Raw genomic sequence first — 56,554 nt, 5'->3', positions numbered from 1 at the left:
GGGTTGCGGATTAGGGTTAAACTTTGGGATTCTGATTGTTATTGCTATGTATTTATCTGGTATTCTTACAAAGATAAAAGAAAGACGGATGACGAGAAAAAATGCACGAAATATGTAGTGAGTAATCATAAAGTCGTTACTTGAAAGAATGCGAAACTTCCAGTTTATAGGGAAGAAAAAATAAATCATCACAGAGCCGGACGCACAAGACGCAGAGCCGATGAACAAGTACAGTATCATGGGAAAAAAGAAACAATGTAGGGAAAAGCAGTCTGGGCAGTATAAATGGATAAGAAATTCTCGATTGGGAAATTTACATTTTGCTTTCGATGACCAGAATGAAAATCGTTACCGTTGCGCCTGTTTTCACAAGCGTTGCGTGACATAAAAAGAATTCTATTTTAATATCAAAGTATCAAAAACAAAGGAGGTTCTTTTTATGTTGAAGGAATTAAAGAAAAACAAAATGAGTGTTGTTGCAACTGGGATTTTATTTGGTGTTATGGGGGTATTAATTATTCCTATGATAGCGGTAATTGTAAAAATATCGAATGCATTATCCCAAAAACATCCTAGGATATACAAGTATAGTATGATTGCTTTTATCGGTATGCTATTGGCAATTAGCCTATTTTTCGTTGTTATTAAACATCAGATGAGTTTTCTTGTAATAGTTGCTTGTTTAGCAATAACATTATGCGACACTATTAAAAACAGATAATAAATGGAGTACAACTATGGAAATATCAGATTTGATTAAATTAGCCAGAATTGAAAAGGGCTTAACCCAACAACAACTGGCTGATGTTGTCTTTGTTACGCGACAGACAATTTCGAAATGGGAATTGGGAAAAAGTGTTCCTGACCAAGCCTCTCTTATATTGCTATACCAGTATTTGGACATCAAGGATAATGAGAAAAAACAGTTATCAAAGCTTATTTTTAATAAGCAAAATATTATATTAATTTTGATTGCAATCTTATTTTCTCCTATGGTTATTGGAGTACGTTTTATCTGTTGTAAAATTGATAAGATTGAAAATCGCAAAATTAAAGCGGTAATCAAGGTTATTGGCTTTGTTGTATTCTCATCTTATCTAGTATCTTTAAAAGAAAATGTGGCGTATTTGTTAATTGGTATATTTTCTCTGGTGTATTTGTTATATCAATTCTATTTGAGTGGATTGGAAACTAAATGATTTGTGTCAGCAAGTTTAAGGCAAGCGATAATTCATGAAATTCCAGTTTGACAACTTCATATCCATACACACAAAGCAGTTAGTCTTAGGATTGACTGCTTTTTAACAAAAGACACCGCTTAGGTGTTAAGGGTGTCTTTTTAGTGCTATTTTATTGTCATATCAAGGCTCATTCAATCGTGGTAAATTCGTGGTAAATTGAATAATTTTCTATACTTCAAATTGCTTGAAAGTATAGTGTTTATGCGGACAATCGAAAATTATATATAAAATTTAAAATTAAATATTTAAATAAATCAGTTATTTTCCATCACTTAGCCTATAATCAAGTTAATTTTACAAATTAGTTATTATCTAGTAAAATGGTTGGTATTAATATTGTGAGGATTTGAATAGAATGGTTAAAAAAGAACCAAAATATAGAATGATTCAAAAAGAATTACAAGAAGAAATTATTTCAGATAACTATATATGTGGTGATAGATTTTATAGTGAAGCAGAGCTTTGTACTCGTTATCAAGTGAGCTCCATCACCGTTATTAGAGCTCTTAAAGAGCTAGAAAAAGCTGGGTATATTACTAGAAAGCAAGGTGTTGGTACTTTTGTATCCCAACCTCGTAAAGAAAAGATCGTTAAATTTTCAAATATTGAAGATTCCTCAACAAAGCAAGATGTTATAAATGTGCTTTCTATCGAAAAAGGAAACGACCCTTATTATCTTAATAAATTGAATCTCCATAAAAGTGAATATTATTATAAGATTACCCGTATTAAATACAACGACAGCACCCCTTATATATATCATCAAGCCTATATTCCACATGATTATATTTTAGATTCACATGTGCCCTTAGAAAAATTCAATTCTATTTATAGACGCTTCCGACATGATTTCAATATCTATCTATCTGAGGCCTTATTCAGAGAAACTACTGAAGTAATCTTCCCTGCACCAGAAACTATTGCTTCACAGTTAGAATTACCAGATAAAGAACCTGTAATTTACCAATTGAAAACGATGAAACATCCTAAAAATGGCCGTATCTTAGAATACTCTGAAACATACAAGCATTGGCACTTCTTTAAAACTGAAATCACTCATCAAAATTTTTAGATGAACAAAAAATTTTTCCTATCCTGATACCTTATTTTATTCTAAAACCTTAGGATCAATTCCCCTAGTTGTTTAGACATCATATCAACTCTAAATAACGATATAACCTCTTATCATCCTACTAACTTTAAACTGCATGATGCATAAATAGTATAGAAGCGATAATTTTTCACTAATAAGACCGAATACACAAAAATGGGAAATCACTATATTGTAATTTCCCACTTGTATAATATATTTAGTTCATATGCAAGATATCACTAATACTCTAACAAAGTAACTATTATCTTACACTTTCTCAGTCCAAGAGCTAGCTGTTTTGGCAAGGACTTCATTAAGTTCTTCAATGTTTTTACGTCCTTGTGTTCTTAACCAATCACGGGCTGCTGCTTCGCCTTCTTCGATATACACTTGTACAGAGCCAGCCCAAGTAGCACGTCCACAAAGGACACCGTTGAATTTTGCACCTGACTCAGCCGCAAATACCAACGTTTCTTGGAAAAGTTTTGCTGAAACACCCGCGCTAAGATAGATATATGGCAAATGACTTGCTGCTTCTTGATCTTTGAAAGCTTTAGCGGCTTCTTCTTTAGTGTAAACCACTTCACCTTCCGCAAAACCTTCAACATATGTCATGTTGACAGGGACTTCAACCTTGAGCACATCAATACCAAAGCGGGCATCAGAGAAAACTTTCATGGCTTCGTTAACTTTGTGAGGTTTTACTTTGGCAAAGGCTGCGCTTGTATTGTCAGAGATACTTTCATCATAAGTTAAGATTTCAAGGAAGAATGGCACATCTTCAGCTTTACACTCTGCACCAATGCGTTCGATATAAGCTTGTTTTTGAAGATTAACGTATTCGTCACCATCAACGTCATAATAAAGCAAGAATTTCACTGCATCAGCTCCCGCTTCTTTAAGACGTTTAGCTGACCATTCTACCAAACAATCTGGTAAACGACTTGTTGTTGTCGCATCGTAACCTGTTTTTTCATAAGCTAACAAGAGACCTGAATCCGCATCACGAACCTTACTTGCTGGCAAACCATACTCAGGGTCAAGAAGAATAGATGACGCATACGGTGTCAATTCTTCTGAAACCAGGGCTTTCAATTGTTCGATTTGTTCAACACTTGGTTCTTCTGTTTGATAGTTTGCCATCATGCGTTTAAGTGCTCCTCGTTGGTCAAATGCCAAAGCAGAAATCACGCCATCACGACTAAGCTTTTCAAGCAAGTTACGTTTTTCTTGTGTTAATACTACCATATCGCTTCTCCTATTTTTCAAAAGGATGTATTGTAACACCCTTAACTACTCGATTAACTGTTCCAGTAGCTGACGGCGTATCTGGTAAATTTTTTACCTTAACAGATGACAATAAAGCTATTATTTGAGCTACAAAAATCATTGGAAATGCAAGGTAAGCATCTGGCAAAAGCTCTGCTTCTACAAAATCAAATTTATCTCCAGAAAAATTTGATTTTCCTTTTTGAGCAATTGCAAGAGTCTCCACTGCCACTTGATCTGTGTAAACTTCCTCTAAAATATCTAAGTCATACTGACGAACATAAGGATCATTATTAACAAACGTAATAACAATAGTCTGCTCATCAACAAACGATTTTGGACCATGTCTAAATCCCATTGATGAATCATAAAGAGTTGCAATTTGTCCAGCAGTTAACTCTAAAATTTTTAATTGTGCTTCGTGTGTTAACCCTTTTAAACAACCTGAGCCTAAATAAACAATTCTATTAAAATCTTTTGAAACAATATGTTGGAGTTCTTCTTCCCTCGTAATAACGTCGTTGGCAAGTTCTCTTATTACCTTGATATAACGTTCTTTATCAGATAATGATGCTTTTAAATCAAAAACTAACAAAGATGTCAACATCATACAAGAGAAGCTACCTGTCATAGCAAACCCAGCATCATTTGACCGCTCAGGCATTAAGAGTAGAAGGTTATTTTGTTGTTCCTTAGCTCTTTTAGCGAGAGCACCGTCAGCAGCACAAGTTATTGTTAAATGGTAAACATTATTAATTAATTGTTCTGCTAAATTAACAGTTGCCACACTCTCTGGGCTATTTCCACTTCTTGCAAACGATACTAGTAATACTGTATCATTTTCGTAAAAATAATACTCTGGACATGACACAATATCTGTTGTTCCAATACTTAAAAAGTCAAAATGTTCTGTGTCACCGTGTTTTTGAAGATAGGCATAGATAGTTTCTCCGATATACTCTGAAGTCCCTGCTCCCGTAAAAATTACTTTTACTTTTTTTCCACCAGAAGAAACAACTACTTTTTTTAGAAACTCTTCAATTTCTGACTTTTTACTGATGAAATAATCAAATACTTCTTGCCAGAGTTCTGGTTGTTGTTTTATCTCGCGTGTCGTTATCTCGGCACCCATAGTTTTTAGTTCTTCAAAAGATAAATTAAACATTTACTAATCCTCCATGATTAAAATTAGATAGAAGACGGTTTTAATCAATTAGATGGATAATGTATAACTCGGTAGCGAAACTGATCAGCACGCGCAATACTGAAAGTAAATTCAATAATCATATTTTTATCATTGAATGTCTTACGTACCATATGTAAAACAGGATCACCCTTTTTGATTCCTAATAATTTTGCTTCGTAATCAAGGGCTATACTAGCATAGAACTCTTCATCCGCCTGACGTATAATTTGCTTATAATCCTCTGAAAAAATTTCATAAAGTGGCTTATCTTGCAGTCTTTCTTTTTTCAAATCTGAAAATAAGCTAGCAGGTACATAAGTCCTTTCAAACATCATAGGCTTGCCGTCTGCCTTTCGTAGACGCTCAAATTCTAGCATATCTGTTCCCACTTCCAAATTCAAATGCTTTGAAAGATAAGGAGTTACCTGCATCTTTTCAAACGATAATAAATCGGTTTGCGGCTTTTTGCCTAATTCTTTCATATGTTCAGTGAAACTATAGGCAGACGCTAAATCTGTAGTAGGTCCTTTTATTTCAGAAACGTAAGTTCCCTTACCTTGCTTTTTGTAAATCAGTCCTCTACTCTCCAATTCTTTTAAAGCTTGTCTTACTGTAATACGACTAACATCATAAGTCGTACTCAACTCACGTTCAGATAACAACTTATCATTTGGAGACATCGAATTTCTTATTTCCAATTCCAACATATCTACTAATTGTAGATAAAGAGGTTGATTTTTTTTAGTGCGCACGTTCTCCTCCTTTCTGGCTATAACCACTTATAGTTTATTATATTATTTGTTTTTTGTCAACACATTATGTATAGTTAATAATTACAATTTATATTACCAGATCAAAATTCATTCAATTTATAATAAATTTACAGAGACGAGCCCTTTTTCGATCGTTCAAAATACTTTAAAGGACAGTATTTATGTTAATCATATATAAAATTTTTGAGAGAATTTCAAAAAAAATTAATGCGCTGTCATTTCTATGTTATAATATACGAAGATGCTTTGTTACTCGCAGAAGTTTAACATCATTGAACTTATCTAATAACACTATGTTATTGAAGGAATCTTTAAATTTATAAAAAGGAAAAGGAGCTTTCATGAAAAACTCAAGAAGTGAAGTTACTTATCTCATTCTTAGTATTATTTTAATTGCCTTTGGAGCTGGTATCTACCTAATCTTTGGTAACAGCTATGCCAGCAACTCAACTTCACAAGCAACTACTGCTACCTCATCTTCTTCGTCTACTACTAGTGAAGAAGATTTAGAAGCTAAAGCGGCATCCTTACTCGCAGAAGCACAAGCTAATCCGACATCAGAAGCTGTTACTAATGCACAAGCAGCGATTAATAAACTTTCTGATGAAAGTAAAAAAACAGATTTACAATCACAATTGGATGCTGTCTCTGCTGAAGTAACCAATGAAAGCAATGCGGAAACAGCTGTTGCAACGGCAGAATCTGAACAAACAAGCGCAAATGTCACTGCGGCACAAGCAGCAATTGATGTTCTAACAAATGAAACCGTCAAAGACCAACTTCAAGCTCGTTTGGATGCTGTTTCTAACGCTATCGCAGCAGCAACTACACAAAACAATACTACTTCAGGTAATTCAACATACAGCACTTACGGTAATACTTATTCTGATTCGACTATCACTAATAGCGATTCTTACGGATACTAATTATTATGTCAATCGGGCTTATCTTTTCAGCCATTGGCGCAACTTGTTTAGCAATCTCATCTTTTGCCAAAACTAAGAAAAGCATGTTGAGTTGGCAACTATCTGATTATTTCTTTACCATGGTTGCCAATTTTTTGTTGGGTGGCTATACGGGAGCTATTTCTATCAGTGTTTCTATTATTCGAAATACGCTCATGATTAAGAAATGGGATTCAATTTATACAACTGTTCTCCTCGTTATCATTCAAGTAACATTAGGCATGCATGTCAATAATTTAGGATTAATCGGCTGTTTACCTTTGATTTCATCAGTATCTTATACTATCGTTTCTTTTTTGACTGATAAGGTACAATGGCTTCGCTGGGTAACGGTTGAGAATATGCTACTTTGGTCTTTATACGACTTCACCATTAAAGCCTATCCTGCTTTAGTTATGGACGTGGTCATCACAATTACAACACTTATTGCTATTAAAAAATACAGTGGCTTAAATCGTCATACACAAAACCCCCAAGACTGATATTCATCTTGGGGGTTTTAACGTTTATTTTGTTTCGTATCCTAATAAGATACCACCATCTTCACCATAGAAGCTACAAAGTCCTGAAGCTTTGATAAATGTGATATCGGCTTGAGGGTATTTCTCTTTGATTTTATCACTTAGCTGTTGGCAAGCTTTTTCATTGTTGGCGTGAGTAATCATGACTTTACCACCTTGATAACCTTCTTTGAACATTTCATCGATTGTTGCTTGAACAGCTTTTTTCTGACCTCTTGCCTTGTGAAGAAGCTCTAAAGTCCCTTCGTCACTAGCTTTTCCGACCATACGAATGTTAAGAAGTCCGATAACTTTACCAATCAATTTGCTCAAGCGACCATTTTTCACCAAGTTATCCACACGAGCAAGAATAAAGAGTAATTTGGTCTTAGCTTGGTAAGCAGTAATCGCTTCGACCACCTCATCAAAGCTGAGACCTTTAGCAATTAGACGGTTTAACTCTAAAACAATCAAGTCAATTTCACCGCCTGCAGATAGTGAGTCAATCACATGAATATTAACATTTGGGTGTTCTTCAAGAAGCATATTTTTAGCCACTTGAGCGCTGTTTTGACTTCCTGATAAATTTCCTGTAATCGTAATAGCAATGACATTTTCAGCGCCTTGGTAGGCTTGTAAGAAGGCATCTGGGCTTGGGCAACTTGATTTTGATGATGTAGGACTTGCATACACACTTGCCATCATATTATCGACATCTAACCCTTCATCATCCACAAAAATTTCTGAGCCAATCTGTATTGTTAGAGGGACATTTTGAAATTCTGTGTGGTCTGCGATAGCTTCGATATGTTTAATATCACAGCCAGAATCTGTCACAATTTTCCAAGTCAAATCTCTTTTCCTCCATTTCTTTTGATTTTGATATTATTTGACAAACAAAGTATTTTCTCCTAAAATTATATCATTAGAGCCTTTATCTTAGCTATCAAAAACAATCAGACGTCACAAGTGAGAGGATTTTGTCATGACGGAAAAAACAATTTCACAAAAATCCTTGCAAAATTTGCAGGTGTCCAACAAGGAGTCACGAAAATTAACGCGTGAATCACTTGAAACTGCGCTTTTACTTCTTCTTGAAAAGAAACCACTAAATCAAATTACGATTTCTGAACTCGTCGCTAAAGCTGGCGTTTCACGTAATGCTTTCTATCGAAATTACAAATCTAAGGAAGCCATTCTTGAATCTATTTTAACGCAAATTGTTCGCCGTATTTTTCGAGGCATCAAAAATTTCGATTTAAAGACACAGCTCTCCCAAGCGTGGCTTTTCATATTGACGGAGGCGAAAAAGGAAGCCAACGTTTTACGAATGATTTTTGAACAACACCTTGAAAAGCTATTGACAAGTATCGTTTCTAAACGCTTAAAAGCTTATCAACGTTTCAAGAAAAAGCATGATTCTCGCTACACTAATTCTTTCTGGAGTAATGCCATTATCTCAGTACTCTCAAACTGGGTAGCCGACGATATGCGAATTCCTGCCGAAGAAGTAGCCGCTATTGGTTTACCCCTTTTCTTATGAAAAGAACCCCTCTAACCACGATTTGGTTGGAGGGATTTTATTTTGGGTGAATTACCTAATCTTGATTACATTTTTTCTTTGGCAAAAGTAAACATTTGTTCTAAAATCAAATCACAAACTATACATTTGTTGATTTTAAAGGGGTAGATTATGGCAATAGAAGAAAAATTAAATTGTAGAACCTTAAAAACTCGATTAACAATCAGAGAAGCCTTGTTGGCACTATTAAAGCATAAGGAATTAAGAGAGATTACCATAAAAGAATGTCTTGACTCCCTTTACACGATTACGCAAACTCTGGACGGCGTTTACATGGCAGATACAGGTAGCCAATGGAAAAAGAACATTAAATTATTGGTTAAAGATTTGAAAGAAGCCACACCGAGTAGTAAAGAAAGCTGGAAACAGGTAGCCAAAACATTTGGTCAGGCAGGACTTAGCCACCACAGAACCATTTTTATCAAATAAAAACCTGATTGAGTCATATCAATCAGGTTCACTTGTTATTTCAACACATAATCGTAAATGGCTTGGGCTACGCCTGCTTGGTCGTTGGTTGTTGTTTCGTAGCGGCAAAGCGCTTTGACTTCGTCAGTCGCATTTCCCATGGCAACACTGTTATCAGCAAATTCTAGCATTTCAATGTCGTTAGCAGCATCACCGATTGCCATTACTTCTGCTGGAGTAAAGCCAAGTTTTTCTGACAAAGCTTTAAGAGCAGTGGCTTTTGTATAACCTTTCGGCATAATTTCAAAGATGTATTCTTGACTGCGCACCACGCTAAATTCAGGTTCCAAGGCACTTTCTTTAGCTTCTTGGAATAGGTCTAAATAAGGCGCTCTTGCCATATACATGGCTTGGAAGATAATTTCTGAACTAGCTTTCAATTCATCAATGCTAACAGCTTTAGCTGTATCGAAAACAAGCCCTGCATCATATTGAACCAATTCTGGCACTTCGCTTCCAACGGCATAATAATGTTTTTCGCCTGTCAATGTCAAGCAAACCTCTGGATAGCCCTCAACCGCTTGGTCTAGTTTGTCCAATTCGTCATTATTCACTTGGGCATAACTGACAAGCTCCCAATTCTTAGTATTGTAAATACTGCAGCCATTATTCATAATAATATATTCTTCATCAGTCAAGCCAAGTCGTTCAAAATAAGGCAGAATCCCTGATTTTGGTCGTCCTGTACAAAGAACAATTTTCACACCTGCTTTAGCAGCTTTTTGGATAGCTTTGACATTTTCATCAGGAATTTTTTTATCTGAATTGAGTAAAGTTCCGTCTAAATCAATTGCAATTAATTTAATCATTTCTAAGTGACCTTCCGTTTAATTTTTGGCAAATGCCATTGACGCCAGTAACCTATCATACGTAAGATGGTCAGAATCAAAACAAGCAAATAATAACCCGAATCGTTATGGACGATTTTAAAGTAAATCGCTAGCGCTGCTAAAATTGACCAACCTGCATAAACTTCGCTTCGTAACACCCCAGGTTTTCTCCCGGCTAAAACATCACGAACAATACCACCACCTGCACCGGTCAAAACTGCCGCAACAATGACTGCACTCAAGGGTTGATGCAATTTCACCGCATACATAGCCCCTTGCACGCTAAACGCCGCTAACCCGATAGCATCCGTCAATACTTCTGCCTTTCTCCAACCTTTATGAGTAATGATGTTTGGAAATACCATGATAAATAGCATAGCAACCAAGGCAAAATAAAATGCTTGACCTTGCGACCAAAGCGCACTAATGGGTAATCCTATTAAAAGATTACGAATGGCACCACCACCAAAAGCTGTTACAAATCCTAAGATAAATAATCCTAGAATGTCAAAATCTTCTTCCATGGCAACAATAGCTCCTGAAAGTGCAAAAGCAATCGTTCCGATAATACTTAAAATATCCCAAACATCTATTGTCATTTTCGTTCCAAATTCATTTTTTTCTTACTAGACTAGTTTATCATTTTTAACGCAAAAAAAAACAGCACTGAGTCTGTTTTTTTATGATTTTTGAAATTCTTTTAAATTTCTTTTCCAAGGGTGAATTTTGTTCCCTTGAGTGCTCGTTTTAGGGAGAGCTTGAAAGGATTTCCTGTGACGGTTGCTTGTTTTTTATCCAAATCAACAACCACTTTTTCAACGCCACGAACAGCTGACAATTTTTCTGTCACTGTTTTGACACAACCTTGGCATTTCATGCCAGTAACTTCATACGTTTTTTCCATGTGAAACTCCTTTGTTTATCATTAATTCAGTTTAATATATTTTAGGCGAAGGGCATTGAGGACGACTGAAACTGAACTAAATCCCATGGCAAGTCCTGCAATCATTGGATTTAACAGAGGTCCACCAAATAGATATAATACACCCATAGCGACAGGAATCGCTAAGATATTGTAGATAAATGCCCAGAAAAGATTTTCCTTGATAATTTTAATCGTTAAACGACTAATGCTCAAGGCTTTCAGAACATCTGAGATTTCTGGTTTCATGAGAATAATATCTGCTGATTCAATAGCAATGTCTGTCCCAGAACCGACAGCGATACCAATATCTGCTACCGCTAAGGCAGGTGCGTCATTTATCCCATCACCAACCATGGCAACCATTTTTCCTTGACTTTGCAAATCCTGAATGGCTTGCGATTTCTGGTCTGGTAGAACTTCGCTAATAACTTTTTTGATACCAGCTTGTTTGGCAATAGCTTGCGCTGTCTTGCTATTGTCACCTGTCAGCATGACAACATCAATGCCTTTTTCTTGCAATTTAGCGACGGTTTCTTTACTGTCTACTTTTAGCAAATCAGCTACGGTGATAAGTCCTAGTAGTTGTTCATTTGCCGAGATGTAAATCGGTGTTTGTCCTTTTTGAGTCGCAGCCAGCACCGCTTCTTGACTAGCGGTCAAGTCAACCTGATATTTTTCCATTAACTTGCGGTTTCCGACGTAAACTGTTTGTCCGTCAATATCGGCCTGCAAGCCAAATCCTGTTAAGGACTTAAATTGTGTGACCTCTGTCAAAGCTAACTTATCTGCGGATGCTTTTTCCACAATGGCTTGACTAAGAGGGTGTTCTGACAATTTCTCGATTGAGGCAACTTGTGCAAGAAGCTTATCTTTATCGCCTTGGTAAGCAAAAATATCAACAACTTGTGGTTTGCCTTGGGTGATAGTTCCTGTTTTATCAAAGACAATGGTATCGAGGTGGTGAGCATTTTCAAGGGTATCACCGCGTTTATAGAGGATACCATTTTCAGCACCGCGACCAGTTCCGACCATAATCGCTGTCGGTGTTGCAAGACCAAGCGCACAAGGACAAGCAATGACAAGAACCGCAATGGCAACTTGGAGAGCAAAGACAAAAGTTTGTCCCATAATCAAGTACCAGAAAATGAAGGTGACAAGCGCAATCACGATAACAGTTGGAACAAAAACACCTGCTACCTTATCCGCAATTTTCGCAATCGGTGCTTTGGTCTGCTGCGCATCCTCAACCAATTTAATAATTTGGGCGAGCAAGGTTTCATCACCAACTTTTTCAGCACGAATGGTTAGCGCCCCTTGTCCATTGATTGAAGCACCATAAACCTTATCCTCTGTGACTTTCTTAACTGGGATACTTTCCCCTGTCAACATTGACTCATCAACCGCTGAGTGCCCTGAAACCACACTACCGTCAACAGGGATTTTTTCCCCAGGTTTTACTAAAATGAGGTCCCCAACGCGCACGTCCTCAATCGCAACAGCTTGTTCCACACCGTCACGGATAACCGTTGCTTCTTTAGCTGATAATTTCACCAATTTTTGAATGGCATCTGACGTGCGACCTTTTGACAGCGTTTCAAAGTATTTCCCGAGAGTGATTAAGGTCAAAATCACCGCAACTGATTCAAAATACAGCATATGCGCGTGGTGGCTATGCCCCAGTATAATATGATAAACACCGTAAAGGCTGTAAACGAAGGCAGCCGTTGTTGCCAAGGCAACCAACGAGTCCATATTAGGATACCCTTTAAACAATGAGCGGAAGCCATTGACATAAAAACGACGTCCAAAATACATGACAGGAAACGTCAAAATCAGCTGAATCAAAGCAAAGTTCAATGGGTGAGCTGACATGCTAATGATTTCTGGTACCCAAAGCCCCACCATACTTCCCATAGAAATATAGAGGAGCGGTATCGCAAATAAAGCTGATAAAAGAAACTTATGCCACATATTCTGTGTGGCTTCACTTTGGCGCTCTGATTGACTCTTTGCCGTTGTCGGATCAAAAACGCTGGCGCTATAACCTGCATCTGCTACCGCTTTTTCAATTTCTTTTTCACTGACTAAGTCAGGATTATAATCCACCGTCATTTTTTCTGTTGTTAGATTGACAACAGCGGAGTCAACATGGTCTAGCTTTTTAACAGCATTTTCAACCGTTAAGGCACAAGCTGCACAGGTCATGCCGTCAATGACGAAAACTTCTTCTTTTGCCATTTATTTTCCTTTCCAATCTAACCCTAAGCACTCAAATGCTCTTTACAGCGACATTGCCCAGGGATGCAATTGCACGGCACTTCTTCAAGTGCCTCTTCTTTTTTGGACAATAGCAGAGCTTGCAAGTCGTTAATGTCTGCCATTGTCATCGGCGTTGTTTCCAAGAGATGTTTGATAATTACGGTATGCTTGCGCTGACAAAATTTATCAAAAAGCTCATCGGCTTGTCGATTAATAGCTTCTTCTTCAGAAACAAGTGTTGAATAAAGAAATGATTTACCCGATTTCTGTGTTGCTAAATAGCCTTTATCCACTAATCGTTTCAACAATGTCTTAACAGTAGAGGCTGTCCAGTCTGTCTTTTGCTCGAGAATTTCCAAAATCTGGCTGCTAGTTGTTTCCTCTTTCGTCCAAACAACACGCATGATTTCCCATTCTGCATTTGAAATTGACATTGTTACCTCCTTTAAAATAGTTTTGGTTTACTTTTGTAGATTCATTATACGATTATAGTTTACATTTGTCAACGATAAAAGATTAAAAAATAAAACACATTGCAAAAATTAAAGCAATCTGTTTCACCTAGCGTATTATTCTTATTTATCAAGCAGTTGTAAGTTTGGCCATTTTTCCTGCCAATCTTTCTTAGCAAGGCGTTCACGATAGACCTGCATCCGTTTCTTATCTGCTAAAAAATGCGGTGTCGGTTGCACGACAAAATTAACAATATCGTCATCACCATAAGGCAAAAACAGTTCCAACTCATCATTGTTCAATCTTGCTGCAATGGCTGTGCAACGCTCTGGATATTTGCTAACAGCATCTCTCGCATTTTGGTAAGGGAGCGTATTTGGACTATGGCTGTGCATATAAACCTGGTTCTTGATTTCCCATTGATAGGCTGGATAGCGCTGTTGAAGGTCTTGCTGAAGCACCAGCGTTTCAGCATAAGACACATTGACATCATAAAAAACGACATCTAAATCACTTGCTTGTATCAAGCCAGCTTTTCCTGACAAGACATTCCAAACATAATTGCGTAATGTCCCAGCTGCTAGCCAAGAATCCTGCAAACCCAGCTCTGCTATTATCCTAAGAATCATCATTAACTCTTCATCTTGCACAAATAACGCTTGTAAATCCATAAATCCCATCCTTCATTTCTGATAACTACTGATAACCTCTTCTAACGCTTGCAGACTATCGACAAAGATAACCTTTTTGCGGTCAAATGTCGTTAAAAATCCTGCACACACCATCTGATTAAATTGTTCTTTGAGGCTATCATAGTAACCGTTCATGTTAAAAAGCAAGCAGGGTTTGTCGAGTTGCCCAACACGCGCCCATGAAATAGCCTGAATAATTTCTTCAAGTGTCCCTGGACCGCCTGGAAATGCAACTAAAATGTCGCCCTCTTCCATTAAGAGACGCTTACGCTCATCCATGTTATCAACAATTTGCAAGTGTGTTAAGCCTTGGTGTGCCTTTTCACGTTTTTGCATAAAATCAGGCATGATACCATAGACTTTAGCCCCCTGTGCCAATGCCGTGTCCGCCAAAACTCCCATAAGCCCAGTTTTGCTTCCACCATAAACCAAACAATGGTCATGTTGAGCTAACCAATTCGCAAATGCGACAACTTGTTCATGATAATCTGGTGTATTTCCCATACTTGAAGCCAAATAAACTGTAATATTCATCTTTTTTATTTCCCCATTTCAAAAAAACACTTTTATTATAACACAAAAGAACCCGCCAATTAGCGAGTTCTTAATTGTTTTTCTATTTTTAACTGAAATGGAAAGCTATGTTATTTTTTAGTTTCCAAATCACGAAGCATTTGGTCAATTTTATTGCCGTATTCGATTGATTCATCTTTGATGAATGTCAAATCTGGAATTTTGTACATAGTTAAGTTGCGACCAAGTTCACGTTTGATAGTTCCTTTTGCTTTTTCAAGACCAGTTTGGGCTTTTTGATTATCTGACGCAAGTTCAGAGTGAATAGTGTAATACACTTTAGCCATTGAAAGATCTCCAAGCATTTGGACATCAGTAATTGTCACATCTTGAACACGTGGGTCACGAACTTTTTTCTGCAAAATTTCGTTTACTTCACGTTTAATTTCCATACCAACACGGTCAACACGATGATTAGCCATAAAATATCCTTTCTAGTTATTTTGATATTTCTTATTTTTCTAAAGAAGTCTTTTTAATACTTTCCTTAAGTGGTGCGGACGGCAGGTTCAATAGTCCAGTGGACTATTGAAGGAATCCAAGGAATTCCATGCCTAAGTTTTGAGCCTAAAGTCTCAAAACTTCCGAGTGGCTGAATAGTAGTAAATTCAGCCACTTTCACCACAGCGGTAAGTAGCGTCTTGTTGCTCGCTTCGCTCGCAAATAATCAATCAATAGACAAGACTTACAAATTTTAGAAATTATTTCATAAAAACTAAATTTGTTGATACTCTAAAGATAGCTACCACCGTGGTAAAACAAGACTGCAGTATGTAGCTCTGTTTTTACTAGAGAATTCTTGAAAGCTAGCCATCAACTGAAAGTCTGCTAGAGCTTATCATACGCCATTAGAAACTTTAGTCTCAATGGGAATTAACGTTTAATTTCTTCCATGATGTAGCCTTCGATGATGTCATCAACTTTAATGTCGTTGTAGTTTTCAATCATCAAACCACCTTCTTGGGCGTTTCCGATTTCTTTAACGTCATCTTTGAAGTGTTTAAGGCTAGCAAGTTTTCCGTCGAAGATAACGACACCATCACGGATGACACGGGCGTTAGCATCACGAGTGATTTTACCACTTGTAACCATGAATCCACCGATTGTACCAACTTTAGAAACTTTGAAAGTTTCGCGGATGATAGCTTCACCGATAATTTTTTCTTTGTATTCAGGGTCAAGCATACCTTTCATGGCATCTTCAACTTCTTCGATAACTTTGTAGATAATTGAATGAAGACGAATTTCTACTTCATCAGTTTCTGCTTGTTGACGTGCTTGTGGTGTAGGACGTACGTTAAATCCAATGATGAAGGCATTTGAGGCTTCAGCAAGGGTAACGTCTGATTCGTTAATAGCACCAACAGCTGAATGGACAACTGAGACTTTAACGCCTTCAACATCAATTTTAAGAAGTGAGGCAGCAAGAGCTTCAACTGAACCTTGTACATCGGCTTTGATGATAACATTAACAGTCTTAACTTCACCTGCTTTAAGCGTATCAAATAGGTTTTCAAGGCTAACACGTTGTGTTACTTGACGTTGTTTCATCAATGCACGTTTAGCACGTTCTTCACCAGCGGCACGCGCAGCTTTTTCATCTTCATAGACGGCGAAGTGGTCACCTGCCATAGGTACTTCATTCAAACCAGTGATTGATACTGGTGTTGATGGTTCAGCTACTTTTACACGACGTCCAAGGTCATTAACCATAGCACGAACACGGCCAAACGTGTTACCAACAACGATTGGGTCTTGAACGTGAAGAGTACCTTGTTGAACAAGAAGTGTTGCGATAGCACCTTTACCTTTATCAAGACGAGCTTCAATAACTGTACCAATAGCACGAACTGTAGGGTCAGCTTTCAATTCTTCCATTTCAGCAACAAGGAGAACTGTTTCTAGCAATTCATCAATGTTTTGACCAAATTTGGCTGAAATTTCAACAAATTCACAGTCTCCACCCCAAGCAGTTGAAATAATACCGTGTTCTGCCAGTTCACCAATAACACGTTCTGGGTTGGCTCCTGGTCTATCAATCTTGTTAATTGCAACGATGATTGGGACACCAGCAGCTTTAGAGTGGTTAATGGCTTCGACTGTTTGGGGCATAACACCGTCATCAGCAGCAACAATCAAGATTGTAATATCTGTAATTGATGCACCACGCGCACGCATTGATGTAAATGCCGCATGTCCTGGCGTATCAAGAAAAGTAATTTTCTTACCATTTTCAATAATCTGATAAGCACCAATATGTTGCGTGATACCACCAGCTTCGCCTGTAGCGACACGTGAATTACGAAGGGTATCAAGAAGGGTTGTTTTACCGTGGTCAACGTGGCCCATGATTGTAACAACAGGCGCACGTTCAACCATGTTTTCAAGGTTGAGGTAATCTTCATCTACGAAGAAGCGTTCGATATCAGCTTCGTCAACCTCAACTTTTTTATGAGCTTCAATACCATAATCAACCATCAGCAGTTCGATTGTATCGCTGTCGAGGGATTGGTTTTGTGTTGCCATAACACCCATCATGAACAATTTTTTAACAATTTCAGCTGGTTCGCGTTTAATACGTTTTGCGATTTCAGCGACTGTCATACCTTCAGTATATTCAAATTCTTTAGGCAATTCATGGAACTTACGCTCTGTTACAGGTTTTGGAGCATTATTACGATTATTTTTACCTTTTTTGTTTTTCTTATTATTATTCCAGTTACTATTTCTTTGATTTCTCACTTGGTTTTGATTATTCCAGTTTTTTCTATTTTTATTCTTGCGCGATTCGTCTTCATGACTGTAATCATGTGATTTTTCAGGACGAACTTGTTTCTTACGACGTTTATCAGCAGTTGGGGTAGGATGTTCTGCCACCACAGTTTGTGGAGCAGGCGCAACCTTTTTAACTACCGCTTTCTTCTCTTCACTCTTAGCTTTTGCCTCAACACGAGCTTTTTGTTCTTGCTCTTTTGCAGCAGTTGCTTTACGTTTGGCCTTTTCCTGCTCATAAATTCGTTTTTCGCTTTGACGTGAATACTCAGCATTTTGTTCAGCTTTTATAGCAGTGGCACGTGCTTTAAAGTCAACACGTGGTTTTGCTGCTTGCTGACGGTTATCACGTTGATCTCTTCGACTATGATTTTGAGGATTGTGATCGCGTTTATTCTGTTTGCGATTATTTTGAGTATTCCCTTGTCGGTCATTAGGATTTGAACGATCATCGCGACGCTGGTCGTTACGACGTTTTTTATCGCCACCATTAGCACGTCTTTCAGCTTCGGCTTTGGCACGTGCTTCACGCTCAGCCTTAAAATTACGGCTTTGTGGTTTTGATGGTGTTGCAGGAGTAGCTTTTGGAGCTCGTGCAACTGTTTTTTCAGATGCTTTTTCTACTTTAGGTTTAGCTGGAGTAGATTGAGGCTTATCTGAAAATTTTGCCACAATACGTTTGACATCAGATTCTTCCACGCTAGAAGAATGGCTCTTAACAGCAAGTCCTAATTCTTGAGCATATTCAACAATTTCTTTGCTTGATTTACCTAATTCTTTAGCGATTTCATATAATCTTTTCTTTGACAATTGATGTCCTCCTATTCTTTTAGTTCATAAGAGTCCTCATTTTCTTTGAAAATCCAGCATCTGCTATGGCTACCACTTTACGTGGTTTTCCAAGAGCAGCACTTAATTCCAGTGTGTTAAACACTGTAGAGACTTCTATTTTGTAATATTGACATTTATCAGCTGTTTTCTTTGTCAAATTAGCGCCAGCATCATTAGCAAGAAAAATAAGCTGTGCTTTTCCAGATTGAATCGCTTTGATAACTAACTCTTCACCAGAGATAACTTTTCCTGCTCGCTGTGCTAGACCAATTAAATTTGACAATTTTTCACGGTTATTCAAGACCCAACTCTCTTCTTTTTACTTTGTGATCAACGTAAGCAATTAATTCATCGTAAAATTCGTCAGGAACTTCCATTGAAAAACTACGATTAAACACTTTTTTGTTTTTAGCTTGGATTGCCTCTTCATTGTCAAGTTTGATGTAGGCACCGCGACCGTTTTTCTTACCAGTCGGGTCGATAAAAATCTCGCCTTCTTTATTCTTAACAATGCGAAGCAAATCGCGCTTATCAATTACTTCGCCTGAAACAACTGATTTTCTTAAAGGTATTTTACGTGTTTTAGCCATCAAACACCTCTATCTTTCTTTACTCTGCGTCGTTTGCTACAACTTCAGTTTCAACAGATTCAGCTGCTTCTTCAACAGGTGCAACTTCTTCTTGTGCTACAGCTGCGTTTGCTTCATGTTCAGCTTCAAGTGCTTCGTATTCTGATGCAGATTTGATGTCGATACGGTAGCCAGTTAAATGAGCTGCCAAACGAACGTTTTGTCCACGACGACCAATAGCAAGTGACAATTTATTGTCAGGAACGACAACAGTCGCACGTTTACTGTCCTCTTCGTCAAAAAGAACCATATCAACTTCTGCTGGCGCAATGGCATTGTAGATGAATTCCGCTGGATCTTCAACCCATTGGATAACATCAATATTTTCTTCGATTGGCACTTCAATACCAGCCTTAGCATCATAACGTTTTGGATGGAATTTGCTAATCACTTTCTTAATGTTGCTTCCACCACGACCGACAATAGTACCGATAGCATCAACGTTTGGATTGTGGCTACGAACAGCAACTTTTGTACGGTCGCCTGCCTCACGTGAAACGCTCATGATTTCAACTGTTCCGTCAAATACTTCAGGAATTTCTTGTTCCATAATGCGTTTGATGAATTGTGGGTGGCTACGGCTTACAAAAACGTTGACACCTTTTGGATTGTTTTCAACTTTGTAAACATAAACTTCAATACGGTCATGTGATTTGAAGGTTTCACCAGGAATTTGATCTTGGTGTGATAATTGCGCTTCAAGCGAACCAAGGTTAACATAGATGAAACGTTGGTCAAAACGTTCAACAGTACCAGTCATGATTTCGCCTTCGTGTTGTTTGTACTCATTGTAAGTTACTTCACGAATTTGACGGCGCATTTTTTCCATGATTGTTTGTTTAGCTGATTGAGCAGCAACTCGACCAAATTCAGCAACAGATTCTTCAAAACGAATTTTATCACCGAGTTCATAAGCTGAACTGATTTTCAACGCATCTGACAAACTGATTTCTAAACGGCTATCAAAAACTTCTTCAACAACTTCACGAACAGTGTAAACTTTAAAATCACCTTTTTTGTCATCGAATTCAATAACACATGATTCAGATTGACCATAACGACGTTTGTAAGCTGATTTCAAAGACTCTTTCACAGCATCAATGATGTCTTCTTTGTTAATGTGTTTTTCTTCTTCCAAAATACGGAAGGCTTCTAGCATTTCTTTGCTCATTGTTTTCATTGCTCTACATGGTCAGTAGAGCGTATCCTTTCGTCTATATCTAAATAAAATCAGATTGTAGTTTGTAAAACTTGACTACAATTTCACTGCCAAACGCGCTTTTGCAACTGTCGAATACGGAATTTCAACTGTTTTTTTCCGCGTTTTATCCAAATAATCAATGGTCAATGTGTCACCGTCAAAAGCAACAAGGTCCCCTTGGAATACCTTAACTTTATCAATCGCTTTGTAGAGACTAACATTGACATAAGAACCTACAGCTTTTTCAAGAGCTTCTTTCGTTTTTAACGGACGCTCTAAACCAGGGCTAGACACTTCCAACATATACTGCTCTGGAAATGGGTCTGGTTTAATGGCATCAAGCAAAGGGCTGATAATTTCAGTCAACTCTGCTGTATCATCTACCGTAATGCCTTCTGGCTTGTCAATTAAGATGCTAAGCACATAATCGCTCCCCATCTTCTCATACTCGACATCAACTAATTCAAACGGCTCTTTAATAGCTGGTGCAACCACTTCTGTAACGACATCAATGATTGTATTTGCGTTTGCGATAAGAATCCCCTCCTTTATCTTTTAAAATCAAAAATAGAAAGTTCACTACGATCACTTACTTCTACGAAGTGGACTTGTAGCGTCTCATCGTAGAACTTCGCTCTTAATCTCTTGTAATCACTAGCCTTTTTAGCTAAAATGAGATTTAAGCACCACAAGAGGCGAAGTCACAAACTTCGCCTCCTTCCTCTTATTTTCTATTATAATAGCACATTTTATCTGAAATATCAAGACTTATGCTTGATGAAGCTAGAAAACTTACCCTTTCCCAGCAAGAATGTCTGATACTTTATACAATCCTGGGGAATATGTCCGACCAAATAATTTTTTCGTCAAGGCATTAAACGTATAATGGTCATCTAAAATCAAGACTTCGTCATATGTTTTTAGAGTGCAATAAAGTCATCGTCTGTTAAATCGAAATTATCCCTAGTATCAATATTTTCATTCCAGAGGTAATACCTTGTTGCGCTGTCGCTGTACAATGCCATTAAATCTAAAAATTCTTGGTCAGCCGACACAAAATTATCTCTGGTATATCAACATTGGCATCCCACGGATAATAACAACTAGCATATTGGATAAAATAACTATCTACATGTTCTTTATCCGCCGTTACAACCAAAATTCTATCCGTTGACGAATCGCTCTGATTTCCAGTAAGCTGATGAATTTCTTTTGCGACCTCATTTGTTTCCTGATTGTTATTGTAAACAATGCTATTATTTTCTGCCAAGACCTAGATTATGTTTACTGATAATTTTTCATAAGGACTAGTATTCCTACCAAGATTGCTAAAACGATGAGATTGTCATGGCCAATCAAAACACCGTTATACACTGAGCGTATCAATAACATTAACACAGCAAAATACTTAATGATGCTTGATTAAAAAAATCCCTTACTTTTCCTAATACCATTACAGCCTCACCATTCTAAGTAGTTTTACTACCAGCAGCTTGCTCCCAAATATTCAAACTATAGTTATTATTTTTTAAATATTTATTAACATCGGTGAGAGTCTTTCCCATTCATAAATCTCAATAACATTACGATAATTGAGTACAAAAAATGCCCTGATTTTTTACATCATTATCTATAAAATAAAGGGCATCTTTTACTATTCAATTTTGTAAGGAGAGGAGGGGATTCGAACCCCCGAGCCCAATTGGACTACACGCTTTCCAAGCGTGCGCACTCGACCACTATGCGACCTCTCCGAAAGAAGCTTAGATAACCACTTCTTTAACCAGTCCACTAATTACTGAAATTGTGCTTCAACACGGTAAATGACTTGTCCTTTTTGAGAAAATTTTTCCTCATATTCAGTCATGACATTTCCCTCAAAATCACTAGCATGCAGATCTAACCAAACTTGTTTTAAAATCATGCCATATTGTGAGAAACTTGCCAAACTGTATTCAAACAAACCACGGTTATCCGTTTTGAAATGAATTTCACCTTGTTCTGGTAAAATTTGACGGTAAGTATCCAAGAATGTCTTATAAGTTAAACGGCGTTTTTCATGACGTTTTTTCGGCCATGGATCTGAAAAATTCAAATACATTAAATCAATCTCACCATCTGCAAAATAATTTGTCAAATCAGAGCCATCAACTAACAACAAACGAACATTCGGTGCTTGACTATCTAACACTTTATCTAAAGCATAGCTAAGCACAGATACTTGAATGTCAATTCCGATATAGTTAATATCTGGATTTTGCAAAGCCATTCCAGTAATGAAGGCTCCTTTTCCTGAACCTACTTCAATGTGGATTGGATTATCATTACCAAATACTTCGCGCCAACGTCCTTTGGCTTCTTCTGGATTTAAAATAACATAGTGTGGGTTATTTTCTAAGTGCTCCTCAGCACCCTTACGTTTTCTAACTCGCATTATTTCTTTTTACTAACTAACTCCCTAAATTTTCGTAAACCATAAATTTCTTGATTCACGTGCTCCATGTCACGCTTATCAAAACAGTTTAAAATTTGTGAAAGATATGAGAATTGTCCGTACCAAACAATTTTTTGGCGTACTTTCTCATTATCCTTGTAACCATAATAATTTAACCACTCATGCCAACGTGAATATGGAATGTAATGACTCAAAAGAAAGGCTACATCATACATTCTATCTGTCAATCGTACAGAATCCCAATCAACAAGGTAAATCATACCACTAGTCGTAATGACCCAGTTGCTATGCTTAATATCACCATGCACAATCGTTGCAACTTCTGAACGAAACTCTGGTAAACTGCGTTTTAATTCTTTGACGATACTTTGCAGATAAGTATTCTCTTGGATTTGAAGTGGGGCATTTTTTTCCCAATCCACCAACAAATCATAAGGATTTTCAATCTTATAGTTCAACTGTAACAGCTGATTAACTAGAGGGCGTGATTTGTGCAAACGCAAAAGAATATGGACAATTTGTTTACTCCCCATATCCTCTTTTGTCAAAATTCTACCATCAAGCCACTCTTGAGCACTCATTGTATCACCATTGCCAGTTCGACGTACCCACAATAATTGTGGTGCAATCTGTTCTTTAGCAAGTGCAGGCAAAATCGGTGTCGTATTCAATTTAATAAAGATTTTTTCACCGTTTGGATATTGACCAATAAAGGCTTTACCACTCTTACCTTGCAAGGGAGTCATTGTCAATTCTTGATCCGATACTGTCACCTGTCCGCCCTCCTTTTCTTTCGTGAATCGTTTGTTTACTCCTATTTTACTTGTTTTACAGCGCCTAGTCAATCATCTTATTGATTTTGTAAGGAAGATACCATTCTGTAATAATAACCGTTACCAAAATCAATAAGCCTGCTGCTTGCCAAGAAAACGTTAATAACAACTCCAAAAAGCCCAATAAATACGATAATTTTTTCAAAAATGTCTTTAAATTAGCCGCCTTTTGCTTTTCAGAAATTGGATAAAGATTGGTCAAATATTGATAATCAAAATGTTGGGATAGGGTTAATAATTGAAAAAGTAATAAATAATTAAAGACCAAAGCCAAGCCAACTGCTACCAAGCGATTGGAAATAAAGATAAGCGCAAGCAAGCTCAATGCGAGTAATCGCAAGGTTAAAGCAAAATAATCTGAACTCCGTAAAAACGCACGTAGGTATAAATTTGACCATGTTTTGGCATGTGTTTTTTTGACCAAACCAAGCAAACTATCCAAGTACGAACGACGTTTCACACTAGCTGAAATTCCCTTAACCGTTGTGAAAAGTGAAAAGAATTTAAGCACTCCTTGACGACGTTTTGCTTCATAAGAAATGGCAGCATCCCATGAAAATTTTCCTTGAGAAAAGAATACCTTGCTTTTTTCTTTCATTACAAGCCATTTCACAACCGCTAAAGCAAGCAATAAAATGCCAAAGGTAACCGTTGAAAAACCTAGTTTAAAGAAGATGGGAGCTAATAAAACAAGAATTGCCGTTTGCACGATTGTCCAAATCACAAAAGCACGACGTCTTGCCTGTGATAGCCATTGCAAAATCTCAATTTCTTTTGGCAAATAGAACAATTTATCAGGTGCTTCCAAATAAGTCGCAATCTTCCCAAGGCTAAGCAAAACAAGGATAACCAAGACCAAAATCACGTCAATAACGACTGTCTGACTTGGAAACTGACGTAACAGCTGGCTGTATTGAACCATCAGAAAGCCTGTTAAGAAAACCAAGACTAGCACAAAATGGTCATTAAAGACATAACGAAGATACTTTAAGCATTGCCCTAAAAAAGCACTACGGCGCTTTTGAAAAACTTCTTTCATATCACACCTCTTTAGTCAATGACATATAAATATCATTAAGCGTTGCTGTCTCATCACCAAATGCTTCACGTAGCTCTGCTAATGTACCAGTTGCACGAATTTTCCCTTGATGCAAAATCACAAAACGGTCACACATCTTTTCAGCAGCATCCAAAACGTGTGTTGACATCAAAATCGCTTTTCCTTTTGCCTTTTCTTGCGCCAATAATTCTGTCAAATCAGAAATTGCTAATGGGTCCAAGCCCAAAAAGGGCTCATCAACGATAAACAAACTTGGATTAACCATAAAGGCACAAATAATCATGACCTTCTGCTTCATCCCTTTAGAGAAATTAATCGGAAACCACTCTAATTTATCAGATAAACGGAAAAGTTCCAACAATTCTGTCGCACGCGCCATCGCCTCATCATAATTAAGGTCATAAGCCATTGCAACTGTTTCTAAATGTTCACGTAAAGTCAATTCTTCATATAAACTTGGCGTTTCTGGGATAAATCCAATTTTCTTACGATATTCTGCCTGATTCTGCGCCAAAGTCAAACCATCAATCGAAATTTGCCCTTGATATGGCGTTAAGAGCCCAATAATTTCATTGATTGTCGTTGACTTACCAGCCCCATTCAAACCAATTAAGCCAATAAGCTCACCATCACCAACTTCAAAAGAAATATTTTTTAAGACAGGGATGTTAATATATCCCCCTGTTATATTTTCAATTTTTAACATAAGATACCCACAAATTTTTGATATAATAATTATAACAAAATCAAAGGATTATAGGTGATTCAAATGGAAAATTGTATCTTTTGTAACATTATCGCTGGTGACATTCCGTCATCAAAAGTCTATGAAGATGACCAAGTACTTGCTTTTTTAGACATTTCACAAACAACTAAAGGACATACTCTATTAATTCCAAAAGAGCACGTCCGTAATGTTCTTGCCATGTCTCAAGAAACATCAGAAACACTCTTTTCTCGTTTACCGAAAGTCGCACGTGCCGTCCAAAAAGCTACTGGTGCTGTCGGAATGAACATTCTTAATAACAACGAAGAAGTCGCTGGACAAACTGTTTTCCATGCACACGTCCACCTCATCCCACGTTATGATGCTAACGATGAAGTCACATTTGCTTTCACAGAACATGAACCTAACTTTGAAGCTCTTGGCAAATTAGCAGAGCAAATCTCTCAAGAGGTAAAAGCATGAAATTAAGACATCTTATCGCACTCGGCGTGGCTGGCTGCGCAGGATATGCAGCCTATCATGTCTATAAAAACCGCGACCAATTTAAAGCAGAAATCGCAGAAGCTGATGACATTAGCGAAAGAATTTCAACTGACATCGTAAAAATTCGTCGCAGTATTGACGACATTAACAACCAGCTTCCAACACTTCAAACAATCAGCCAAGATTTGGATTACAAACGTCGCCTTTTTGAACAAGAAACCAATAGCCGCTTAGAGCAAATCAAAGCAACGCTAGCAAAATATCAAGAAGAAAACTAAGCAACAACCACCAAGCTAAAAGGCTTGGTGGTTTTATAATAGCCACTGATAAGGGAACTAATCAGACCAAATTTTTTCAAATTAAAGAAGCTGAGATAAAATCTCAGCCTCTATTATTTTAATATGAATAAGCACTGTAATCAGAATAAGTATCTGTGCTATAGTCGCTATAACCACCACTATTGTAATCACTATAACCACTGTCATAGCCGCTAAAACTACTATAATCACCATAGCCACTATCATAAGAGCTTGATATTCCACTACCATAAAGATTTTCATAGAGAACAGCTGTCGTTTGCAAGGTTGTACTTTCATCTAAGCCAAGTTGTTTCTTGATATTATTTTGAATTTCAAGCAGATGGTCTGATGTGACAATCTGATATGATGTACCATTAATCGTCGCATCCTCACCTTGTAGTTGGTAGGTTTTAATATCACCCAAAGCATCTGTATAGCCAAGTAAGCTTGGAATCGTGCTAGATGAAATTTCAATATTTGTTTGCATATTGCTACTTACAGCAGAAAGGATTTTTTTATATGAACTTACACTATCAAGTGCTAAAATTTTCTGCAAAACTTTTTGAATGACTTCACGTTGGCGTTTTTGACGTCCATAGTCACCTTCAGGGTCATCATAACGCATACGTGCGTAAACCAAAGCTTGTTCACCATTTATCTTGTGAGTACCAGGTTCAACGGTTGCTGTATATTCAGGTTCATTTTCTGCAATCGAAATGGCAAAATCGAAATTATTGGTTACGGTAATACCACCAACAGCATCAACCAAATCTACCAAACCTTGCATGTTGATTTGGACATAGTAATCAATAGTAATGTCCAACAAACTTTGTACCGTCATGATAGCCATTTGCGCACCACCAGAAGCATATGCAGCATTCAATTTAGCTTCAACGCCATTCATATCATTATCTTCTGGTCCAGTAAGTGTCACCAAAACGTCACGCTCCAAACTAGTCATCGTTGTTTTTTTCGTTTCAGGATTAACAGTCACTAGAATCATAGAATCGCTGTTACCTTCCCACGTTGATGTACGTTCTGAATCGCCTGTGTCAACCCCCATCAAAAGAATTGAGATAGGTTTTGTTTGCTCAATAGCATTACTACTAGAATCAGACGTCTTGTAGTCTTTAAACGTTTTTGAAAGCTCACTTGTTGAGAAATTGTAAGCTGTTGTAATATAAACACCTAAGGCAACAATTGTTGTTACAAAGATTGCTGCTATCATTAGCAGAATTTTTTTTCCGAGTTTCATTTGTTTACTTTTAGTCTATCAACCTACTCATCAAGTAGACGTCAAGAAATTCTCCATCTTTAGTTTTTGCGCCACGTTCTTTCGCAGCTTCAATCTTAAAACCGAACTTTTCATAAAGGTGAACAGCTCTGCTATTTCTAGCTTGAACTGTTAACTCCAAACGGCGAATCATTGGCGTTTGCTCTGCCCAATCAAGAGCAACTTCCATTAACAGTGAACCAAGCCCGTATCCCCAATATTTTTCTTGCAATGCAATGAAAACATCTCCGATATGATTAGTTTGTGGTGAGTTCGTGCTAACAATATTAAGCACTCCCGCAAGCTCAGAACCAACTCTAACAACCAAACAAATTTCATTTAAGACTTCTGCACGTATTTGCAAAAAAGTCTGCATATCATCAATAGATAAATTTTTCTCTAAAATGATAAAATCTGTTTCTGCATTGACTTGATCGAGTAAATCAATCAAAGCTTTGGCATCTGAAGGCTGCGCTTCCTCAATGATAACTTCCTGCTCAGCCACGTTCAATCGCCTCCAAAAGCGCTTGACTACGTGAACCATTAGCATGTAGTGTTATTTCACGCCCATCTCCTGACGGCGTAATAACAACTTCTAGATAATCACCAAGCAAGTCAGTCTCAAGAAGCTCTCCCCATTCAATCACAGTTACGCCATCACCATACAAAAAATCATCTAAATCGATAGAATCAGGATCATTTCCGATACGATAAACATCTAAATGATAAAGTGGTAAACTTCCTTCGTATTCTCGAACAATCGTGTATGTTGGACTCTTAATCATCTGGTGAATATCAAGTCCTTTAGCGATTCCCTTGGTTAAGGTTGTCTTACCAGCACCAAGATTTCCTGTTAAAACAAGAACATCTCCTGCCTGTAATTCTTGACCAAGCCGATTTCCATAAGCAATCAACTCATCTTCATTGTGACTATAAAACATGGAACTATTATATCAAAAAACTGGAGCTCTTCCAAGTCTCGTCCGATTTTTATCCTATTTTTAAGGATAAACAAAGTATAAATTTCTAATTATCTTTTTATATTTTCTTAAATGCTCGTAAAGCCTTATTCTATGTGCTTTCGAGTATTTTTACTGTAGGAAGATACTTCACGTTTCTTTGCATATTTCCTCATGTCTTAGCTGTCAGAAGTGGTAAATAAGTAGTAAATTCATTTGTACTACTAAGCAACAAGACGCTCCTGTTGCTTCTCTTTATTCAAGCGTTTCATTTCTGCCATTGCAGAATCGAATGTTGCATGTGCGTAATAGTTCAGCGTCATGGCTATATTAGCATGTCCCATAATGTACTGTAATGCCTTTGGATTCATTCCTGCATTTGCATAGTTGGTACAGAATGTATGTCGCAAACTATGTGGAGTGATGTGTGGCAATTTATCCTCGTTATACTTATTGGGTTCTGTTGCAAAGTTTTAAATCTACTATCAAATAAGGTAGAATAATAGAAAAAGATAGCAGGAGGAATGACGATGAATCATTTTAAAGGAAAGCAATTTCAGCAGGATGTGATTATTGTAGCCGTGGGCTACTATCTTCGTTATAACCTTAGCTATCGTGAAGTTCAAGAAATCTTATATGATCGTGGCATTAACGTTTCTCATACGACGATTTATCGTTGGGTGCAAGAATATGGCAAACTACTCTATCAAATTTGGAAAAAGAAAAATAAAAAATCCTTTTATTCATGGAAAATGGATGAAACGTACATCAAAATTAAAGGAAAATGGCATTATTTGTATCGAGCCATCGATGCAGATGGTTTAACCTTGGATATTTGGTTACGTAAAAAACGGGACACACAAGCAGCCTATGCTTTTCTTAAGCGGTTAGTGAAGCAGTTTGATGAACCGAAGGTTGTAGTCACAGATAAAGCCCCCTCTATTACAAGTGCCTTTAAGAAACTAAAAGAATACGGCTTTTATCAAGGGACAGAACATCGTACCATTAAATACCTGAATAATTTGATTGAACAAGACCATCGTCCAGTAAAGAGACGCAATAAATTCTATCGAAGTTTACGCACTGCCTCTACCACGATTAAAGGCATGGAAGCCATTCGAGGATTATATAAGAAAACCCGAAAAGAAGGCACTCTCTTCGGGTTTTCGGTCTGTACTGAAATCAAGGTATTATTGGGAATCCCAGCTTAAATCATAGATACCGTAAGGGATTTTATTCTTTATTTAAAACTTTGCAACAGAACCCTCCTCTCTATATTCAATGAATTTGTATTTGAGTTATTTTTTTGTTGTTATCACGTCCTGTTCTTTTACTGACTGTTGCTTCAAAATCTGCTTGTGTCGGTCTGTCAGTTTCGCATGGTCGAGAATGTCTTTTACAACCTGCGTCTGGTTGATTTCATCAAGTTTAATCGCAACCTTTAAGGTCGGGGCAACTTGATGAGATAGCCAGTTCAGCGTCCTTTGGAAGGAGTAAGGCTCTGGTTTTGTGGTTAGTTTTAATCGTTCACGATTGTTCCCAATAAACCAAGCCCATTCTTCATTCAGTTTCCAATCAGAACGAGGTTTGGAATCGTCTTTATCTACAAAACGGATATACCGATTGATAATTTTAAAGGCGGTATGCTCTGGATTGTCATAGACGAGTAAATCACGGACTGCATAATAGGCACGCTCATTTTTCAATCGAATCTCAAAACGGTTTTTTACTTCTGCGTCTTCAATGGGAATATCATTTTTCTTGTACTGCTCGTAGTCCTTTTCATAGATACAGAAATAAACTTCACTTTGTAATGAACCGATATAGAGGGTGTTTCCCATACATTCCTTTTCCTCTTTGCGTACCAGTTCGCCACTGCGATAGCTTTTAAAACTGCGGAAGACGGAGATACATTCTTCCTGTTGGCACTTTTCAGTGAGTACAGGGATATTTAAAATCCCTGTCTTATCGTTAATGGCAAGGTCAAGGCGTTTCATCACACCGCCAGCCACCAAAACGTCCATAAAGAACTCATACCAGCTTCTTTGTTGTGCCAGAAGATAGCTTTCAAATTGTCTGCACCCACGACCTTTCAATTCCACCAGAACTCCTTTGTCCAGTTCATGGGAGCAAAGGACGAATATGTCGCCTAAAGCATAATGCTCTGAATAAGAATAGAAACCATAGTCCTCATGAAGAAAATAGGACAGTTTCAGTTGTAAGATGTTTTCGACCACCTGCTGTACGTCTGTTGTCGGAAAGCGAATTCTTACATAATCAAACAGCATTTCAAGGGGAGCGTCGGGATTGAAGCGTTCCAGAGCTTCCCAAAGGGACTGCTGTAAATCCTCTGATGGCTTGACTTTTCCTGTTTCAATATCGCTTAGATACTGCCTTGTAATACCAGTCGCAACAGCTAAACGGTTTTGAGATAGTCCATAAGCCAAGCGTTTTTCTTTTAAATGCTGTAACCAAGTTTGTTCATTCAGTAAAAATCCCTCCAATCAAAAAGGCGTATGTCAACTTTTAAAGCCCATTTGACATACGCTGAAATTTTGTAAATCCCTTGTAACCAAAGGATTTTCTAATGTTTTTTTGACTGTTTCCTGTCGATTTGTACCCCCCTGTTAGATACGGGGGGTTAAGTGCTGGCGTGGCTATTGCCACACCAGCCAGCAAGATCAGTCCACACCTGCGACTTCCGCTTCGCACGTCGCCTGCGTGGACTGTCTGCTGTTGGATAACTTTTTAATTTCCTCCAAGAAATCATATCCTTTTGGTACAAGGGGAGTATAAAACTCTGATATGACACTTGTTCCTACATCAACATAGCCACGACCTTTGATTCGCTTTAAGAAGAAATCCTTTTGTACGTCACTGCCAAACATCATGCCATAGCCCATTTCAGACATACGACCTAAAGCCACTCTGAAATTAAACTGATCACGGATTCCGTCGCCTAAATATTTTGCGTCTGGACGTTGACAAGCCAGTATTAGAAAGAAGCCAGCTTGACGACCTAACATGACAATCTGTTTCAGCTTATTCATAACTGCGGTGTTTTCTTTTGTTCCCAGCATTTCCATGAAAGCGACGTATTCATCAAAGATTAAGAAGTGTGCCGGGAGACCTAAGTAAGCATAATTTTTGCCAGTCTTATAGTTCTTCATCTGCTTCATTTCCTCACTACGTTTCATCATTTCTTCATAGAATGTTTCAATGCAAGAAAGCAAGTCTTCTTTTCTATAGTAGACATTTGCCATCACAGAACCTAAGTCCGCAAGATCAGCATTTTTCGGGTCAAGAATATACAGTTTTGAATCTGTATGAAGCAAGGCTTCAATCAGTGTCAGTATAAAGTAAGTTTTACCGCCACCTGTACCACCAGCAATCAACATATGAGGGAGCTTATCATATTCCCACCATACGTTTTTCATTAAGCGAAGTTTACCATCTTTAGCTTCTACTTCATCAATAGAAATACGACTGGCTATGGTGTCATAGAGCAAAGTATATTCCACATAGGAATCCTTTAACTCTTTATCCGTCAGCTCACAGTACAAGCCACTCTCTAATTTCTTTTCCAAGTGTAAGAGTTGGTCTTGATATTTTCCCAGCGTGATTTCCACCCGTATCTGTATCAAGCCATTTTTAAGTCGATAATACATTTTAGGGAAGTAGGTTATCTTTTCCTTTGTACGACCAGCACTATCTTTAAAGAAACCCTCTGTTTTGACCTGTTCAGATTCATACCACTTGTTTTCAAGTATCATCTTTGCCAGTTTTTGACGGTGGTAAAGTTGTTTAACCGTATCATAGCGAACCCGTTTGAATACAAACGCTACCAGCAAGCAGATAAGAATTGCGACACTGAAACTGATAATTAAATAGGGAATGTCAATCTTATCTGCTTGTGATAGGTTAAAATCCTGCCAGTTGATCTGCTGGATTGTCTTCACATGAAACAGTCCGACAACCAGCAGGAAAACAGGCAGGAGTGACGCTATCGTAAAATGAAAGACTAAATCTTTACCAGATGGGCGAATCCTTTTACCACGCTGTTTCATGCGAAAAAGTCTCCTTTCTACCTAGCGACTATTTGTCTTGTGTCGGTTCTTTCTTTGCTTGTGGTTGAGCTTTGAATGAACTAGAATCCTTTGTCAGCACAATATCGTCTGCCTTGATATACCAGTCAACATCTGCTCCTTGATAGGTGGCAGTAGCAACGGTGTCCGCAATGGGATTGATAAGTTCCACCCGTGCGTTATAATCAAACTCTTTCAAAGGCACGCTGGCAGGAATACTTACTTGAATCATGCGTCCTTGTCCTTTGGATTTTAAGTCATAGGTACGTTCCTTGATTTCATCTGAAACCGACCCGTCTTCATTTTGGATTCTCACTTCACGACGTAGAGCAGAGAATTTCAATTCTCCAAAAGTCGTGTCTTTATCTAATACAATGCCATTTGCTAATCTCATCATTTTTCCTCTCTTTCTTTATTCTTTTATCATGTCGTCAGCATGTAAAAGGTAATTTGTAAAACCACGAGTGCCGATTTTGTAGCCCTCTGCGGTAATACGTGGATTGACTAACTTCACACGTTCCTCAAAGCCGAAATGTTTTTCGCCAGCTTCAGCAGGAAGCACCACCACAATATCATCTGCTCTTTGAACATCAGAATAGAGATTATAGCTTCTTGATAAGACAGTTAGCCGTCCGTTGATTCTTCGCTGAACGACTTTATCCTCGCCAGCAAATTCTAAATTGCCGAATGTTTTTTCCATGTTGGGAATCACAAATTTAAGTTCCATATTTTTACCTATCCTTTCTTTTTTATTGGCTGAATGAATGTTTGATGGTCTTAAAGAGTGGGGAACGACCTTTTGATTCTTGATTTTTTGTTTTCATAAGTTCACTTCCTTTCAAAATCGGGTAAAAAAATAGACACCTCATTTTTTGAAGTGTCTACCTATTAAATATTCAAATTTTATTGGAAGTATCTTTATATCTTCACTTTTCAAGGATAAATCGTCGTATCAAAGCTCATTCATAAGTAGTAAATTAGTAGTAAATTGAGTGGTTTTGACCTTGATAAAGTGTGATAAGTCCAGTTTTTATGCGGATAACTAGATTTTTATGCTATTTTTATTATAAAAATTCAAAATTCTAATTTTGCAAGCACCTTAAAACAGCTACTCAATACCGCCTAAAAAGATTGAAAAAAGCTGGAGGAATTTCTCCTCCAGCTTTCATCTAAAACTATATCTTTTACAAAATTGCCAAGCAAACAAAGTTAAGAATGAACAAGAAGTCCAAAATCCACATAACAAAGTGAACATCTTTAGCTTGACCTTTCACAATTTTAACTAATGTGTAAGTGATAAATCCAGCTGCGATACCGTAAGTAATGCTATAGCTGAATCCCATAAAAATTGATGTGAAGAAAGCTGGAATAGCTTCACTCAAATCATCCCATTTAACATTTTTAAGATTTGAAAGCATCATCACACCAACGATGATAAGGATAGGTGCGGTTGCTTGTGTAGGAACGATTGAAACAAGTGGACTAAAGAAGCTTGAAATAGCAAAGAGAACAGCTACAACAAGGGCAGTCAAACCAGTACGACCACCAGCACCGATACCTGCTGCTGATTCAACGTAAGTTGTTACATTTGAAGTACCTGCAATCGCACCCAATGTTGTACCAACTAGATCAGAATAAAGGGCACGATCAAGCGCTTGAGACTCTTTATTTTCACCAGTTGTAGCAACAATACCAACCTTCTCACCAGTACCAACAAGTGTCCCAATTGTATCAAAGATATCTGTTAAAGCAAAAGCAAGGATTGCCATTAAAACGCCTGGAATACGTGAGGCATCTGAGAACAACGACCCCAAACCTTGACTTCCAAGAGCAACACCAAACACTTCTTTCAAATCATTGATAGAAGCAGATAAGTTTGTCGCTGACCAGTTGATTGAACCAAGATCAACCACGCCCATAAAAATACCAAGAATAGTTGTTACAGCAATTGAAAGAATAACGCCACCACGAATACCTTTAACAATAAAGAAAATAGTAATAGCAAGACCAATCAATGCAAGGATAACAGCAGGTGTGTTAAAAGCAACCAAACCTGGAGTGGCTGAAGCATTAGCTGTAATTGAAGCAAGACCTTTGTCAGCACCTGTTCCAGATACTGTGTATGTTCCTGCATCAACAGAGAATTTCAAGAAACCAGCATTTTTGATACCAACGTAAGCAAGGAAAATACCAATACCTGCTGAAATCGCTGATTTTAAAGTTGCAGGAATTGACTCAATAATCAATTTACGAACTTTAGTAAGAGTAATCACAAGTGAAATAATTCCACAAATGAAAACCATCGCTAGCGCTTCTTGCCAAGTATATCCTAATGCAAAGACAACTGTATAAGTAAAAAAAGCATTAAGTCCCATACCAGGTGCCTGGGCATACGGAAGGTTTGCATAAAAAGCCATCATCAATGTACCAACAACAGCTCCTATAATAGTAGCAAGGAATACACCTTGCGTAGGCATACCAGTTTGTGAAAGAATTGAAGGGTTGACAAATAAAACATAAGACATTGCAAAGAAAGTTGTCAAACCAGCAGTTACTTCTGTACGAACATCTGTACCATGTTCCTTAAGTTTAAAAAACTTTTCCATTTTAAAATGGTTTCTCCTTTGATAGGGTTAATAATAATCGTTTTTCGTACAATTTCCGAACAACTCATATAGTCTATCAAAAAAACGTTCATTTTTCAATAACTTTATTTGAAATTTTCTCGGTCAAGAAATACCAGACATAAAATCTGAATAAATGTAAACCCTAACACAAAATGAACAGCATCCCAGCTAACAACGTCTAGAATTTCACTAATAACGGTTTTTGGACGTGTGAAAATATCCCAAGAATTCAAGCGGGCGTAACGCCCGATATGGATAGCAAAACTTGAAATAAATGACAAAACACCAATAAAAAGCAACCGTAAATAATAATTTTTTAGTTTAAAAGTAAGAACAATATTTTTAACACTTTCAATCCCACAAAGAACACCAAACAAAATACTAGACACATATAACATATACAAAATCAAACTCGTTTTGTTCCACAATACTGTGCTTGTAAATTGCATATGAACAATATCCGTTAACATATAGAAAGTATTAGGATAAAAGAATAGCCACAGAATAGCTCCTAATCCCCTTACAACTTTTTTACTTATATAATAGGAAACAAGTGAAAAATCAAGAGCCACCAAAGCTAAAAACATATTCCAAACAAGGTCTGGTCCTTCAAGATGATAATGATAAATGCCAAAAGCAATACCTCCGAAAAATAGATGAACAAAAACAATTTTTTTAGCCATGTTTTTCTCCTTTCCTTAAACAGACATTATAACAAAAAAGATTTTAAAAAGCCCTTTAAAACTAACAAATAAAGTGAGCATAACCACCAGACATGGTGGTAAAATACTAAAAAATAAAAGCCAAGGGCAACTCCTTAGCTTAATTAATCATTATCCAACAAAATAAACATCATCACCTGTACAACCATTAATCCTAGAATAAATGGCATATTAATTGTTGTCAGAGCTTTTGAGACCTGCTCAAAAATATTGAGGTGTTGTGATAAAATCACTTTCCAAGTAATCCCCAATGTTCGTAAAATCTGAAACATTAGACTAGCAAAAAATGCAATTCCCATTACAAAGAATACTTGAATATAATGATTTAATTTAAATGCATTTAAGATCAACCGTATACTCAATGTTCCAGCAATCAAGGCAAATACAAGAACTGCCAAATAAAGCATGAAAGATTTCATCCCATTTGATGTCCATAAAGCAGCAGTATCCCAAGATGTGTTAGCCACACTAAACAAGACATTCAAATTATAAGGATAGAAAAAGCACCAAAATATTAAAACCAAGCCACGTAACAAAACGTGTTTGAAATAATAGAATAAAAATCCCATTTCCAAAGTCAACAAAGCAAACAGGACGTCATTCATCAAACCATCAACGTTAGACTGATAATAAACAACTCCCAGAATAATGCCCAAGGCAAATAAGTGACTCCAAACAATTTTATACATGAATCGAAAACCTCATTTTTTATTACTACTATTATAGCATAGAAATCTTTTCTTTTAATTTTATAGTCTTTTTTGTTATAATAACAGCTATGATAAAGAAAATGATTGCACTTGATTTAGACGGCACATTGTTGCGCAGCGACAATACCATTTCAGATTATACCGTTGAAACGATTAAAAAGGTTCAAAATAAAGGGCATAAGGTCGTTATTGCAACTGGGCGTCCTTATCGTATGGCACTTGAACACTATCGCCGCCTTGAATTATCGACTCCGATGATTTCTTTCAATGGCTCGCTCACGCATTTACCCGAGAAAAAATGGGAATGGGAACATAGCGTTACGATTGACAAGCAATACCTGCTTGATATTCTTGATATGCAACAAAGCATTGAAGCAGATTTTATTGCCAGCGAGTACCGAAAAAAATTCTATATTAGCGCCCAAGACCATAATCGCGTAAACCCTCAGCTTTTCGGTGTCCCAGAAATTACTAAAAAAATGTCAATGGACATCAAAAAAATCACTAAAAATCCGAACGGCATTCTCATGCAAACACGCCATCAAGATAAATACGCTCTTGCAGAAGAGATGCGTAAACACTTCAATTACGCAATCGAAGTTGATTCTTGGGGCGGTCCGCTGAACATTCTCGAATTTTCACCAAAAGGTATCAACAAAGCCTATGCTTTAAAATATCTCCTAAAAATACTCAATATCTCTCAAGATAACTTGATTGCTTTTGGTGACGAACATAATGACACCGAGATGCTATCATTTGCTGGAACAGGCTACGCTATGAAAAATGCAAGTGACACTCTTCTGCCATTTGCCGATAAACAAAGTGAATTTTCTAATGAAGAAGATGGTGTTGCCAAAGAACTTGAAAAAATTTTTCTATAAATTTATGAAAAACTCTCTTTTTTGAGTTTTTTCTTTTTTCATTCTTTTTAAAACGTTTTCATAACATTTTCATTTTTTTGATAGGCAGTATCCGAACAAATGCTATTTTTTCTGTCAAATTCAGTCGTTTTAACCTGAGCGTTTCTGAAAATTTTTCATGATTTATGCTACTTTTTCAATAAAAAAGCTATTGCTTTTTTATTGAAAACGTTTTACAATAATATTGTTCTTAAATTTCCTTGAAACGGAAAAGAATTGCCAAGTTCGCTTGGAAGGAGATTATTCTTTTTTGTTTCAACGAAAAATATTTAAAAGGAGGAAGAACAAGAATGGGTATCGGTATTATTATTGCCAGCCATGGTAAATTTGCTGAAGGTATTCATCAATCAGGTTCTATGATTTTTGGCGAACAAGAGAAAGTTCAAGTCGTAACTTTCATGCCAAGCGAAGGACCAGATGATTTGTATGCACACTTCAACGATGCTATCGCACAATTTGATGCTGATGATGAAATCCTCGTACTAGCTGACCTTTGGAGTGGTTCTCCATTTAACCAAGCTAGTCGCGTGATGGGTGAAAATCCAGACCGCAAGATGGCTATCATTACAGGTCTCAATTTGCCAATGCTTATCCAAGCCTATACAGAGCGTATGATGGACGCTAATGCAGGTGTTGAACAAGTTGTTGCAAATATCATTAAAGAGTCTAAAGACGGTGTTAAAGCACTTCCTGAAGAACTCAATCCAGCTGAAAAAGCTGCTGCTGCGCCTGTTGCACAAGCTGCACCTCAAGGTGCTATCCCAGAAGGAACTGTCATTGGTGATGGTAAACTTAAAATTAACCTCGCTCGTATTGACACACGTCTTCTTCACGGCCAAGTTGCAACAAACTGGACACCAGCATCTAAAGCAGATCGTATTATCGTTGCTTCTGATACTGTCTCTAAAGACGAATTACGTAAAGGTTTGATTAAACAAGCTGCGCCAAATGGTGTTAAAGCAAACGTTGTTCCAATCAAGAAATTGATTGAAGCCGCTAAAGACCCTCGTTTTGGTAACACACATGCACTTATCTTGTTTGAAACACCTCAAGAAGCTCTTGAAGCTATCGAAGGTGGTGTGCCAATTAAAGAACTTAACGTTGGTTCAATGGCTCACTCAACAGGTAAAACAATGGTTAACAACGTTTTATCTATGGATAAAGATGATGTTGCCACATTTGAAAAATTACGTGATCTTGGCGTAACATTTGATGTACGTAAAGTTCCTAATGATTCTAAGAAAGACTTGTTTGATCTTATCAAAAAAGCAAACGTTCAATAATATGAGCTGTGTTTAACATAAAAAGTGAGCGTTTCTATACATTACCGATTATTATAAACACAAATTCAACATCCTGTTTTTATCCAAATTAAGTAAGCCGTGGTTTCTGGCTTACCTATTGCACATTGAAAACTTTTATAAACGAAAGGAACTAGAATAATGTCAGTTATTTCTATGATTTTAGTCGTTGTAGTTGCCTTCTTCGCTGGTCTTGAAGGTATCCTTGACGAATTCCAATTCCACCAACCACTAGTTGCCTGCACGCTTATCGGTCTTGTTACTGGTAACCTTGAAGCAGGTATCATCCTTGGTGGTTCACTTCAAATGATCGCTCTTGGTTGGGCTAACATTGGTGCTGCTGTTGCGCCTGATGCTGCCCTTGCCTCAGTAGCTGCTGCCATTATCATGGTCAAAGGTGGAGATTTCACAACTAAAGGTATCGCTGTTGCAACTGCGACTGCTATCCCTCTTGCTGTTGCTGGTCTTTTCCTTACAATGCTTGTTCGTACAGCTTCTGTTGCCCTTGTTCACGGTGCTGACGCTGCCGCTAAAGAAGGAAACATCGCTGCTGTTGAACGCACTCACTTAGTTGCCCTATTCCTTCAAGGACTTCGTATTGCTGTTCCTGCTGCACTTCTTCTTGCAGTACCAACTTCAGCAGTACAATCTATCCTTAACGCTATGCCGGACTGGTTGTCAGGTGGTATGGCCGTCGGTGGTGGTATGGTTGTTGCCGTAGGTTACGCTATGGTTATCAACATGATGGCTACGAGTGAAGTGTGGCCATTCTTCGCTATCGGTTTTGCTGTAGCAGCTGTCTCTGATCTTACTCTTATCGCACTTGGTACAATCGGTGTTGCTCTTGCCTTTATCTACCTTAACCTTTCAGAAAAAGGTGGAAATGGAGGCGGAACTGCTTCAGGTTCTGGTGACCCAATTGGCGATATCCTAGAAGACTACTAGAAAGGGGCACAAACATGACTGAAAAACTTCAATTATCAAAATCTGATCGTCAAAAAGTTTGGTGGCGTTCAACTTTCCTTCAAGGTTCTTGGAACTACGAACGTATGCAAAACTTAGGTTGGGCATATGCTTTAATCCCTGCCATCAAAAAACTTTATACATCGAAAGAAGACCGAGCCGCTGCTCTTGAACGTCACTTGGAATTCTTCAATACTCACCCATACGTTGCTGCTCCAATCATCGGTGTAACTCTTGCCCTTGAAGAAGAACGCGCAAATGGTGCTGAAATTGATGACACAGCTATCCAAGGGGTTAAAATCGGTATGATGGGACCTCTTGCTGGTGTCGGTGACCCAGTCTTCTGGTTTACTGTTCGTCCTATCCTTGGTGCCCTTGGTGCTTCACTTGCTATGGCAGGTAACATTGTTGGTCCACTCCTATTCTTCTTTGGATGGAACATCATTCGTATGGCATTCTTGTGGTACACTCAAGAGCTTGGTTACAAAGCTGGTTCTGAAATCACTAAAGACCTTTCAGGTGGTATTATCCAAAAAATTACTAAAGGTGCTTCAATCCTTGGTATGTTCATCCTTGCTGTCTTGGTTGAACGTTGGGTATCAATTACATTTACTGTAAATCTTCCTGCAACTCAATTGTCAGAAGGTGCTTACATTGAATTCCCTAAAGGAAACGTAACAGGTACTGAACTTCAAGGTATTCTTGGCGATGTCGCTAGCGGACTTAGCTTGACTTCTACACAAACTAATACACTTCAAGGTCAATTAGACTCATTGATTCCTGGTTTGATGGGGCTTCTTCTCACATTCTTCTGTATGTGGTTGCTTAAGAAAAAAGTTTCACCAATCACAATCATCATTGGATTGTTCATCGTTGGTATCATCGCTCGCTTCTTCGGAATCATGTAATAAAAGAAAGGAAGGATTTCGGTCCTTCTTTTTTTATTATGTTATAATAGACTAAAAGCTTATCAGAGGAGATGACATGGCACAATCAATTAATTCTACGGTAGAATTAACGACTACTGGTGTTTCTTACCTCGGTATGGGGGGAAAAGTAGGCAAATTTCTTTTAGGCAATAAAGGCTTAGAATTTTACAGCGATGCTAATGTTGAAGATTACATTCAAATTCCTTGGGAAAATATTGAAAAAATCGGAGCAAATGTTTCTCGCAATAAAGTCAGCCGTCACTTTGAAGTCTTTACTGACAAAGGTAAATTTCTTTTTGCCTCAAAAGATTCAGGAAAGATTCTAAAAGTAGCTCGCCAACATATCGGAAACGACAAAGTTATCCGTATGCTAACCTTGGTTCAAATCATTATTAAAAGACTATCAAGATTTGTCAAAAGGAAATAAATCTAGTATAATAAAGAGTACGGATAAGTAAGAGTGGATCTCTTTCAGAAAGTCTGCGGTTGCTGTGAGCAGATAGAGTGATAATTCCGAAATTCTACCGTTATATCATTTAAAAATAGAAAATTAAGTGCACAGGATGTGAAGCTGGATGGAACCGCGCGATTGCGCTCCAGCAAGTTTACATGCTGTGCTTTTTGTTCATCTGAGCTTTATTTAGCCATATGAACGCTGAAGATCACTGGAGGAAAACTATGTTAGACATCAAACGTATTCGTAACGATTTTGACGAAGTCGCTAAAAAATTAGCAACACGTGGCGTTGCTGCTGAAAAATTAGTTGAATTAAAAGAACTTGACGACAAACGCCGTGAATTGCTTGTCAAATCTGAATCAGCTAAGGCTGAACGCAACACAGCATCTGCCGCTATCGCTCAAGCAAAACGCAACAAAGAAGACGCTTCTGAACAAATTGCAGCAATGCAAAAATTATCAGCAGATATCAAAGCTAATGATGCCGAATTAGCTGAAATCGATGACAAATTAGCCGAATTCACAACTACACTTCCAAATATCCCAGCCGCTGATGTTCCTGTCGGTGCTGACGAAGATGAAAACGTAGAAGTTCGCCGTTGGGGAACACCTCGTGACTTTGACTTTGACATCAAAGCTCACTGGGATCTTGGTGAAGACCTTGGCATTCTTGACTGGGAACGTGGTGCCAAAGTTACTGGCTCTCGCTTCCTTTTCTACAAAGGACTTGGTGCTCGCCTAGAACGTGCTATCTACAACTTTATGTTGGATGAACACGCTAAAGAGGGTTACACAGAAGTTATCCCACCTTACATGGTCAACCATGACTCAATGTTTGGTACTGGTCAATATCCAAAATTCAAAGAGGACACATTTGAATTAGCTGACTCTGACTATGTTCTTATCCCAACTGCGGAAGTGCCACTTACAAACTACTACCGTGGTGAAATCCTTGACGGTAAAGAACTTCCAGTTTACTTCACAGCAATGAGCCCATCGTTCCGTTCAGAAGCTGGTTCAGCTGGTCGTGACACACGTGGTTTGATTCGTCTTCACCAATTCCACAAAGTTGAAATGGTGAAATTCTCTAAACCAGAAACATCATACGACGAATTGGAAAAAATGGTGGCTAACGCTGAAAACATTCTTCAAAAACTTGGTTTGCCATACCGTGTTATCACACTTTGTACTGGCGATATGGGATTCTCAGCTGCTAAAACTTATGATTTAGAAGTTTGGATTCCAGCACAAAATACTTACCGTGAAATCTCAAGTTGTTCAAACACAGAAGATTTCCAAGCACGTCGTGCTCAAATCCGTTACCGTGACGAAGCAGATGGCAAAGTTAAACTTCTTCACACACTTAACGGTTCAGGTCTTGCCGTTGGACGTACAGTCGCTGCAATCCTTGAAAACTACCAAAACGAAGATGGTTCTGTAACAATTCCAGAAGTTCTTCGTCCATACATGGGTGGAGCTGAAGTTATCTCACCTAAATAAAAAAATTTCCTGCTAGCCAATTGACTAGCAGGTGTTTTTTTACTAAAGAAACCAGAATACAATAAAAATCCCCTTGAACCATCCTCAAACCAAGAAATTTTTCAGGATTTGAGGCTAGCACAAGTGGGATTTTTTAATATTTTCTAAAACGTTGATAACGACTTTCAAGGAGTTTTTCCAATGGTAGTTGACTAAGCTCATCTAATTCAGTGATTAGGTTTGTTTTAATCATTTCAACAATTTCACTTGAAAAATAGCCATGTTCGGGAATAACTCTATCAACTACTCCCATATTATAAAGCTCACCAGCTGTGATTTTCATCAATTCAGCGGCTTCTGTCGCACGAGAGCCATCTTTCCAAAGAATAGAGGCAAAGCCTTCTGGACTCAAAATCGCATACATGCTGTGTTCGAGCATCCAAACCTTATCAGCCACAGCGAGTGCAAGAGCACCACCAGAGCCCCCCTCACCAATGATAATAGCGATAATTGGCACTTTAAGGTCGCTCATTTCAAGTAGATTGCGTGCAATGGCTTCCCCTTGTCCACGTTCTTCAGCACCAACACCAGGATAGGCTCCCGCTGTATTGATAAACGTAACGACAGGACGACCGAATTTTTCAGCTTGTTTCATCAAACGTAATGCTTTACGGTAACCTTCTGGATTTGGTTGACCAAAATTGCGTTTGAGATTCTCTTGTAAATTTTTTCCTTTTTGAATACCAATAACTGTCACAGGACGACCATCTAGGCGTGCGATACCGCCAACAACAGCACCGTCATCAGCAAAATGACGATCGCCATGAAGTTCCATGAAATCATCAAAAATGAGTTCAGCGTATTCCAAGGTTGTCAAACGTCCTTGATCACGCGCTTCTTTCAATATTCTTGATACATCACTACTCATTTAGCACCTCCATGAAACGCAACTAATTTGGCAATAGCATCTGGCATTTCCGTGCGTTTAACAATCGCATCAACAAAACCATGTTCCAAAAGGAATTCTGCCTTTTGAAAATCCTCAGGCAAATTTTCTCGAACAGTCGTTTCAATAACACGTCGTCCAGCAAAGCCGACTAAAGCTTGTGGTTCAGCAATAATAATATCACCTTCCATAGCAAAACTTGCTGTCACACCACCCGTTGTAGGGTCGGTCAAAATCGTTAAATAAAACAGACCAGCTTCAGAATGACGCTTAACAGCAGCTGAAATTTTTGCCATTTGCATCAAGCTCATAATACCTTCTTGCATACGAGCACCACCTGATGCTGTGAAAATGACAACAGGTAGTTTTTCTCCAATTGCTAATTCGAATAAGCGTGTTATTTTCTCACCAACAACTGTTCCCATTGATGCCATGATAAAGTTTGAATCCATAATGGCAAGCGCCACTTTTTGCCCCTTTATCAAAGCCTTACCAGTCAAAACAGCTTCATCAAGTCCAGTTTTTTCACGTATTTTTGCTAATTTGTCTTGGTAACCTGGGAATTTAAGAGGGTCTTGCGTTTGTAGCCCAGTAAAGAGTTCCTCAAAACTTCCTTCATCTACGGTAATAGCTAAGCGCTCTTTGGCAGAAATTCGAAAATTATAAGAACAAGCTGGACAAATTTTTGCCACTCCTAAATCCTTTTGATAAATCATATGCTTACAAGCTGGGCACTTTGCAAACAATTCATCAGGTACCTCTGGTACTTCACGAGGCGCTGATTGGCTTAGGGAATTATTGGGAGTAATTCGAATGTATTTATCTTTTTTACTAAATAAAGCCATGAAATCTCCTAATCATTTTCTTTATTATAATTTGGCAAGAAAGTCTCCATCAAGAATGACGTATCGTAGTCTCCAGCGATGACATGCCCATCTGAAATTAAATCCATTTGGAATTCTGCATTTGTGGTAATACCTTCAATTTCTAACTCATAAAGGGCACGCTGCATTTTCATCAGAGCATCAAATCGATTTTCACCATGAACAATAATTTTAGCAATCATACTGTCATAATAAGGTGGAATACTATAACCATTGTAAACAGCTGAATCGACACGCAATCCAACACCACCACTTGGCAAATACAAATCTGTAATTTTACCAGGACTTGGTGCAAAATTGAATTTCGGATTTTCAGCGTTAATACGACATTCAATTGCATGACCTGTGATTGTAATATCATCTTGTGTCACAGATAATGGTTGACCTGCTGCAATACGAATTTGTTCCTTAACAATATCAACACCAGTAACAAACTCAGTGACAGGGTGTTCTACCTGAACACGTGTGTTCATTTCCATAAAGTAAAATTCTGATGTTTTCTCGTCAAGCAAGAATTCAATCGTACCTGCATTTTCATAGCGAACTGCTTTTGCGGCACGAATAGCGGCATCGCCAATTTGAGCACGCAAGGTTTTACCAATAGCAACTGATGGACTTTCTTCTAAAACTTTTTGGTTATTACGCTGAAGAGAGCAGTCACGTTCACCAAGATGAACGACATTGTCATGAGAATCACCTAAAATTTGAACTTCAATATGTCGAGCTGGATAGATGACTTTTTCGATGTACATAGCACCGTTACCGAAAGCCGCCAAAGCTTCTTGTGAAGCTGATTCAAAGGCAGGTACAAGTTCTTCTGCAGATTCGACTTTCCGAATTCCTTTACCACCGCCACCAGCAGAAGCTTTTAGCATAACAGGATAACCAAGCCTATCAGCCACTTCAAGTGCTTCCTCTGCAGTAAATACCTCACCGTCAGAACCAGGAATAACAGGTACGTTTGCAGCAATCATTTCAGCACGAGCATTGATTTTATCACCCATTTTATCCATGATTTCAGCACTAGGACCGATAAATTTGATGTGCATTTCTTCACACATGGTAGCAAATTTTGAATTTTCACTTAAGAAACCAAAACCTGGATGAATGGCTTGCGCTCCTGTCACAATAGCAGCTGACAAGACAGCATTCATATTAAGATAAGAATCCGTTGAACGAGCTGGACCGATACAGATTGCTTCATCAGCCAAAATTGTATGCAAAGAATTTTTATCCGCTTCAGAATAGACAGCTACCGTATTGATTCCCAATTCACGCGCTGCACGAATAATACGCACCGCAATCTCACCACGATTGGCAATTAATAATTTTTTAAACATACGTCTGCTTTTATCCTCCTATCAGGAATTGCATCTTTGCAACCCTTGTCAAAATTCTTTATGTTGTCACAGTTTACGTTAAACTACTATTCTTCTTAACTGCCAATAGCAAATGTCAATGTGCCAGAAGCTGCTAATTTCCCGTCAACTTCTGCTTTTGCTTCAACTACAGCAATTGTACCACGACGTTTGACAAATTTTGCTGTCATCACCAATTGGTCACCTGGAACAACTTGTTTCTTGAAGCGAACTTTATCCATTCCAGCGTAGAAAACTAGTTTCCCTTTATTTTCTTCTTTTGAAAGTTCCAAAACACCAGCAGTTTGCGCAAGAGCCTCCATAATAAGAACGCCTGGCATTACTGGATATTCTGGAAAATGACCATTGAAAAACGGCTCATTGATTGTCACATTTTTAATTGCAACAATTTCATCGTCACTCACTTCAAGCACACGGTCAACCAAAAGCATTGGGTAACGGTGTGGCAAAGCTTCACGAATTTGTTTAATATCAATCATTTAATACGTACCAATCCTTGTCCAAATTCAACAACATCTTCGTTATTTACCATAATTTCTGTGACAATACCATCGTTTGGAGCTGGAATTTCATTCATCACTTTCATTGCCTCAATAATCAACAATGTTTGACCTTTTTTAACAGAATCTCCAACTGAAACAAAGGCTGGTTTATCAGGAGCTGGAGCAAGATAAGCCACACCAACAAGCGGACTTGTTACTTCATCACCTTCAGCAAAAATATCAGTATCAACAACTGTTTCTTCAGAATCGCTTGCTGCTTGCGCAGGGGCTACGGGAGCAGTTGCTGCTACTTCAACTGGTGCCGCAGCAGGAGCTTGACTAGCTTGTTGTGGTACTACTGGTGAAGTGTATTCATTTTTGCTAAATGTCAATTCAGCTTCACCTGTTTTAAATGAAAATTCACGTAAACTTGATTGGTCAAATTGTGCCATCAAATCTTTTACTTCTGAAATATTCACCATTACGCCTCCCAACGTTTAAATGCTAAAACAGCATTGTGTCCACCAAAGCCAAATGTATTTGAAATAGCATATTCTAGCTCTGCTTCTTGACCTTGTCCATAAACGACATTGGCTTCAATATCTTCTGACAACTCACATGTACCAGCTGTCATTGGAATGTAGTTATGACGAAGTGCTTCGATAGTAGCAACAGCTTCAACAGCACCAGCAGCACCAAGAAGGTGACCAGTAAATGATTTTGTTGAAGAAACTGGAACATCTTTACCAAGAACTGTTACGATAGCTTTGCTTTCGCCTTTTTCATTGGCTTGTGTAGAAGTACCGTGTGCATTGACATAGTCCACATCTTCTGGAGAAATACCTGCTTCTTTAATAGCCAATTTAATCGCTTTAGCCGCACCAGAACCGTCTGGTGTTGGTGTTGTTTGGTGATAAGCATCACAGTTGCTACCATAACCAACAACTTCAGCAAGGATTGTTGCACCACGTTTTTGAGCGTGTTCAAGGCTTTCAAGAACAAGGACACCTGCACCTTCACCCATCACAAAACCGTTACGGTCTTTATCAAATGGAATAGCAGAGCGAGCTGGGTCTTCTGTTGTTGAGAGGGCAGTCAGAGCATTGAAACCACCAATACCGATTTCATTGATTGCTGATTCAGCACCACCAGCTAAGATAACATCGTGATAACCAAATTTAATTTCGCGGAAAGCTTCACCGATTGCATCATTAGATGAGGCACAAGCTGTTGTGATTGATTTACATACACCACGAGCACCAATACGCAAAGCAATGTTTCCTGCAGCCATATTTGACAAAGCTTTTGGAATGAACATTGGTTGAATACGTTTGATTCCCTTTTCGTGCATACGAATAATTTGCTCCTGCATTTCTTGCAAACCACCGATACCAGATGACACGATAACACCTGTACGGTCACGATCAACAGTGTCCATATCAAGTTTTGCATTTTCAAGAGCCTCTAAAGTCGCATAAATCGCATAAAGTGAATATTGGTCCATACGATTTTTATCTTTGCGAACAAAATATTTATCAAATGGAAAATCGTGAATTTCACCAGCATTGTGAACAGGAATTTCAGAATTATCAAATTTAGTGATTGGTCCAATACCAATTTTACCGTCGTGAAGATTATTCCAAAATTCTTCGGGTGTATTGCCAATAGGGGATGTTAAACCGTAACCTGTAACTACAACTCTATTTAATGTCATTTTTATCTCCTTTGAAGAGAAATTTTCAATTCTAATTAAAATCATTAAGACAAAGCAACCGATTATTGCATTGTCATACCACCGTCAATAGCTATCACTTGACCTGTCAAGTAATCTTGCTGTGCTAAGAAACTAGCAATAGAAGCCACCTCTTCAGCTTTACCAATGCGTTTCATTGGAATTCCCGCTAAAATTGCTTCTTGCATTTTTTCAGGAATCGCATCAGTCATATCTGATTCAATAAAACCAGGGGCAATAGCATTGACACGAACACCGCGTGCAGCTACTTCACGAGCAACTGATTTCGTAAAACCAATCAAACCAGCTTTTGAAGCAGCGTAGTTAGCTTGTCCAACGTTACCAGTCAAACCAACAACACTTGATAGGTTAATGATAGCACCTTGACGAGCACGTGTCATCGGTTTTAAGACTGATTGTGTCATGTTAAACGCACCAGTCAAATTAACTTTAAGCACAGACTCAAAATCAGCTTCTGACATTTTTAGCATTAATTTATCATTGGTAATACCCGCGTTATTAACTAAAACATCAACAGAACCAAGCTCATTGATAGCTTCATCAACCATACGCTTAGCATCATCAAAATTTGACACATCACCTGAAATAGCAATTACTTTAACGTGATAGTCTTTAAAGCTATCAATCAAATCTTGCGAAATTTCAGAACGCCCATTAAGGACAATATTAGCACCAAGACTAGCAAATTGGCGTGCGATAGCTAAACCAATTCCACGAGTTGAACCCGTTACGAAAACATTTTTATCTTTGATTTCCATGATTTTCTCCTATTTTTCTAGAAAAGCTTCTAAACTAACTTCATCTTCAACCGTTGAGACTGGAATAGCCTTATCGATTTTACGAAGAAATCCGCTCAAAACTTTACCAGGACCAATTTCGATAACTTCTGTCATTCCAAGCTCACGCATTGTTTCGATAGAATCATAAAAACGAACAGACTCTTTAACTTGTCTAGCAAGTAAAGATTTAATATCAGCACGGTCCATAACTTTTGCTTCTGTATTGCCAATTAAAGGAACTTGAAATTCAGAAAACGTCACTTTATCAAGAACATCTACCAAACGTTCACTAGCAGATTGTAGTAAAGCAGTATGGAAAGGCCCTGAAACTTTCAAAGGAATCAAGCGTTTTACACCTGCTTCTTTTAGCAACTCAACGGCATAGTTAACGGCTTCTATTTCTCCACCGATAACGATTTGTGCAGGTGTATTGTAGTTAGCAGGTGTTACAATTCCCTTGCTAGAAGCCTTTTGACAAATTTCTTCAATCAATGAAGCCTCTGTATTCATGACAGCAACCATTTTTCCAGTACCAGCTGGCGCTGCTGTTTCCATAAATTCACCGCGCTTCGCAACAAGCGCAACGGCATCTTCAAAACTTAAAGCACCTGAAGCCACCAAAGCAGAATATTCACCAAGAGAAAGACCAGCCACCATATCAGGACGATATCCCTTTTCTTGTAACAAGCGGAAAATAGCAACCGAAGTTGTCAAAATCGCTGGTTGAGTATAGCGAGTTTGGTTGAGTTTATCTTCTTCATTGTTAATTAATTCATGAATATCATATCCGAGAATACTACTAGCTTGTTCAAAAGTTTCTCTAACAATAGGATATTTTCCATATAAATCATTTGCCATTCCAAGCTTTTGAGCCCCTTGACCGGCAAATAAAAAGGCTATTTTTGTCATTAAATCCTCCTAAGCGGGAAAATTGATTTATCTTATATTAATTTTTTTAGTCTTTATTACTAATCAGACCAACGTTCAGCTTCTTCTAAGATGATTTTTTGAGCACCATAGTAAAGGTCTTTTAAAATTTCTTCACAAGTTTCTTCTTTACGAATAAGCCCTGCAATCTGACCGGCCATAACTGAACCAGTAACAACATCACCGTCAACAACCGCATTACGTAAAGCACCGGCACCAAGCACTTCAATATCTTCTGCCGTCTTACGTCCAGCTAGAAAATCTTTTTCAGCATGGGCATATGATGTTGTTAATTTATTTTTGATAGCACGAACTGGGTGTCCAACAACTGACGCTGAAATAACTGTATCAATATCTTTTGCTTTTAAGATTTTATCTTTAAAATTTTGATGTGCATTAGATTCTTTAGAAACTGCAAAGCGTGTTCCAACTTGAATAGCTTCCGCACCAAGCATAAAGATTGCTGCAGCACCACGTCCGTCGCCAACACCACCAGCACCGATAACAGGAATATTTACCGCATCCACAACTTGACGAACAAGTGTCATTGTTGTCAATTTACCAATGTGCCCACCAGCTTCCATACCTTCTGCGATAACCGCATCAGCACCTAATTTTTCCATACGTTTTGCAAGAGCAACACTTGGAACAACCGGAATAACTGTAATACCTGCTTCATGGAAACGTTCCATGTATTTACCAGGGTTACCAGCACCTGTTGTGACAACTTTTACACCTTCTTCAATGACTAAATCTACAATATCATCAACAAATGGTGATAAAAGCATAATATTGACACCAAAAGGTTTGTCTGTAATTTTTTTAACTTTATCGATATTAGCTTTAACAACTTCCTTTGGGGCATTGCCACCACCGATAATACCTAAGCCACCAGCATTAGAAACAGCACCAGCTAAGTCGCCGTCAGCAACCCATGCCATTCCTCCTTGAAAAATTGGATATTTTATATTTAATAATTCTGTTATACGTGTTTTCATATTAAACCTTCTTAGTCTTTATAAAACAATAATTTGATAGTCAAACTATCATAATAAGAAGAGAGGGAGTAAGATAAGCACTAATGTCTTAGTTACATATCCCACAACCCTTCCTACTAAATATAGTGGAGTTAGTTTTTAGCACCAACTCCAGCCATGCTATTATTTTGTTTTTTCTTCAACGTAAGCAACCAAGTCACCTACAGTATTAAGACCTTCTTCAGTTTCAATTTGGATGTCGAATTCATCTTCGATTTCTGAAATAACTTGGAAAACATCAAGTGAATCAGCATCAAGTTCATCGAAAGTAGTTTCCAATTTTACTTCATCTGTCTCTTTACCAAGTTCTTCAACGATAATTTCTTGTACTTTTTCAAATACTGCCATGATTATTTCTCCTTATAAATATAAATAAAAATTTTATCTTGTGCTTATACACAAGTTTGTAACTAGATTTTAACAATTAGACTGCCCCATGTCAAACCTCCACCAAAAGCAGAGAAAAGAACTGTTTGTGAACCGTCTAATTTAATGTATCCTTTATCAACATACTCAGATAAAAGAATCGGAACACTTGCTGCACTGGTATTTCCATATTCCATCATGTTAGCTGGAAGTTTATCTACATCAACACCAATTTTTTTAGCAATTTTATCTAAAATACGGATATTAGCTTGGTGTAAAAACAAATAATCCAAATCTTCAGCTGCCACATCAGAAGCTTCAATTAAAGCCTTGATACTCTTAGAAACGTCACGGATTGCAAAATCAAAAATTGCTCTACCATCCATTTTTAAGAATTTATCATCAGTTTCTTCTTCTGAAAATGGCGAAGACAAGCCAACCTTCCCTGAAGTTAAACTAAACCCACGACTGCCGTCTGTGTGTAGTGATTCTGCTAAGAAATGTTTTGTTTCGGAAGCCTCAATCAAGACACCACCAGCACCATCTCCAAATAAAACTGAACTGCTACGTTCAGACCAGTCTAACGTTTTTGACAAAGTCTCAGCACCAATCACAATTCCTCTTTTGTACATACCTGACTGGATGAATTTATCCGCAGTTGCCAAAGCAAATACAAAACCACTACATGCTGCTGTCAAATCCATTGCAAAGGCATTAACCGCACCAACATTCGCTTGAATACGTGCCGCAGTAGAAGGCATTAAACTATCAGGGGTTATCGTTGCAACAATGATGAAGTCAATATCTTCAGCCGATAAACCAGCTTTAGAAATCAGTTGCTTGGCAACTTGTGTCCCCAAATCGCTAGTTGTTTCATTTCGGGTGATGTGCCGTCTTCTGATACCAGTACGTGATGAAATCCACTCATCACTAGTATCCATAATTGCCGACAAATCATCGTTTGTAATCACTTGTCCAGGGGCATAAGCTGCTGCCTGAGCAATTCTTGCAAATACCATTATTACATTAACTCCTCAAGAAACTTATGAAGATTCTTCAACCCTTGAGCCAAGGCTTCAAATTCCTCTTCATTCATATCTTCCGCAATATGGATAACCATATTTTTGTGGAATTTATGATGAAGTCTGTCTAGTAATCTTCCTTTTTTTGTCAAAGTTAAGTGAACAACACGGCGATCCAATTTTGAACGTCGTCTTTCAATATAACCTTTTGCCTCAAGTTTATTCAGGCTAGTGGTTATTGTTCCGAGCGTTAACATCAACTCACGAGCAATATCACTTGGAGTAACATTAGAATTTTTACCAATAATCTCAATGGTATGCATTTCTTTTAATGAAACATCATTGAACTGACTTGTTCTTAGACTTGTCTCTTCAATGACTTGAACACGATTAAAAATATCAACAAGGTATTCATTGATTCGATTATAATCCAAGACCTCACCTCCTAAATAAACTTTGACAGTCAAAGTATATCAAACATCAAAACATTTTGCAAGATATTTAAGAATCTTTCATTCAATAATTTTAAAATCAAATCATTCTCTTACATTATTTTCCTGAAAATTTTGGACGACGTTTTTCAGTAAAAGCACGGACGCCCTCTTTAAAGTCTTCTTTAAATGCTAGTTCTTCTTGAAGTTGCAATTCAAGTGATGTATAATCTTCCCAGCCTTCAAAAGATGCCTTCCATGACATTTCTTTAATCGCTCGGTAAGAATTTGCTGCGCCTCGTAACAAACGTTTTGTAAGTTGATTTGTTGTTCTTTCAAGCTTTTCAGATTCACATAGTCGGTAAACAATGCCATATTCAAGCGCTTTTTGGGCATTTAAACCTTCCCCAGTCATTGCCAATTGAATGGCACGAGTTGTACCAATTGCACGACTCATTAAGAAAAGCCCTCCAGCATCTGGCGCAAGACCTATACCAACAAAAGCTTGAATAAATTTAGCTTTTTCACTAGCAACAACAAAATCTGCAGCGACAGCCATATTTGCAGCTGCTCCCGCAACCGCACCATCTACACTCATAATAATTGGTTTTGGTAATTTTTTCATTACAAATGAAATTTTATTAACCAAACTAGCAATTTCAACCAATGATTCAACATTGTCAGATTCTACAGCACGTTGCATTTCTGCCAAATCACCGCCAATTGAAAAAACTTTTCCAACTGCCTTAATAACCAAAATCTTGACAGAATCCTCTGATTTAACGTTACCTAAAACCTCAAGAATCTCTTGACATGTCGGGATATTAAAACCGTTTGAAATATCAGGACGATTCAAGGTTAAAGTTGCCACTTCGCCCTTTTCATAAATAACATTATTAAAAGACATCTATTTACCTCCAATAAATAGGACAAAAATAGTTTGATGATTTAACTATTTAGCAAATGCTATTTTAGCATATTATTTCTTTTTTTATCAAGTAAAAACTGCTTATTTCACAAAATAATTTGATATATAAATAATTCAATAATCAAATAATTGTATTAAAAAAGTGGAAAACTAGCGATAATTGCTAACTTTCCACTACTTTTCAACAAGTGCTTCAAAAATCTGTGTCAAATTGTCAACCAATCGATTTGCCTTGCTTTGGTTCATTCCAAATAACTTATCCTCAATTGCCCAGACATGTAAGTCAGCAGAAATACCTGCTTGAATGCCTTTTTCACTATCCTCAATAACCAAAATATTATCCTGATTCGTTCTTAATTGCCGAGCAGCTTCCTGATAAATAGCTGGATGAGGTTTTCCTTTTGGAAACTCTTCCCCCGATAAAATAACTGAGAAGTACTCTCTCATCTTTGTATCGTCTAAAGCCTTTAAAATATCATGTTTTGTTGAACTTGATGCTAAGCCCAAACGATAACCATTATCATAAAGCTTCTTAATCACTTCAAAAGTATCTGCAAAAATTAAGTCCTTATAAGGAAGTGGGTGATTATGCTTATAAGTTGTATATTCTTCTTGCAATTGGTGAATATCCCAATTTTCATAATCATCACGTAAAATATCTCGCCAAATTTGTTTCATGTTTCCACCGATAAAAAAACTAAGTGGTAAATGCTTTATACTAATTCCTCTTTCAGCTAAAAATTTTTCACGTCTATGATAATAAAAAGTCTCTGTATCAAATAATACACCGTCCATATCAAAAATAATAGCATTAAAATTTTCCATTCTTTCATTATACTATCTTTTTCTTTTAAAAACTACTGACAAATTTTCAGAATTTTGCTATAATTGTTTACAAATTTATATTTTGGAGAAGTTCATGAAAGTAATCAAATTTGGTGGTAGCTCGCTCGCTTCTGCTGAGCAACTCAAAAAAGTATTGAACATTGTTAAATCAGACTCAGAACGACGCTTTGTCGTTGTATCTGCCCCAGGTAAGCGTAACGCTGAAGATACCAAGGTAACAGACGCCCTTATTAAATACTATAAAACATATACAGCTGGCGATGACGTTACTGCTGCGCAAGAATGGATTATCAATCGTTATCAAGCTATGGCAGACGAACTCGGTTTAAACTCTTCTATCGTGAGCAAAATTGCTGGTGCCATTACAAATCTTGCAACTCTTCCTATCGACGGAAATGATTTTCTTTATGATACTTTCCTAGCAGCTGGTGAGGACAATAACGCAAAACTCGTTGCGGAATACTTCCGTAAAAACGGTATTGCTGCTCGTTATGTTCACCCTAGAGAGGCTGGAATCATCGTATCTAGTGAACCAGGAAACGCTCGTATTCTTCCGTCAAGTTATGACAAACTTGAAGAATTACGTGATTCTGAAGAGGTCCTTGTTATCCCTGGCTTCTTTGGTGTAACAACTGATGGGCAAATTTGTACCTTCTCACGTGGTGGGTCAGATATTTCAGGTTCTATCGTTGCCGCTGGTGTTAAAGCTGATTTATATGAAAACTTTACTGATGTTAATGGTATTTTTGCAGCCCACCCAGGCGTTGTCCATAAACCTCACACTATTAAAGAGTTGACATATAGAGAAATGCGTGAGCTTGCCTATGCAGGGTTCTCTGTCCTACATGACGAAGCGTTGATTCCTGCTTACCGTGGTAAAATTCCACTTGTCATCAAAAATACTAATAATCCTGACCATCCAGGGACACGTATTACTTTAAAACACAGCGGACCTACAATTCCTGTCATCGGTATCGCTGCAGATGATAACTTCGCAAGTATCAACATGTCTAAATACCTCATGAACCGCGAAGTCGGATTTGGTCGAAAAGTCCTCCAAATTTTAGAAGACCTCAATATCCGTTGGGAACACATGCCTACAGGTATCGATGATATGTCAGTTATCGTCCGTGAACGCGAATTAACACCAATCAAAGAACAAGAAATTATCTCTTACCTCACACGAGAGTTAGGTGTTGATGAAGTTGATATCGAGCACAATCTTTCAATCATCATGATTGTTGGTGAAGACATGAAAAACCATATCGGGGTAACTGCTACAGCAACCAAGGCTCTTTCAGATAAACACATCAACCTTGAAATGATTTCTCAAGGTTCAAGTGAAGTTTCTGTCATGTTTGTAACCCAAACAGAACAAGAAAAACAAGCCGTCCGCTCTTTATATAATGCTTTCTTCATAGGAGACCAAGACTAATTCTACACACGAAACTCTGAGACAATAAAATCTCAGAGTTTTATTTTTTATGATAAACCTATTCCGTAGCAATGATATGACGGTCCAGGTTCTTGGCAATATCAGAAACAGAGTTGCCATTTTTTACATAAGCCTCTATTATAACAAGCTTATTTGTGATAAGATAACTTTTTATGTCTAACTTAATTTTACAAATTAGGGATTCAAACCTTGTTACCACAAAAACAAAACTCAAAAACTTTTGGAAACAGCTTTCAGTTACCTTTGATAATTAATTTTTGAAAGAATGAACGTTCCAAAACAAACTTACAACTCCTCTGTAAAAGGGGGAAATGAAGATTGATATTCATTTGATTATATTAACCAACTTAACAACACGTTCATTTAATTACGAAGCGCTAAATCATCTTGACATTCCTAACAACAATGGAAATATCGCCATTTCTGTCCATACCTATGAATTATATTCATGAACAATAGATAGCAGCGAAAGCCACAAAGACCACGGTAATAACAAATACAGTAGCTGTAATCTAGATACTCTAAACATCATCATGAATGACTTTACAAAGATTCAAAGCGAAAAAATGCTCCAATTACTATCAGTAAATTGGGGGCCTCAGATTTCAACAATACAGACGAATGCGTTGGGCAAAAGAGTACATGGCTCAGCTACTAGCATTGACTTTTTGTGTGTCCTTTGGGATAATAATGCTGATAATGACTACTCATCAAGCGAGAGTTTCGGATTTATTAGCCGTTCAACAAACAAACTTTATGACAGTTTCAACACTCATTAACTATGCCAAAAAGAAT

Annotated in this window: 65 protein-coding genes, 1 tRNA gene and 2 pseudogenes (2 of these 68 cut by a window edge); 20 read left to right on the top strand and 48 right to left on the bottom strand. The window is 37.7% G+C overall.

Translation table 11 applies throughout. The features are described from left to right. The 4 genes from CCC20_RS07865 to CCC20_RS07850 all read left to right on the top strand — a co-directional run. Positions 1–118 carry the final stretch of a helix-turn-helix domain-containing protein gene (locus tag CCC20_RS07865; RefSeq protein ID WP_233109324.1) on the top strand. The gene continues 311 nt to the left of window position 1, outside the view, so the window shows 118 of its 429 coding nt (coding positions 312–429); its start codon lies off the left edge, out of view; it ends in the stop codon at positions 116–118. A gap of 321 nt (positions 119–439) precedes the next feature. Beyond that, complete coding sequence (locus CCC20_RS07860; RefSeq protein ID WP_044906872.1) at positions 440–721, top strand: hypothetical protein; 282 nt, start codon at positions 440–442, stop codon at positions 719–721. Between the two features lie 16 nt (positions 722–737). Beyond that, positions 738–1,199 carry a helix-turn-helix transcriptional regulator gene (locus CCC20_RS07855; RefSeq protein WP_044906870.1) on the top strand — a complete coding sequence of 154 codons (462 nt, stop codon included), beginning with the start codon at positions 738–740 and terminating at the stop codon, positions 1,197–1,199. 397 nt (positions 1,200–1,596) lie between these two features. Continuing rightward, positions 1,597–2,313: a GntR family transcriptional regulator gene (locus CCC20_RS07850; protein WP_003063448.1), complete on the top strand. Its 717-nt coding sequence runs from the start codon at positions 1,597–1,599 to the stop codon at positions 2,311–2,313. Between the two features lie 288 nt (positions 2,314–2,601). Here the strand turns inward: CCC20_RS07850 and lacD are convergent, their stop codons facing one another. From lacD to CCC20_RS07835, 3 genes are read right to left on the bottom strand one after another with little or no spacing between them, the layout of a single operon-like run. Continuing rightward, entirely contained in the window at positions 2,602–3,582 is a 981-nt protein-coding gene (gene lacD / locus CCC20_RS07845) for a tagatose-bisphosphate aldolase (protein WP_058692749.1), read from the bottom strand. Positions 3,583–3,592: 10 nt separating this feature from the next. Next, on the bottom strand, positions 3,593–4,768 hold the full coding sequence (locus CCC20_RS07840; protein WP_003063445.1) for an SIS domain-containing protein: 1,176 nt from the start codon (positions 4,766–4,768) through the stop codon (positions 3,593–3,595). A 44-nt stretch (positions 4,769–4,812) separates the two neighbouring features. Further along, entirely contained in the window at positions 4,813–5,541 is a 729-nt protein-coding gene (locus CCC20_RS07835) for a GntR family transcriptional regulator (RefSeq protein ID WP_013851495.1), read from the bottom strand. Between the two features lie 362 nt (positions 5,542–5,903). On the opposite strand from CCC20_RS07835, the gene CCC20_RS07830 reads away from it, so the two are divergent. Both CCC20_RS07830 and CCC20_RS07825 read left to right on the top strand, forming a co-directional pair. Further along, positions 5,904–6,488 (top strand): HlyD family secretion protein, encoded by a 585-nt coding sequence (locus tag CCC20_RS07830; RefSeq protein ID WP_003063442.1) that lies wholly within the window; start codon positions 5,904–5,906, stop codon positions 6,486–6,488. 5 nt (positions 6,489–6,493) lie between these two features. Then, on the top strand, positions 6,494–7,009 hold the full coding sequence (locus tag CCC20_RS07825) for a YgjV family protein (RefSeq protein WP_003063440.1): 516 nt from the start codon (positions 6,494–6,496) through the stop codon (positions 7,007–7,009). Positions 7,010–7,033: 24 nt separating this feature from the next. Here the strand turns inward: CCC20_RS07825 and CCC20_RS07820 are convergent, their stop codons facing one another. Further along, a complete protein-coding gene (locus tag CCC20_RS07820) occupies positions 7,034–7,879 on the bottom strand; it encodes a DegV family protein (RefSeq protein ID WP_003063439.1) in 846 nt (281 codons plus the stop codon). A gap of 133 nt (positions 7,880–8,012) precedes the next feature. Here CCC20_RS07820 and CCC20_RS07815 point away from each other — a divergent pair, with 133 nt between their 5' ends. Next, positions 8,013–8,570, top strand: a complete 558-nt coding sequence (locus CCC20_RS07815) for a TetR/AcrR family transcriptional regulator (RefSeq protein ID WP_003063437.1) — start codon at positions 8,013–8,015, stop codon at positions 8,568–8,570. Between the two features lie 150 nt (positions 8,571–8,720). Beyond that, the gene (locus CCC20_RS07810) at positions 8,721–9,038 is read left to right on the top strand and encodes a hypothetical protein (RefSeq protein ID WP_043910108.1); all 318 of its coding nucleotides are present in this window, start codon (positions 8,721–8,723) and stop codon (positions 9,036–9,038) included. A 35-nt stretch (positions 9,039–9,073) separates the two neighbouring features. On the opposite strand, the gene CCC20_RS07805 is transcribed toward CCC20_RS07810, so the two are convergent. The 19 genes and pseudogenes from CCC20_RS07805 to CCC20_RS07715 form a co-directional block, all read right to left on the bottom strand. Further along, complete coding sequence (locus tag CCC20_RS07805; protein WP_003063432.1) at positions 9,074–9,886, bottom strand: Cof-type HAD-IIB family hydrolase; 813 nt, start codon at positions 9,884–9,886, stop codon at positions 9,074–9,076. A 2-nt stretch (positions 9,887–9,888) separates the two neighbouring features. Continuing rightward, the gene (locus CCC20_RS07800) at positions 9,889–10,506 is read right to left on the bottom strand and encodes a trimeric intracellular cation channel family protein (RefSeq protein WP_003063429.1); all 618 of its coding nucleotides are present in this window, start codon (positions 10,504–10,506) and stop codon (positions 9,889–9,891) included. A 101-nt stretch (positions 10,507–10,607) separates the two neighbouring features. After that, entirely contained in the window at positions 10,608–10,811 is a 204-nt protein-coding gene (locus CCC20_RS07795; protein ID WP_003063427.1) for a heavy-metal-associated domain-containing protein, read from the bottom strand. Positions 10,812–10,832: 21 nt separating this feature from the next. Beyond that, positions 10,833–13,070, bottom strand: coding sequence for a heavy metal translocating P-type ATPase (locus tag CCC20_RS07790; RefSeq protein WP_287179884.1), 2,238 nt, complete (start codon positions 13,068–13,070; stop codon positions 10,833–10,835). A 23-nt stretch (positions 13,071–13,093) separates the two neighbouring features. Beyond that, complete coding sequence (locus tag CCC20_RS07785) at positions 13,094–13,525, bottom strand: CopY/TcrY family copper transport repressor (protein WP_013851489.1); 432 nt, start codon at positions 13,523–13,525, stop codon at positions 13,094–13,096. 141 nt (positions 13,526–13,666) lie between these two features. Beyond that, positions 13,667–14,215 carry a nucleotidyltransferase family protein gene (locus CCC20_RS07780; RefSeq protein WP_013851488.1) on the bottom strand — a complete coding sequence of 183 codons (549 nt, stop codon included), beginning with the start codon at positions 14,213–14,215 and terminating at the stop codon, positions 13,667–13,669. Positions 14,216–14,227: 12 nt separating this feature from the next. Continuing rightward, the gene (locus CCC20_RS07775; RefSeq protein ID WP_013851487.1) at positions 14,228–14,770 is read right to left on the bottom strand and encodes an LOG family protein; all 543 of its coding nucleotides are present in this window, start codon (positions 14,768–14,770) and stop codon (positions 14,228–14,230) included. A 110-nt stretch (positions 14,771–14,880) separates the two neighbouring features. Next, positions 14,881–15,231, bottom strand: coding sequence for a 30S ribosome-binding factor RbfA (gene rbfA, locus CCC20_RS07770; protein WP_003063416.1), 351 nt, complete (start codon positions 15,229–15,231; stop codon positions 14,881–14,883). A 451-nt stretch (positions 15,232–15,682) separates the two neighbouring features. After that, on the bottom strand, positions 15,683–18,391 hold the full coding sequence (gene infB, locus CCC20_RS07765) for a translation initiation factor IF-2 (RefSeq protein WP_058692747.1): 2,709 nt from the start codon (positions 18,389–18,391) through the stop codon (positions 15,683–15,685). Positions 18,392–18,410: 19 nt separating this feature from the next. After that, positions 18,411–18,713 (bottom strand): YlxQ-related RNA-binding protein, encoded by a 303-nt coding sequence (locus CCC20_RS07760; RefSeq protein WP_003063412.1) that lies wholly within the window; start codon positions 18,711–18,713, stop codon positions 18,411–18,413. Next, entirely contained in the window at positions 18,706–19,002 is a 297-nt protein-coding gene (rnpM, locus tag CCC20_RS07755; protein WP_003063410.1) for an RNase P modulator RnpM, read from the bottom strand. Before rnpM ends, CCC20_RS07760 begins: the two co-directional genes overlap by 8 nt. Positions 19,003–19,021: 19 nt before the next feature. After that, positions 19,022–20,212, bottom strand: a complete 1,191-nt coding sequence (gene nusA, locus CCC20_RS07750; protein ID WP_043910362.1) for a transcription termination factor NusA — start codon at positions 20,210–20,212, stop codon at positions 19,022–19,024. A gap of 84 nt (positions 20,213–20,296) precedes the next feature. Then, on the bottom strand, positions 20,297–20,782 hold the full coding sequence (gene rimP, locus CCC20_RS07745; RefSeq protein WP_172456429.1) for a ribosome maturation factor RimP: 486 nt from the start codon (positions 20,780–20,782) through the stop codon (positions 20,297–20,299). A gap of 252 nt (positions 20,783–21,034) precedes the next feature. Beyond that, positions 21,035–21,512: pseudogene (locus tag CCC20_RS11425) on the bottom strand (hypothetical protein); the annotation flags it as partial. 399 nt (positions 21,513–21,911) lie between these two features. Then, positions 21,912–21,996: transfer RNA gene (locus CCC20_RS07735), tRNA-Ser, on the bottom strand. Positions 21,997–22,037: 41 nt separating this feature from the next. Then, positions 22,038–22,676: a tRNA (guanosine(46)-N7)-methyltransferase TrmB gene (gene trmB, locus CCC20_RS07730; RefSeq protein ID WP_003063401.1), complete on the bottom strand. Its 639-nt coding sequence runs from the start codon at positions 22,674–22,676 to the stop codon at positions 22,038–22,040. Beyond that, entirely contained in the window at positions 22,676–23,470 is a 795-nt protein-coding gene (gene ccrZ, locus CCC20_RS07725) for a cell cycle regulator CcrZ (RefSeq protein WP_012961430.1), read from the bottom strand. The genes trmB and ccrZ overlap by 1 nt, the downstream gene beginning before the upstream one ends. Before the next feature lie 64 nt (positions 23,471–23,534). Beyond that, positions 23,535–24,569: an ABC transporter permease gene (locus CCC20_RS07720; RefSeq protein WP_003063395.1), complete on the bottom strand. Its 1,035-nt coding sequence runs from the start codon at positions 24,567–24,569 to the stop codon at positions 23,535–23,537. A gap of 1 nt (position 24,570) precedes the next feature. Continuing rightward, positions 24,571–25,296 (bottom strand): ABC transporter ATP-binding protein, encoded by a 726-nt coding sequence (locus CCC20_RS07715; protein ID WP_013851484.1) that lies wholly within the window; start codon positions 25,294–25,296, stop codon positions 24,571–24,573. Positions 25,297–25,359: 63 nt separating this feature from the next. On the opposite strand from CCC20_RS07715, the gene CCC20_RS07710 reads away from it, so the two are divergent. Both CCC20_RS07710 and CCC20_RS07705 read left to right on the top strand, forming a co-directional pair. After that, complete coding sequence (locus tag CCC20_RS07710) at positions 25,360–25,779, top strand: HIT family protein (protein WP_003063392.1); 420 nt, start codon at positions 25,360–25,362, stop codon at positions 25,777–25,779. Next, positions 25,776–26,078 carry a hypothetical protein gene (locus CCC20_RS07705; RefSeq protein WP_003063390.1) on the top strand — a complete coding sequence of 101 codons (303 nt, stop codon included), beginning with the start codon at positions 25,776–25,778 and terminating at the stop codon, positions 26,076–26,078. Before CCC20_RS07710 ends, CCC20_RS07705 begins: the two co-directional genes overlap by 4 nt. Before the next feature lie 118 nt (positions 26,079–26,196). On the opposite strand, the gene lytR is transcribed toward CCC20_RS07705, so the two are convergent. The 4 genes and pseudogenes from lytR to CCC20_RS07685 form a co-directional block, all read right to left on the bottom strand. Then, complete coding sequence (gene lytR / locus CCC20_RS07700) at positions 26,197–27,354, bottom strand: glycopolymer--peptidoglycan transferase LytR (RefSeq protein WP_003063388.1); 1,158 nt, start codon at positions 27,352–27,354, stop codon at positions 26,197–26,199. Positions 27,355–27,364: 10 nt separating this feature from the next. Beyond that, a complete protein-coding gene (locus CCC20_RS07695) occupies positions 27,365–27,877 on the bottom strand; it encodes a GNAT family N-acetyltransferase (protein WP_003063386.1) in 513 nt (170 codons plus the stop codon). After that, a complete protein-coding gene (tsaE, locus tag CCC20_RS07690) occupies positions 27,870–28,313 on the bottom strand; it encodes a tRNA (adenosine(37)-N6)-threonylcarbamoyltransferase complex ATPase subunit type 1 TsaE (RefSeq protein ID WP_003063385.1) in 444 nt (147 codons plus the stop codon). The genes CCC20_RS07695 and tsaE overlap by 8 nt, the downstream gene beginning before the upstream one ends. 242 nt (positions 28,314–28,555) lie before the next feature. Continuing rightward, positions 28,556–28,786: pseudogene (locus CCC20_RS07685) on the bottom strand (tyrosine-type recombinase/integrase); the annotation flags it as partial. Positions 28,787–28,861: 75 nt separating this feature from the next. Between CCC20_RS07685 and CCC20_RS07680 the strand changes: the two are divergent. Continuing rightward, a complete protein-coding gene (locus CCC20_RS07680) occupies positions 28,862–29,542 on the top strand; it encodes an IS6-like element IS1216 family transposase (protein WP_001015311.1) in 681 nt (226 codons plus the stop codon). Between the two features lie 87 nt (positions 29,543–29,629). Here the strand turns inward: CCC20_RS07680 and mobT are convergent, their stop codons facing one another. The 7 genes from mobT to CCC20_RS07640 form a co-directional block, all read right to left on the bottom strand. Further along, positions 29,630–30,835: a MobT family relaxase gene (gene mobT, locus CCC20_RS07675; RefSeq protein WP_000398284.1), complete on the bottom strand. Its 1,206-nt coding sequence runs from the start codon at positions 30,833–30,835 to the stop codon at positions 29,630–29,632. 177 nt (positions 30,836–31,012) lie between these two features. Beyond that, positions 31,013–32,398 carry an FtsK/SpoIIIE domain-containing protein gene (locus tag CCC20_RS07665; protein ID WP_000813488.1) on the bottom strand — a complete coding sequence of 462 codons (1,386 nt, stop codon included), beginning with the start codon at positions 32,396–32,398 and terminating at the stop codon, positions 31,013–31,015. 28 nt (positions 32,399–32,426) lie between these two features. Further along, entirely contained in the window at positions 32,427–32,813 is a 387-nt protein-coding gene (locus CCC20_RS07660; protein WP_000985015.1) for a YdcP family protein, read from the bottom strand. A gap of 15 nt (positions 32,814–32,828) precedes the next feature. Then, positions 32,829–33,143, bottom strand: coding sequence for a YdcP family protein (locus CCC20_RS07655; protein WP_000420682.1), 315 nt, complete (start codon positions 33,141–33,143; stop codon positions 32,829–32,831). Positions 33,144–33,600: 457 nt separating this feature from the next. Continuing rightward, on the bottom strand, positions 33,601–35,022 hold the full coding sequence (locus tag CCC20_RS07650) for an NCS2 family permease (protein WP_013851479.1): 1,422 nt from the start codon (positions 35,020–35,022) through the stop codon (positions 33,601–33,603). A gap of 104 nt (positions 35,023–35,126) precedes the next feature. Continuing rightward, a complete protein-coding gene (locus tag CCC20_RS07645; RefSeq protein WP_003063380.1) occupies positions 35,127–35,726 on the bottom strand; it encodes a DUF1361 domain-containing protein in 600 nt (199 codons plus the stop codon). 143 nt (positions 35,727–35,869) lie between these two features. Further along, positions 35,870–36,454 carry a hypothetical protein gene (locus CCC20_RS07640; RefSeq protein WP_117508856.1) on the bottom strand — a complete coding sequence of 195 codons (585 nt, stop codon included), beginning with the start codon at positions 36,452–36,454 and terminating at the stop codon, positions 35,870–35,872. Between the two features lie 89 nt (positions 36,455–36,543). On the opposite strand from CCC20_RS07640, the gene CCC20_RS07635 reads away from it, so the two are divergent. The 6 genes from CCC20_RS07635 to serS all read left to right on the top strand — a co-directional run bounded on the left by CCC20_RS07635 (position 36,544) and on the right by serS (position 42,544). Beyond that, complete coding sequence (locus CCC20_RS07635) at positions 36,544–37,356, top strand: Cof-type HAD-IIB family hydrolase (protein WP_003063376.1); 813 nt, start codon at positions 36,544–36,546, stop codon at positions 37,354–37,356. 329 nt (positions 37,357–37,685) lie between these two features. Continuing rightward, positions 37,686–38,678 carry a PTS sugar transporter subunit IIB gene (locus tag CCC20_RS07630; RefSeq protein WP_041973825.1) on the top strand — a complete coding sequence of 331 codons (993 nt, stop codon included), beginning with the start codon at positions 37,686–37,688 and terminating at the stop codon, positions 38,676–38,678. A gap of 159 nt (positions 38,679–38,837) precedes the next feature. Beyond that, complete coding sequence (locus CCC20_RS07625; RefSeq protein WP_003063373.1) at positions 38,838–39,641, top strand: PTS mannose/fructose/sorbose transporter subunit IIC; 804 nt, start codon at positions 38,838–38,840, stop codon at positions 39,639–39,641. Between the two features lie 14 nt (positions 39,642–39,655). Beyond that, positions 39,656–40,567 (top strand): PTS system mannose/fructose/sorbose family transporter subunit IID, encoded by a 912-nt coding sequence (locus tag CCC20_RS07620; RefSeq protein ID WP_003063371.1) that lies wholly within the window; start codon positions 39,656–39,658, stop codon positions 40,565–40,567. Positions 40,568–40,643: 76 nt separating this feature from the next. Then, the gene (locus CCC20_RS07615; RefSeq protein WP_003063369.1) at positions 40,644–41,015 is read left to right on the top strand and encodes a DUF956 family protein; all 372 of its coding nucleotides are present in this window, start codon (positions 40,644–40,646) and stop codon (positions 41,013–41,015) included. A 251-nt stretch (positions 41,016–41,266) separates the two neighbouring features. Then, entirely contained in the window at positions 41,267–42,544 is a 1,278-nt protein-coding gene (gene serS, locus CCC20_RS07610) for a serine--tRNA ligase (RefSeq protein ID WP_013851475.1), read from the top strand. 133 nt (positions 42,545–42,677) lie between these two features. On the opposite strand, the gene CCC20_RS07605 is transcribed toward serS, so the two are convergent. The 14 genes from CCC20_RS07605 to CCC20_RS07540 form a co-directional block, all read right to left on the bottom strand. Then, positions 42,678–43,451, bottom strand: a complete 774-nt coding sequence (locus tag CCC20_RS07605) for an acetyl-CoA carboxylase carboxyl transferase subunit alpha (RefSeq protein WP_003063365.1) — start codon at positions 43,449–43,451, stop codon at positions 42,678–42,680. Further along, positions 43,448–44,314 carry an acetyl-CoA carboxylase, carboxyltransferase subunit beta gene (gene accD / locus CCC20_RS07600; RefSeq protein ID WP_013851474.1) on the bottom strand — a complete coding sequence of 289 codons (867 nt, stop codon included), beginning with the start codon at positions 44,312–44,314 and terminating at the stop codon, positions 43,448–43,450. The genes CCC20_RS07605 and accD overlap by 4 nt, the downstream gene beginning before the upstream one ends. Positions 44,315–44,322: 8 nt before the next feature. After that, positions 44,323–45,693, bottom strand: a complete 1,371-nt coding sequence (gene accC / locus CCC20_RS07595) for an acetyl-CoA carboxylase biotin carboxylase subunit (protein WP_285395077.1) — start codon at positions 45,691–45,693, stop codon at positions 44,323–44,325. Between the two features lie 95 nt (positions 45,694–45,788). Further along, positions 45,789–46,211: a 3-hydroxyacyl-ACP dehydratase FabZ gene (fabZ, locus tag CCC20_RS07590; RefSeq protein ID WP_009853419.1), complete on the bottom strand. Its 423-nt coding sequence runs from the start codon at positions 46,209–46,211 to the stop codon at positions 45,789–45,791. Beyond that, positions 46,208–46,693, bottom strand: coding sequence for an acetyl-CoA carboxylase biotin carboxyl carrier protein (gene accB, locus CCC20_RS07585; RefSeq protein WP_043878624.1), 486 nt, complete (start codon positions 46,691–46,693; stop codon positions 46,208–46,210). Before accB ends, fabZ begins: the two co-directional genes overlap by 4 nt. A 2-nt stretch (positions 46,694–46,695) precedes the next feature. Further along, on the bottom strand, positions 46,696–47,928 hold the full coding sequence (gene fabF / locus CCC20_RS07580) for a beta-ketoacyl-ACP synthase II (RefSeq protein WP_117575806.1): 1,233 nt from the start codon (positions 47,926–47,928) through the stop codon (positions 46,696–46,698). 62 nt (positions 47,929–47,990) lie between these two features. Continuing rightward, the gene (fabG, locus tag CCC20_RS07575) at positions 47,991–48,725 is read right to left on the bottom strand and encodes a 3-oxoacyl-[acyl-carrier-protein] reductase (RefSeq protein WP_003063353.1); all 735 of its coding nucleotides are present in this window, start codon (positions 48,723–48,725) and stop codon (positions 47,991–47,993) included. A 9-nt stretch (positions 48,726–48,734) separates the two neighbouring features. After that, positions 48,735–49,655: an ACP S-malonyltransferase gene (gene fabD, locus CCC20_RS07570; protein ID WP_117575807.1), complete on the bottom strand. Its 921-nt coding sequence runs from the start codon at positions 49,653–49,655 to the stop codon at positions 48,735–48,737. A gap of 59 nt (positions 49,656–49,714) precedes the next feature. Further along, the gene (gene fabK, locus CCC20_RS07565; RefSeq protein ID WP_003063349.1) at positions 49,715–50,671 is read right to left on the bottom strand and encodes an enoyl-[acyl-carrier-protein] reductase FabK; all 957 of its coding nucleotides are present in this window, start codon (positions 50,669–50,671) and stop codon (positions 49,715–49,717) included. Between the two features lie 162 nt (positions 50,672–50,833). Next, positions 50,834–51,058, bottom strand: coding sequence for an acyl carrier protein (locus CCC20_RS07560; protein WP_003063346.1), 225 nt, complete (start codon positions 51,056–51,058; stop codon positions 50,834–50,836). A gap of 62 nt (positions 51,059–51,120) precedes the next feature. Beyond that, entirely contained in the window at positions 51,121–52,095 is a 975-nt protein-coding gene (locus CCC20_RS07555; RefSeq protein WP_058692741.1) for a beta-ketoacyl-ACP synthase III, read from the bottom strand. Between the two features lie 2 nt (positions 52,096–52,097). Beyond that, positions 52,098–52,532: a fatty acid biosynthesis transcriptional regulator FabT gene (gene fabT, locus CCC20_RS07550; RefSeq protein WP_012961424.1), complete on the bottom strand. Its 435-nt coding sequence runs from the start codon at positions 52,530–52,532 to the stop codon at positions 52,098–52,100. A gap of 115 nt (positions 52,533–52,647) precedes the next feature. Beyond that, positions 52,648–53,436, bottom strand: coding sequence for an enoyl-CoA hydratase (locus CCC20_RS07545; RefSeq protein ID WP_003063335.1), 789 nt, complete (start codon positions 53,434–53,436; stop codon positions 52,648–52,650). Between the two features lie 195 nt (positions 53,437–53,631). Further along, positions 53,632–54,282, bottom strand: coding sequence for an HAD family hydrolase (locus CCC20_RS07540; protein WP_003063332.1), 651 nt, complete (start codon positions 54,280–54,282; stop codon positions 53,632–53,634). A gap of 94 nt (positions 54,283–54,376) precedes the next feature. On the opposite strand from CCC20_RS07540, the gene CCC20_RS07535 reads away from it, so the two are divergent. The 3 genes from CCC20_RS07535 to CCC20_RS07525 all read left to right on the top strand — a co-directional run. After that, positions 54,377–55,738, top strand: coding sequence for an aspartate kinase (locus CCC20_RS07535; RefSeq protein WP_058692740.1), 1,362 nt, complete (start codon positions 54,377–54,379; stop codon positions 55,736–55,738). 332 nt (positions 55,739–56,070) lie between these two features. Next, on the top strand, positions 56,071–56,211 hold the full coding sequence (locus CCC20_RS07530) for a hypothetical protein (RefSeq protein ID WP_013851467.1): 141 nt from the start codon (positions 56,071–56,073) through the stop codon (positions 56,209–56,211). A gap of 247 nt (positions 56,212–56,458) precedes the next feature. Further along, on the top strand, positions 56,459–56,554 hold the start of the coding sequence (locus CCC20_RS07525; protein ID WP_117479781.1) for a hypothetical protein. The gene runs 168 nt beyond the window's last position; only the first 96 of its 264 coding nucleotides appear in the window; its start codon is at positions 56,459–56,461; its stop codon lies off the right edge, out of view.

This window comes from Streptococcus sp. LMAG:39 (genome assembly GCF_008680485.1).
GTDB lineage: Bacteria > Bacillota > Bacilli > Lactobacillales > Streptococcaceae > Streptococcus > Streptococcus pasteurianus.
Note: the sequence above shows the minus strand (reverse complement) of the source record. Positions and strands in the feature narration are given on the sequence as shown.

What these genes read in the sequence shown, in the direction of transcription:
- CCC20_RS07860 (WP_044906872.1), top strand. Translation starts at nt 440, where the DNA reads ATGTTGAAGGAATTAAAGAAAAACAAAATGAGTGTTGTTGCAACTGGG.
- CCC20_RS07855 (WP_044906870.1), top strand. Translation starts at nt 738, where the DNA reads ATGGAAATATCAGATTTGATTAAATTAGCCAGAATTGAAAAGGGCTTA.
- CCC20_RS07850 (WP_003063448.1), top strand. Translation starts at nt 1,597, where the DNA reads ATGGTTAAAAAAGAACCAAAATATAGAATGATTCAAAAAGAATTACAA.
- lacD (WP_058692749.1), bottom strand. Translation starts at nt 3,582, where the DNA reads ATGGTAGTATTAACACAAGAAAAACGTAACTTGCTTGAAAAGCTTAGT.
- CCC20_RS07840 (WP_003063445.1), bottom strand. Translation starts at nt 4,768, where the DNA reads ATGTTTAATTTATCTTTTGAAGAACTAAAAACTATGGGTGCCGAGATA.
- CCC20_RS07830 (WP_003063442.1), top strand. Translation starts at nt 5,904, where the DNA reads ATGAAAAACTCAAGAAGTGAAGTTACTTATCTCATTCTTAGTATTATT.
- CCC20_RS07825 (WP_003063440.1), top strand. Translation starts at nt 6,494, where the DNA reads ATGTCAATCGGGCTTATCTTTTCAGCCATTGGCGCAACTTGTTTAGCA.
- CCC20_RS07815 (WP_003063437.1), top strand. Translation starts at nt 8,013, where the DNA reads ATGACGGAAAAAACAATTTCACAAAAATCCTTGCAAAATTTGCAGGTG.
- CCC20_RS07810 (WP_043910108.1), top strand. Translation starts at nt 8,721, where the DNA reads ATGGCAATAGAAGAAAAATTAAATTGTAGAACCTTAAAAACTCGATTA.
- CCC20_RS07805 (WP_003063432.1), bottom strand. Translation starts at nt 9,886, where the DNA reads ATGATTAAATTAATTGCAATTGATTTAGACGGAACTTTACTCAATTCA.
- CCC20_RS07800 (WP_003063429.1), bottom strand. Translation starts at nt 10,506, where the DNA reads ATGACAATAGATGTTTGGGATATTTTAAGTATTATCGGAACGATTGCT.
- CCC20_RS07795 (WP_003063427.1), bottom strand. Translation starts at nt 10,811, where the DNA reads ATGGAAAAAACGTATGAAGTTACTGGCATGAAATGCCAAGGTTGTGTC.
- CCC20_RS07790 (WP_287179884.1), bottom strand. Translation starts at nt 13,070, where the DNA reads ATGGCAAAAGAAGAAGTTTTCGTCATTGACGGCATGACCTGTGCAGCT.
- CCC20_RS07785 (WP_013851489.1), bottom strand. Translation starts at nt 13,525, where the DNA reads ATGTCAATTTCAAATGCAGAATGGGAAATCATGCGTGTTGTTTGGACG.
- CCC20_RS07780 (WP_013851488.1), bottom strand. Translation starts at nt 14,215, where the DNA reads ATGGATTTACAAGCGTTATTTGTGCAAGATGAAGAGTTAATGATGATT.
- CCC20_RS07775 (WP_013851487.1), bottom strand. Translation starts at nt 14,770, where the DNA reads ATGAATATTACAGTTTATTTGGCTTCAAGTATGGGAAATACACCAGAT.
- rbfA (WP_003063416.1), bottom strand. Translation starts at nt 15,231, where the DNA reads ATGGCTAATCATCGTGTTGACCGTGTTGGTATGGAAATTAAACGTGAA.
- rnpM (WP_003063410.1), bottom strand. Translation starts at nt 19,002, where the DNA reads ATGGCTAAAACACGTAAAATACCTTTAAGAAAATCAGTTGTTTCAGGC.
- nusA (WP_043910362.1), bottom strand. Translation starts at nt 20,212, where the DNA reads ATGAGCAAAGAAATGCTAGAAGCCTTCCGTATTTTGGAAGAAGAAAAA.
- trmB (WP_003063401.1), bottom strand. Translation starts at nt 22,676, where the DNA reads ATGCGAGTTAGAAAACGTAAGGGTGCTGAGGAGCACTTAGAAAATAAC.
- CCC20_RS07720 (WP_003063395.1), bottom strand. Translation starts at nt 24,569, where the DNA reads ATGAAAGAAGTTTTTCAAAAGCGCCGTAGTGCTTTTTTAGGGCAATGC.
- CCC20_RS07715 (WP_013851484.1), bottom strand. Translation starts at nt 25,296, where the DNA reads ATGTTAAAAATTGAAAATATAACAGGGGGATATATTAACATCCCTGTC.
- CCC20_RS07710 (WP_003063392.1), top strand. Translation starts at nt 25,360, where the DNA reads ATGGAAAATTGTATCTTTTGTAACATTATCGCTGGTGACATTCCGTCA.
- CCC20_RS07705 (WP_003063390.1), top strand. Translation starts at nt 25,776, where the DNA reads ATGAAATTAAGACATCTTATCGCACTCGGCGTGGCTGGCTGCGCAGGA.
- lytR (WP_003063388.1), bottom strand. Translation starts at nt 27,354, where the DNA reads ATGAAACTCGGAAAAAAAATTCTGCTAATGATAGCAGCAATCTTTGTA.
- tsaE (WP_003063385.1), bottom strand. Translation starts at nt 28,313, where the DNA reads ATGTTTTATAGTCACAATGAAGATGAGTTGATTGCTTATGGAAATCGG.
- CCC20_RS07680 (WP_001015311.1), top strand. Translation starts at nt 28,862, where the DNA reads ATGAATCATTTTAAAGGAAAGCAATTTCAGCAGGATGTGATTATTGTA.
- CCC20_RS07665 (WP_000813488.1), bottom strand. Translation starts at nt 32,398, where the DNA reads ATGAAACAGCGTGGTAAAAGGATTCGCCCATCTGGTAAAGATTTAGTC.
- CCC20_RS07660 (WP_000985015.1), bottom strand. Translation starts at nt 32,813, where the DNA reads ATGATGAGATTAGCAAATGGCATTGTATTAGATAAAGACACGACTTTT.
- CCC20_RS07655 (WP_000420682.1), bottom strand. Translation starts at nt 33,143, where the DNA reads ATGGAACTTAAATTTGTGATTCCCAACATGGAAAAAACATTCGGCAAT.
- CCC20_RS07650 (WP_013851479.1), bottom strand. Translation starts at nt 35,022, where the DNA reads ATGGAAAAGTTTTTTAAACTTAAGGAACATGGTACAGATGTTCGTACA.
- CCC20_RS07645 (WP_003063380.1), bottom strand. Translation starts at nt 35,726, where the DNA reads ATGGCTAAAAAAATTGTTTTTGTTCATCTATTTTTCGGAGGTATTGCT.
- CCC20_RS07640 (WP_117508856.1), bottom strand. Translation starts at nt 36,454, where the DNA reads ATGTATAAAATTGTTTGGAGTCACTTATTTGCCTTGGGCATTATTCTG.
- CCC20_RS07635 (WP_003063376.1), top strand. Translation starts at nt 36,544, where the DNA reads ATGATAAAGAAAATGATTGCACTTGATTTAGACGGCACATTGTTGCGC.
- CCC20_RS07630 (WP_041973825.1), top strand. Translation starts at nt 37,686, where the DNA reads ATGGGTATCGGTATTATTATTGCCAGCCATGGTAAATTTGCTGAAGGT.
- CCC20_RS07625 (WP_003063373.1), top strand. Translation starts at nt 38,838, where the DNA reads ATGTCAGTTATTTCTATGATTTTAGTCGTTGTAGTTGCCTTCTTCGCT.
- CCC20_RS07620 (WP_003063371.1), top strand. Translation starts at nt 39,656, where the DNA reads ATGACTGAAAAACTTCAATTATCAAAATCTGATCGTCAAAAAGTTTGG.
- CCC20_RS07615 (WP_003063369.1), top strand. Translation starts at nt 40,644, where the DNA reads ATGGCACAATCAATTAATTCTACGGTAGAATTAACGACTACTGGTGTT.
- serS (WP_013851475.1), top strand. Translation starts at nt 41,267, where the DNA reads ATGTTAGACATCAAACGTATTCGTAACGATTTTGACGAAGTCGCTAAA.
- CCC20_RS07605 (WP_003063365.1), bottom strand. Translation starts at nt 43,451, where the DNA reads ATGAGTAGTGATGTATCAAGAATATTGAAAGAAGCGCGTGATCAAGGA.
- accD (WP_013851474.1), bottom strand. Translation starts at nt 44,314, where the DNA reads ATGGCTTTATTTAGTAAAAAAGATAAATACATTCGAATTACTCCCAAT.
- accC (WP_285395077.1), bottom strand. Translation starts at nt 45,693, where the DNA reads ATGTTTAAAAAATTATTAATTGCCAATCGTGGTGAGATTGCGGTGCGT.
- fabZ (WP_009853419.1), bottom strand. Translation starts at nt 46,211, where the DNA reads ATGATTGATATTAAACAAATTCGTGAAGCTTTGCCACACCGTTACCCA.
- fabF (WP_117575806.1), bottom strand. Translation starts at nt 47,928, where the DNA reads ATGACATTAAATAGAGTTGTAGTTACAGGTTACGGTTTAACATCCCCT.
- fabG (WP_003063353.1), bottom strand. Translation starts at nt 48,725, where the DNA reads ATGGAAATCAAAGATAAAAATGTTTTCGTAACGGGTTCAACTCGTGGA.
- fabD (WP_117575807.1), bottom strand. Translation starts at nt 49,655, where the DNA reads ATGACAAAAATAGCCTTTTTATTTGCCGGTCAAGGGGCTCAAAAGCTT.
- fabK (WP_003063349.1), bottom strand. Translation starts at nt 50,671, where the DNA reads ATGAAAACACGTATAACAGAATTATTAAATATAAAATATCCAATTTTT.
- CCC20_RS07560 (WP_003063346.1), bottom strand. Translation starts at nt 51,058, where the DNA reads ATGGCAGTATTTGAAAAAGTACAAGAAATTATCGTTGAAGAACTTGGT.
- CCC20_RS07555 (WP_058692741.1), bottom strand. Translation starts at nt 52,095, where the DNA reads ATGGTATTTGCAAGAATTGCTCAGGCAGCAGCTTATGCCCCTGGACAA.
- CCC20_RS07545 (WP_003063335.1), bottom strand. Translation starts at nt 53,436, where the DNA reads ATGTCTTTTAATAATGTTATTTATGAAAAGGGCGAAGTGGCAACTTTA.
- CCC20_RS07540 (WP_003063332.1), bottom strand. Translation starts at nt 54,282, where the DNA reads ATGGAAAATTTTAATGCTATTATTTTTGATATGGACGGTGTATTATTT.
- CCC20_RS07535 (WP_058692740.1), top strand. Translation starts at nt 54,377, where the DNA reads ATGAAAGTAATCAAATTTGGTGGTAGCTCGCTCGCTTCTGCTGAGCAA.
- CCC20_RS07530 (WP_013851467.1), top strand. Translation starts at nt 56,071, where the DNA reads ATGAAGATTGATATTCATTTGATTATATTAACCAACTTAACAACACGT.